Origin of the sequence: Desulfovibrio piger (genome assembly GCF_951793255.1) — a bacterium.
Classification (GTDB): Bacteria; Desulfobacterota; Desulfovibrionia; order Desulfovibrionales; family Desulfovibrionaceae; genus Desulfovibrio.
The window spans coordinates 2,040,001-2,096,589 of sequence record NZ_OX636706.1; the positions used below are offsets into that span (position 1 = coordinate 2,040,001).

General features: G+C 61.3%; 46 protein-coding genes, 5 tRNA genes, 2 rRNA genes and 3 pseudogenes (2 of these 56 cut by a window edge). 31 read left to right on the forward strand and 25 right to left on the reverse strand.

What is annotated here, in order from left to right:
- The 3 genes from Q4I12_RS09025 to tnpA (Q4I12_RS09035) all read left to right on the forward strand — a co-directional run.
- Window positions 1-1,124 (forward strand): 23S ribosomal RNA (locus Q4I12_RS09025); it begins 1,808 nt to the left of the window's first position.
- 44 nt (window positions 1,125-1,168) lie between these two features.
- Window positions 1,169-1,283, forward strand: a 5S ribosomal RNA gene (gene rrf / locus Q4I12_RS09030).
- 199 nt (window positions 1,284-1,482) lie between these two features.
- Window positions 1,483-1,938, forward strand: a complete 456-nt coding sequence (tnpA, locus tag Q4I12_RS09035) for an IS200/IS605 family transposase (RefSeq protein WP_072333439.1) — start codon at window positions 1,483-1,485, stop codon at window positions 1,936-1,938.
- 818 nt (window positions 1,939-2,756) lie between these two features.
- On the opposite strand, the gene Q4I12_RS09040 is transcribed toward tnpA (Q4I12_RS09035), so the two are convergent.
- From Q4I12_RS09040 to Q4I12_RS09060, 5 genes are all read right to left on the reverse strand, one after another.
- Window positions 2,757-4,361 carry an outer membrane homotrimeric porin gene (locus Q4I12_RS09040; protein WP_302261382.1) on the reverse strand — a complete coding sequence of 535 codons (1,605 nt, stop codon included), beginning with the start codon at window positions 4,359-4,361 and terminating at the stop codon, window positions 2,757-2,759.
- Between the two features lie 64 nt (window positions 4,362-4,425).
- Window positions 4,426-5,343: an NAD(P)/FAD-dependent oxidoreductase gene (locus Q4I12_RS09045; protein ID WP_302261383.1), complete on the reverse strand. Its 918-nt coding sequence runs from the start codon at window positions 5,341-5,343 to the stop codon at window positions 4,426-4,428.
- Between the two features lie 56 nt (window positions 5,344-5,399).
- Complete coding sequence (locus Q4I12_RS09050) at window positions 5,400-5,708, reverse strand: thioredoxin family protein (protein WP_302261384.1); 309 nt, start codon at window positions 5,706-5,708, stop codon at window positions 5,400-5,402.
- 24 nt (window positions 5,709-5,732) lie between these two features.
- Window positions 5,733-7,253 carry a sulfatase gene (locus Q4I12_RS09055; RefSeq protein WP_302261385.1) on the reverse strand — a complete coding sequence of 507 codons (1,521 nt, stop codon included), beginning with the start codon at window positions 7,251-7,253 and terminating at the stop codon, window positions 5,733-5,735.
- A gap of 25 nt (window positions 7,254-7,278) precedes the next feature.
- Window positions 7,279-8,682 (reverse strand): SLC13 family permease, encoded by a 1,404-nt coding sequence (locus Q4I12_RS09060; protein WP_302261386.1) that lies wholly within the window; start codon window positions 8,680-8,682, stop codon window positions 7,279-7,281.
- A 138-nt stretch (window positions 8,683-8,820) separates the two neighbouring features.
- Between Q4I12_RS09060 and Q4I12_RS09065 the strand changes: the two genes are divergently transcribed.
- The 8 genes from Q4I12_RS09065 to Q4I12_RS09100 all read left to right on the forward strand — a co-directional run bounded on the left by Q4I12_RS09065 (window position 8,821) and on the right by Q4I12_RS09100 (window position 20,539).
- Window positions 8,821-9,582, forward strand: a complete 762-nt coding sequence (locus tag Q4I12_RS09065; RefSeq protein ID WP_302261387.1) for a Crp/Fnr family transcriptional regulator — start codon at window positions 8,821-8,823, stop codon at window positions 9,580-9,582.
- A 332-nt stretch (window positions 9,583-9,914) separates the two neighbouring features.
- Window positions 9,915-11,048: a sulfite exporter TauE/SafE family protein gene (locus Q4I12_RS09070; protein WP_302261388.1), complete on the forward strand. Its 1,134-nt coding sequence runs from the start codon at window positions 9,915-9,917 to the stop codon at window positions 11,046-11,048.
- A gap of 55 nt (window positions 11,049-11,103) precedes the next feature.
- Window positions 11,104-11,619, forward strand: coding sequence for a hypothetical protein (locus Q4I12_RS09075; protein ID WP_302261389.1), 516 nt, complete (start codon window positions 11,104-11,106; stop codon window positions 11,617-11,619).
- A 32-nt stretch (window positions 11,620-11,651) separates the two neighbouring features.
- A complete protein-coding gene (locus Q4I12_RS09080; RefSeq protein WP_302261390.1) occupies window positions 11,652-13,751 on the forward strand; it encodes a molybdopterin-dependent oxidoreductase in 2,100 nt (699 codons plus the stop codon).
- A complete protein-coding gene (locus tag Q4I12_RS09085; protein ID WP_168936199.1) occupies window positions 13,751-14,263 on the forward strand; it encodes a 4Fe-4S dicluster domain-containing protein in 513 nt (170 codons plus the stop codon). The genes Q4I12_RS09080 and Q4I12_RS09085 overlap by 1 nt, the downstream gene beginning before the upstream one ends.
- A 201-nt stretch (window positions 14,264-14,464) precedes the next feature.
- Complete coding sequence (locus Q4I12_RS09090; RefSeq protein WP_204625221.1) at window positions 14,465-14,926, forward strand: MarR family winged helix-turn-helix transcriptional regulator; 462 nt, start codon at window positions 14,465-14,467, stop codon at window positions 14,924-14,926.
- Window positions 14,923-16,047 carry an efflux RND transporter periplasmic adaptor subunit gene (locus Q4I12_RS09095; protein WP_302261391.1) on the forward strand — a complete coding sequence of 375 codons (1,125 nt, stop codon included), beginning with the start codon at window positions 14,923-14,925 and terminating at the stop codon, window positions 16,045-16,047. Before Q4I12_RS09090 ends, Q4I12_RS09095 begins: the two co-directional genes overlap by 4 nt.
- A 1-nt stretch (window position 16,048) precedes the next feature.
- Complete coding sequence (locus tag Q4I12_RS09100) at window positions 16,049-20,539, forward strand: efflux RND transporter permease subunit (RefSeq protein WP_302261392.1); 4,491 nt, start codon at window positions 16,049-16,051, stop codon at window positions 20,537-20,539.
- A 60-nt stretch (window positions 20,540-20,599) separates the two neighbouring features.
- On the opposite strand, the gene Q4I12_RS09105 is transcribed toward Q4I12_RS09100, so the two are convergent.
- The 5 genes from Q4I12_RS09105 to Q4I12_RS09125 form a co-directional block, all read right to left on the reverse strand.
- Window positions 20,600-21,280, reverse strand: coding sequence for a hypothetical protein (locus Q4I12_RS09105; RefSeq protein WP_168936194.1), 681 nt, complete (start codon window positions 21,278-21,280; stop codon window positions 20,600-20,602).
- A 110-nt stretch (window positions 21,281-21,390) separates the two neighbouring features.
- A complete protein-coding gene (locus tag Q4I12_RS09110; RefSeq protein ID WP_168936193.1) occupies window positions 21,391-21,966 on the reverse strand; it encodes a hypothetical protein in 576 nt (191 codons plus the stop codon).
- A 139-nt stretch (window positions 21,967-22,105) separates the two neighbouring features.
- Complete coding sequence (locus tag Q4I12_RS09115; RefSeq protein WP_297137626.1) at window positions 22,106-22,864, reverse strand: phosphate ABC transporter ATP-binding protein; 759 nt, start codon at window positions 22,862-22,864, stop codon at window positions 22,106-22,108.
- The gene (locus tag Q4I12_RS09120) at window positions 22,861-24,645 is read right to left on the reverse strand and encodes a phosphate ABC transporter permease (protein ID WP_302261393.1); all 1,785 of its coding nucleotides are present in this window, start codon (window positions 24,643-24,645) and stop codon (window positions 22,861-22,863) included. The genes Q4I12_RS09115 and Q4I12_RS09120 overlap by 4 nt, the downstream gene beginning before the upstream one ends.
- A 52-nt stretch (window positions 24,646-24,697) precedes the next feature.
- Window positions 24,698-25,531, reverse strand: a complete 834-nt coding sequence (locus Q4I12_RS09125; protein ID WP_168936190.1) for a phosphate ABC transporter substrate-binding protein — start codon at window positions 25,529-25,531, stop codon at window positions 24,698-24,700.
- A gap of 549 nt (window positions 25,532-26,080) precedes the next feature.
- On the opposite strand from Q4I12_RS09125, the gene Q4I12_RS09130 reads away from it, so the two are divergent.
- The 9 genes and pseudogenes from Q4I12_RS09130 to tnpA (Q4I12_RS09170) form a co-directional block, all read left to right on the forward strand.
- The gene (locus tag Q4I12_RS09130) at window positions 26,081-26,347 is read left to right on the forward strand and encodes a DksA/TraR family C4-type zinc finger protein (protein ID WP_204625229.1); all 267 of its coding nucleotides are present in this window, start codon (window positions 26,081-26,083) and stop codon (window positions 26,345-26,347) included.
- A gap of 26 nt (window positions 26,348-26,373) precedes the next feature.
- Entirely contained in the window at window positions 26,374-27,282 is a 909-nt protein-coding gene (locus Q4I12_RS09135; protein ID WP_168936188.1) for a DMT family transporter, read from the forward strand.
- Between the two features lie 365 nt (window positions 27,283-27,647).
- The gene (locus Q4I12_RS09140; protein ID WP_302261394.1) at window positions 27,648-28,592 is read left to right on the forward strand and encodes a GGDEF domain-containing protein; all 945 of its coding nucleotides are present in this window, start codon (window positions 27,648-27,650) and stop codon (window positions 28,590-28,592) included.
- A 171-nt stretch (window positions 28,593-28,763) separates the two neighbouring features.
- Window positions 28,764-28,840 (forward strand) — tRNA-Arg (locus tag Q4I12_RS09145).
- A gap of 264 nt (window positions 28,841-29,104) precedes the next feature.
- A complete protein-coding gene (locus tag Q4I12_RS09150) occupies window positions 29,105-29,278 on the forward strand; it encodes an HTH domain-containing protein (protein WP_006004519.1) in 174 nt (57 codons plus the stop codon).
- Window positions 29,279-29,489: 211 nt separating this feature from the next.
- Window positions 29,490-29,576: pseudogene (locus Q4I12_RS09155) on the forward strand (IS200/IS605 family transposase); the annotation flags it as partial.
- 53 nt (window positions 29,577-29,629) lie between these two features.
- Window positions 29,630-30,441, forward strand: a protein-coding gene (locus Q4I12_RS09160) for an IS5 family transposase (RefSeq protein ID WP_437438856.1) whose coding sequence is annotated in 2 segments (ribosomal slippage) — window positions 29,630-29,972 and window positions 29,972-30,441 — 813 coding nt in all. Because the reading frame shifts where the segments join, the coding sequence is not laid out codon by codon here.
- 23 nt (window positions 30,442-30,464) lie between these two features.
- Entirely contained in the window at window positions 30,465-30,893 is a 429-nt protein-coding gene (gene tnpA, locus Q4I12_RS09165) for an IS200/IS605 family transposase (protein WP_302260190.1), read from the forward strand.
- Window positions 30,894-31,036: 143 nt separating this feature from the next.
- Window positions 31,037-31,405 (forward strand): annotated as a pseudogene (gene tnpA, locus Q4I12_RS09170) (IS200/IS605 family transposase); the annotation flags it as partial.
- 146 nt (window positions 31,406-31,551) lie between these two features.
- Here tnpA (Q4I12_RS09170) and Q4I12_RS09175 read toward each other — a convergent pair.
- Genes Q4I12_RS09175 through Q4I12_RS09190 form a run of 4 tightly spaced genes read right to left on the reverse strand, consistent with a single transcriptional unit; the run spans window position 31,552 to window position 36,061 of the window.
- Window positions 31,552-32,373 (reverse strand): lysophospholipid acyltransferase family protein, encoded by an 822-nt coding sequence (locus Q4I12_RS09175; RefSeq protein WP_297159857.1) that lies wholly within the window; start codon window positions 32,371-32,373, stop codon window positions 31,552-31,554.
- Window positions 32,373-33,599 (reverse strand): replication-associated recombination protein A, encoded by a 1,227-nt coding sequence (locus Q4I12_RS09180; protein WP_168936240.1) that lies wholly within the window; start codon window positions 33,597-33,599, stop codon window positions 32,373-32,375. Before Q4I12_RS09180 ends, Q4I12_RS09175 begins: the two co-directional genes overlap by 1 nt.
- A 9-nt stretch (window positions 33,600-33,608) precedes the next feature.
- Window positions 33,609-34,346 carry a 16S rRNA (uracil(1498)-N(3))-methyltransferase gene (locus Q4I12_RS09185; protein ID WP_204625233.1) on the reverse strand — a complete coding sequence of 246 codons (738 nt, stop codon included), beginning with the start codon at window positions 34,344-34,346 and terminating at the stop codon, window positions 33,609-33,611.
- Entirely contained in the window at window positions 34,343-36,061 is a 1,719-nt protein-coding gene (locus Q4I12_RS09190) for a hypothetical protein (RefSeq protein WP_168936238.1), read from the reverse strand. The genes Q4I12_RS09185 and Q4I12_RS09190 overlap by 4 nt, the downstream gene beginning before the upstream one ends.
- Before the next feature lie 198 nt (window positions 36,062-36,259).
- Between Q4I12_RS09190 and Q4I12_RS09195 the strand changes: the two genes are divergently transcribed.
- The 7 genes and pseudogenes from Q4I12_RS09195 (at window position 36,260) to Q4I12_RS09225 (ending at window position 42,088) form a co-directional block, all read left to right on the forward strand.
- Window positions 36,260-37,294 carry a GAF domain-containing protein gene (locus Q4I12_RS09195; RefSeq protein ID WP_006004530.1) on the forward strand — a complete coding sequence of 345 codons (1,035 nt, stop codon included), beginning with the start codon at window positions 36,260-36,262 and terminating at the stop codon, window positions 37,292-37,294.
- A gap of 3 nt (window positions 37,295-37,297) precedes the next feature.
- A complete protein-coding gene (locus Q4I12_RS09200) occupies window positions 37,298-38,323 on the forward strand; it encodes a rod shape-determining protein (protein WP_302261395.1) in 1,026 nt (341 codons plus the stop codon).
- A gap of 155 nt (window positions 38,324-38,478) precedes the next feature.
- Window positions 38,479-39,288, forward strand: coding sequence for an inositol monophosphatase family protein (locus tag Q4I12_RS09205; protein ID WP_302261396.1), 810 nt, complete (start codon window positions 38,479-38,481; stop codon window positions 39,286-39,288).
- The gene (gene rimI, locus Q4I12_RS09210) at window positions 39,285-39,752 is read left to right on the forward strand and encodes a ribosomal protein S18-alanine N-acetyltransferase (protein WP_168936235.1); all 468 of its coding nucleotides are present in this window, start codon (window positions 39,285-39,287) and stop codon (window positions 39,750-39,752) included. The genes Q4I12_RS09205 and rimI overlap by 4 nt, the downstream gene beginning before the upstream one ends.
- Window positions 39,753-39,768: 16 nt before the next feature.
- On the forward strand, window positions 39,769-40,515 hold the full coding sequence (tpiA, locus tag Q4I12_RS09215) for a triose-phosphate isomerase (protein WP_168936234.1): 747 nt from the start codon (window positions 39,769-39,771) through the stop codon (window positions 40,513-40,515).
- A 42-nt stretch (window positions 40,516-40,557) separates the two neighbouring features.
- Window positions 40,558-40,929, forward strand: a pseudogene (gene secG, locus Q4I12_RS09220) (preprotein translocase subunit SecG); the annotation flags it as partial.
- Between the two features lie 166 nt (window positions 40,930-41,095).
- Window positions 41,096-42,088, forward strand: coding sequence for a Smr/MutS family protein (locus Q4I12_RS09225; protein WP_297159862.1), 993 nt, complete (start codon window positions 41,096-41,098; stop codon window positions 42,086-42,088).
- Window positions 42,089-42,349: 261 nt separating this feature from the next.
- Here the strand turns inward: Q4I12_RS09225 and Q4I12_RS09230 are convergent, their stop codons facing one another.
- Window positions 42,350-43,294 (reverse strand): helix-turn-helix transcriptional regulator, encoded by a 945-nt coding sequence (locus tag Q4I12_RS09230; protein WP_204625240.1) that lies wholly within the window; start codon window positions 43,292-43,294, stop codon window positions 42,350-42,352.
- A 290-nt stretch (window positions 43,295-43,584) separates the two neighbouring features.
- Between Q4I12_RS09230 and Q4I12_RS09235 the strand changes: the two genes are divergently transcribed.
- Together Q4I12_RS09235 and glpK are read left to right on the forward strand one after the other, a co-directional pair.
- The gene (locus Q4I12_RS09235) at window positions 43,585-44,400 is read left to right on the forward strand and encodes an MIP/aquaporin family protein (protein ID WP_204625241.1); all 816 of its coding nucleotides are present in this window, start codon (window positions 43,585-43,587) and stop codon (window positions 44,398-44,400) included.
- Window positions 44,401-44,507: 107 nt separating this feature from the next.
- On the forward strand, window positions 44,508-46,016 hold the full coding sequence (gene glpK / locus Q4I12_RS09240; RefSeq protein ID WP_302261397.1) for a glycerol kinase GlpK: 1,509 nt from the start codon (window positions 44,508-44,510) through the stop codon (window positions 46,014-46,016).
- Between the two features lie 620 nt (window positions 46,017-46,636).
- Here the strand turns inward: glpK and Q4I12_RS09245 are convergent.
- The 4 genes from Q4I12_RS09245 to Q4I12_RS09260 all read right to left on the reverse strand — a co-directional run bounded on the left by Q4I12_RS09245 (window position 46,637) and on the right by Q4I12_RS09260 (window position 47,034).
- Window positions 46,637-46,712, reverse strand: a tRNA-Lys gene (locus tag Q4I12_RS09245).
- Between the two features lie 31 nt (window positions 46,713-46,743).
- Window positions 46,744-46,819 (reverse strand) — tRNA-Lys (locus Q4I12_RS09250).
- Between the two features lie 32 nt (window positions 46,820-46,851).
- A tRNA-Lys gene (locus Q4I12_RS09255) sits at window positions 46,852-46,927 on the reverse strand.
- A 31-nt stretch (window positions 46,928-46,958) separates the two neighbouring features.
- Window positions 46,959-47,034 (reverse strand) — tRNA-Lys (locus Q4I12_RS09260).
- 199 nt (window positions 47,035-47,233) lie between these two features.
- Between Q4I12_RS09260 and Q4I12_RS09265 the strand changes: the two genes are divergently transcribed.
- Window positions 47,234-49,045, forward strand: a complete 1,812-nt coding sequence (locus tag Q4I12_RS09265) for a protein-disulfide reductase DsbD family protein (protein WP_302261398.1) — start codon at window positions 47,234-47,236, stop codon at window positions 49,043-49,045.
- 416 nt (window positions 49,046-49,461) lie between these two features.
- On the opposite strand, the gene Q4I12_RS09270 is transcribed toward Q4I12_RS09265, so the two are convergent.
- The 4 genes from Q4I12_RS09270 to Q4I12_RS09285 form a co-directional block, all read right to left on the reverse strand.
- Entirely contained in the window at window positions 49,462-49,683 is a 222-nt protein-coding gene (locus Q4I12_RS09270) for a hypothetical protein (protein ID WP_040369113.1), read from the reverse strand.
- Between the two features lies 1 nt (window position 49,684).
- Window positions 49,685-50,311 carry a GDSL-type esterase/lipase family protein gene (locus tag Q4I12_RS09275; protein ID WP_300705934.1) on the reverse strand — a complete coding sequence of 209 codons (627 nt, stop codon included), beginning with the start codon at window positions 50,309-50,311 and terminating at the stop codon, window positions 49,685-49,687.
- 135 nt (window positions 50,312-50,446) lie between these two features.
- On the reverse strand, window positions 50,447-53,089 hold the full coding sequence (locus Q4I12_RS09280; RefSeq protein WP_302261399.1) for a TIGR03960 family B12-binding radical SAM protein: 2,643 nt from the start codon (window positions 53,087-53,089) through the stop codon (window positions 50,447-50,449).
- A gap of 69 nt (window positions 53,090-53,158) precedes the next feature.
- A complete protein-coding gene (locus tag Q4I12_RS09285) occupies window positions 53,159-53,494 on the reverse strand; it encodes a hypothetical protein (RefSeq protein ID WP_040369116.1) in 336 nt (111 codons plus the stop codon).
- A gap of 144 nt (window positions 53,495-53,638) precedes the next feature.
- Here Q4I12_RS09285 and rnc point away from each other — a divergent pair, with 144 nt between their 5' ends.
- Window positions 53,639-54,370 (forward strand): ribonuclease III, encoded by a 732-nt coding sequence (gene rnc / locus Q4I12_RS09290; RefSeq protein ID WP_302262101.1) that lies wholly within the window; start codon window positions 53,639-53,641, stop codon window positions 54,368-54,370.
- Between the two features lie 457 nt (window positions 54,371-54,827).
- Here rnc and dtd read toward each other — a convergent pair whose 3' ends face one another.
- Both dtd and Q4I12_RS09300 read right to left on the reverse strand, forming a co-directional pair.
- Window positions 54,828-55,319, reverse strand: coding sequence for a D-aminoacyl-tRNA deacylase (dtd, locus tag Q4I12_RS09295; RefSeq protein ID WP_168935764.1), 492 nt, complete (start codon window positions 55,317-55,319; stop codon window positions 54,828-54,830).
- Window positions 55,319-56,589 carry the 3' portion of a long-chain-fatty-acid--CoA ligase gene (locus Q4I12_RS09300; RefSeq protein WP_302261400.1) on the reverse strand. The gene runs 469 nt beyond the window's last position, so 1,271 of the gene's 1,740 nt are visible here — the last part of the coding sequence; the start codon falls outside the window, past its right edge; the stop codon is at window positions 55,319-55,321. The genes dtd and Q4I12_RS09300 overlap by 1 nt, the downstream gene beginning before the upstream one ends.

Here is a 56,589-nt window from a genome sequence, read left to right on the forward strand (position 1 = left end):
TTTACTAAAAACATAGGTCTGTGCCAAGTCGTATAGACGACGTATACGGACTGACGCCTGCCCGGTGCTGGAAGGTTAAAAGGAGGAGTCAGCGCAAGCGAAGCTCCGAATTGAAGCCCCAGTAAACGGCGGCCGTAACTATAACGGTCCTAAGGTAGCGAAATTCCTTGTCGGGTAAGTTCCGACCTGCACGAATGGCGTAACGATCTCCACACTGTCTCGGCCAGAGACTCGGTGAAATTGAAGTCGCGGTGAAAATGCCGTGTACCCGCAGAAAGACGGAAAGACCCTGTGCACCTTTACTATAGCTTGACATTGGGATTTGAGCCTGCATGTGTAGCATAGGTGGGAGGCTGTGAACTCTGTACGCCAGTATGGAGGGAGCCACCGTTGAAATACCACCCTTGTTTGTTCAGGTCCCTAACTCCTCGCCGTGATCCGGTAGGAGGACAGTGTCTGGTGGGTAGTTTGACTGGGGCGGTCGCCTCCCAAAATGTAACGGAGGCATGCAAAGGTTCCCTCAGGCTGATTGGAAACCAGCCGTCGAGTGCAAACGCAAAAGGGAGCTTGACTGCAAGAGAGACATCTCGAGCAGGTACGAAAGTAGGTGTTAGTGATCCGGTGATCCCGAATGGAAGGGTCATCGCTCATTGGATAAAAGGTACGCCGGGGATAACAGGCTGATCGCATCCAAGAGTTCACATCGACGATGCGGTTTGGCACCTCGATGTCGGCTCATCACATCCTGGGGCTGAAGCAGGTCCCAAGGGTACGGCTGTTCGCCGTTTAAAGTGGTACGCGAGCTGGGTTTAAAACGTCGTGAGACAGTTTGGTCCCTATCTTCTGTGGGCGTAGGAGAATTGAAAGGGCCTGTCCCTAGTACGAGAGGACCGGGATGGACACACCACTGGTGGACCTGTTGTCGTGCCAACGGCACAGCAGGGTAGCTATGTGTGGAAGGGATAACCGCTGAAAGCATCTAAGCGGGAAGCCTGCCTTAAGATAAGTTCTCCCTGACGCAAGTCCTGAAGGGCCGAGGTAGACGACCTCGTTGATAGGCTGGAGGTGGAAGCCCTGTGAGGGGTGGAGCTGACCAGTACTAATAGCCCGTGCGTCTTGTTTCTCGAAAAGATCTTCCATCCCTGTTTCAATAAATTTGCCAGATTTCTTTGGTAGCCATAGAGGAGAGGGTACACCCGACCCCATTCCGAACTCGGAAGTTAAGCTCTCCATCGCCGATGATACTGCATAACGTCATGTGGGAAAGTAGGCCGCTGCCAAAGATTGTTCGACCCCCTTGCAGCTCTCAGCGCGAGGGGGTCTTTTTTTATGGGCTTTAGCCTGTTGAGCGCCTGACAGGCGCGAAACAAAAAACCACCCGCTATGCGGGTGGAGACAATACGTTATACACACAAAAACACCTTTCCGCTACGATGAAGTTGTTCAAGCCCATCGCAACATTAACGGAAAGGTGTTTTTGTTATGGGAACCAAGGCTCATAGCCTAGCGCATACGAAATGGTTGTGCAAGTATCATATCGTCTTTACTCCAAAATATAGAAGAAAAATAATCTTCGCACAGCTCCGTGAAAGTATAAAAGAAATTCTGCAATGCCTCTGCAAATATAAAGGGGTTGAGATTCTGGAAGGGCATCTGATGCCGGATCATGTCCACATGCTGGTGTCCATTCCTCCTAAAATCAGTGTGGCAAATTTCATGGGCTACCTGAAAGGGAAAAGTTCGTTGATGATATTCGATAAGCACGCAAACCTTAAATATAAGTTTGGCAACAGAAAATTTTGGGCCGAAGGATATTATGTCAGTACGGTGGGGCTTAATGAGGCAACGATCAAAAAATATATCCAGGATCAGGAACGTCACGACATTATGAGAGACAAGCTGACATCACGCGAATATCAAGACCCCTTTAAGGGGTAGCCAAGGCGGCAAGGGCACTGGGCTTGAACAGCGTGAAAGCCAGCGTCTTTAGGCGCAGCCGGTAACAGGCCCTTACAGGGCCAGAGCAAACCACCCGCTTTGCGGGTGGTTCTGATTTGTCCCCGCTCCGCCGGGGATTTTTTGGTTGGGGAAGGATGGGATCGTTGAACTGTCACCAGCGCTTGTCTGGCTCCTGATGCCTGCCGCTCCCCTGCAGGAGGACACTGCCTGGTGGCAGGCTGACTGGCGCTCGTCGCCCAGTCGTCCCCCAAAGGGAAGGTGATGCAGCAAGGACGGCAGCGGACGCCGGAAGATCTGAAGAAAGGGAAAAGTCTTGAGGAAACGCTTGCGGGGAGGGAAACCTTTTTGGAAAAAGGTTCTCCCTCCCCGCGCCCCTCCCTTCCCAAAACTTTTATCAGGAGCCGTTGCATGCCTAGAGAGCATAAGGGCCATTGCGCGACAGTGCGCAAAAGAAAAAGGCAAACATATGGCAAGGAAAAATGTGACAGGCAGTATACGTTTTTTCCCTCGCTGCGGCAGAACTTTCCGGCCATCCTACGTGCTGTTGTCGGTAAGGAAGATGTCCGGGCAGGATGGGCTTGCGCGGCTTCTGTGCTCCGGGATGTACCAGAAACATCTCTTGCCGTCAGGGGGAATACTTGCTGGCAAAGATCTTTTCTCCATACTAAGAGCGGGCATCCCCGTACAGGGATACCCGCTTTGGAAGATGTCAGCGCCTTTGCCACAGGACCGGAGAGATCGGGGAGTTAGTTCCCGATCTCTCCCATAAACTTTTCGGTAATGATGCAGTGCTGTCTCTAGAAGGAGTATTGGAAGCCCAGGCTGGCTTTCCAAGCATCCTGATAGTTGAGATTGTTATGCGGGGAGCCGCCGCTACGGCCCCAGACAGACTTGCTTTCATCCAGCCAGAGATGGATATAGCCCAGTTCCAGCAGTACAGTCAGATTGTCGTAGACCTTGTACTGGCTATTCAGGTTGACTTCGATACCGGTATCGGCTTCGGTCAGGTATACCCCGTAATTGGAGTTGAAATCGGTCCAGCGGCGATAGACCTGACGGCCGGAGCTGTCGGTATTGTGGCGCCCAAGGATGTAGGAGGCCATCTTGGTATCATTGGTACCACCAAAGAAGTTGACCAGCAGCGTGGACTTGAGATTATCCATGAAGCTGATGTCTTTGAGGCGCGCCCCTACGCCCCACAGACCTACGGCGTTACCGCCGAGGATGCCTTCATTATTGACCCAGGGAGAGGATCGGAAACCAAAGTTGGACAAGGAGTCCCCTCCGATGTTCACCTGGGAGATGAAGGGCATACGCTCGGAACCGTTGTGCGGATTACTGTCATCGCCGGTGGAATACCAGCCATAGATGCCAGGTGTGGCCCAGTCCATCTTGTATTCCAACAGGGCGTTGACCATCCAGCCCGAACGGTTGAGGTAGCCCTTGTCACCGGTGACGGAACCGTAATTCACGTCCCAGGCAAAGCGCCAGGGATCCAGCATCGTCAATTCGCCAGTTAGACCGGCCCAGACGCCTGTGGAGTAGCTGTCGTTACGCAAGCGCTGATCGTTGGTACTGATGGCCGCAGGCAACATGCCGGAAGTGAGCTGTCCCCAGGTCTGTCCGGCCTGCGAGTTGATGACGGCAGGATTGGTACCCAGGCGCGGTACGCCGGTAAGCGGATCATTGGCACTGGTTAGCGCCATGACATTGGGACCGATACCGGCCATCATGGCCCACGGCGTGATTCGGATACCGTCAAAGCGCATGGGAAGGCTCAGGGCAAAAAGATCCATGTTGTCCAGATAGTTATTGGACTCGTTATGGTTTAGGGCAGCATTCTGCGTATAATTGTCGTTATAGGGACGCATCCACATGCCGGTAAGGCTGATATTTTCATTGCAGGCATAGCTGGCAGTGATGCCGGCTACGTCGTCGATAAAAACGTTGTTTTCAAAGGTGAAACTGGGCAGGGCCACAAGCTGCAGACCCATGCGCAACTTAAGGTCGGTATTGGGTACTGTCCAGTCGATATAAGCGTTCTTGACTTCTACGACGGTGCCATCGGCGCCCAGGGCACCACCGGTCGCCTCTTGCCCCCAGAACTGGTCACCGATTTCAAACATCACCGTGCCGCTGAGGTTCTCATTGACCACGGCATCCAGTTTGAACATGAGACGATTCCAGGCCTCGAAGTCATCCATGGGGATATGCGGGCCCTGATGGCGGGAACCGGTCTTGTTGGCTCCTGCACGGGTCTTGCCCATAAAATCACCCCCGTGAGCATAATCAAAGGCCATCCACCACCAGCCCTTGACTTTGAAGTCAATAGCGGATGCCGAACCGGATGCTCCCAGGAGCATCCCCGCCGCCAAAAGTAGAACTGCCAATTTTTTCTTCATAGTTCCCTCCTCGCTGTTCACAGAGACACATGTATGCTGTACACGGTCTCGCCATATCCGTTTGTCAGGACTGCGTACGAACGTATTTTTCCGCAGACAGAGCTGCAATGGTTCCATCTGCCATGGCTGTCGTTATTTGCCGGAACGGCTTGTGGTTGATATCGCCTGCGCTGAACACACCGGGCAGGCTGGTGGACATATCGATGCCGGCATCGATATAGCCGTCCTCCGTCAGGTCCACCTGGCCGGCAAAGAGGGCATTGTTGGGGCGTTGCCCGAGAAAAACAAAAATGCCTTCCACATCCACAGTGAGCTGTTCGCCCTTGTGATCCAGCAGCGCTCCCGTCAGATGTCCGTCGCGGACGATAAGGTCATCCACGCGTGCCTCTGTAAGCGCTGTCACTTTGCCGCTGCCCAGCAGGGCTTCCTGAGTGGCTTGAGCGGCATAGAAGCGATCCGTGCATTCCACGAGGGTGATGTGCTTCACACCAAGGCCCAGGAGGTACAGGCCCTCATCAAAGGCGCTGTTGCCCCCGCCCACAACGAGGACGTGTTTGCCTGCATAGGGCGCGCCGTCACAGATCGCACAAAAATGTACATCACCGGCCTCTGTAGGTGTTTCCAGGGCGATGGGATGACGCCCCGTGGCCAGGATGACAGCCTTTGCCGTGTACACGGCATCCGCTGTTTCCGCACGTTTTTCCATCCCGTCCAGTACCAGATGCTCTATTTCGCAGACTTCTTCGACAGGTATATTCAGGCTGTCCACATGGGCGCGCATGGTCTCCATCAGTTCCATGCCGTGGATGCCGGGGCGCCCGGGAAAATTCTCTACCGTATATGTGGAGTTGACCAGGCCACCTGTAATGTTGCTTTCCAGCAGTATGGTCTTGAGATTGGCTCGTGCGGCATAAATGGCGGCTGTCATGCCTGCCGGACCACCGCCGATGATCAGCAGATCGAAAGAAAGTTTTTTTTTCACGATGGCTCTCCGTGTCATGTGCGGGACAGGAGGGGATGCCCTGTCCCGCGTACCCGTCAGTTAGCCTTATAGAAGGCGAGCATTTCCTTGGGATTCATGAGTCCGGCTTTTTTCCCGCTCACCTTGCCGTTTTTGATTACCAAGATGGTAGGGGCCCGCTGTGCATCAAAGACCTGCGCAGCGGCGGGGTTTTCCTCGATATCCATGCTGAAAAGGCTGACACCCGCTGCCAGGGACGCAAACTTTTCCAGCACCTTTTCCATGTTTTTGCAGTGGGGACAGAGCTTTTTATAAAAGAGTGCCACACCAGCCTCGCACCCCTGCAGGGTCGCTTCGTAGTTTGCGTCGTCAATGGGAGTAAACATGGGATACCTCCTGATCCATACTGCCTACATGGTCTTGAGTTCGCCGATATGCAGTTTGAGCATACGCAGCAGCTCAGTAGCCTTTTCGGGCTGTTCATTGATGATGTTGTTCAGCTGGAAGCGGTCGGTACGGCGATCGTAGAGTTCGTCACTGTCGGGCACTTCCTGTTTGGCGCCGGCCGTGCAAGACCACATGGCTTCGTTCTCCATGGTCTCCTTGCCGGGATTTTCCGTACTGGTGTAATCCAGATGGCTGGCATCCTTGAGGATCCAGTGGATATAACTGTAATCTTCCGTGATGATAGACCAAGACATGCCGTAGTATCCGGCAATGACAAAATCGCGGATTTTGTCCACTTCACCGCGAATGAGGGGCAGCAGGCTCTGGCCCTGCATGTCTTCGGTGCCGAAGACCGGAAAGCCGTAACCGCTGTCCATGCCTTCACCGAACAGGTCCAGGGCATCCAGCATGGTGGGAGCAAGGTCCACGTTCTGCACAAAGCTCTTGATGCGCTTGCCGCCTTCCATACCGGGGATGTGCATGAGCAGGGGGACATGCACCAGTTCTTCGTAGGGCCAGGGACGGCATTTGCGCATGATGCCGTGGCCATGTTCGCCCTTGCCCATGGGCTGACCATGGTCCGAAGTGATGATGATCATGGTCTCATCCCACAACCCCTGATCGCGGATGGAGTCCAGCAGCATACCGATGCGGCGGTCTACAAGTTCGATATTTTCAGCATACAGGGCGCGTACATGCTCGCATTCTTCATCAGTGATGCGCCCTTCTACTGGAGTCCAGGGCGCCAGCAGGATGGGGTTGCCCTTCCATTCGGGGTTGTAGGGGCAAGGTTTTTTTTCCCAGACTGACGGAGGATCCCAGGGTTCATGCGGATCGAAGGAGTCGACCCAGAGCAGGAAGGGGCGCGTCTTGATGCGGATATCCCGCAGCCAGCGATCAGCTTCGCGGGCCACCACACTCACGTAGTTGTCGTCCTCGGAGCGCCAGGACTGCCGGAAGCGCAGGAAACAGTCGATTTCATCGAGGAGGGCCGAACTGGCATCGTCGATGAGCTCACCTTTTTCATTGTACACCATGCTGTGCGAGGTGTAGTCGATGGGGCGCATACCAGGATCGGGGGGCACATCCTTATAGACGGTATGATCAAGCTCATGGCCGGGGCAGAACTTCACATAGTCGAAGCCGCGCGAGTAGCCGTACTTGGGCAGACGCATGGGCGGAGTATCATAGACCAGGGCTGTCTGGACATTGCGTCCCCACAGGATGTCACTGATGGTGGTATCGTCCGGGGACAGGGGCTGCCAGCCGCCGAAAGGCAAGGTGTAGCGCCCGGTCATGATGGCCCGGCGCACAGGCACTGTGGGCAGACCTTCGCTGTAGGCATTCTCAAAAAGGATGCCGTTGCGGGCAAAGCGGTCGAGATTAGGAGTCTTGACCTTGGTATTGCCGTAGCACCCCAGATAGTTGTGCTGCAGTGTGTCCAGCATGATAAAGATGATATTCTTCACTTGTTTTTTGCTCATGGGAATTCCTCCGGTGTTGATCTGCTTACATCAGGCCGATCAGTTTCCAGTAAGGGACTTGCAGCAGCATGAGGATGACGGCCACAAAGAGTATACGCAGTCCAAGTCCCTTGAACATATGCTTAGGTGTAATATAGCCAGTACTGAAGATATACATGTACAGGGCGTATTCGTAGGGGAAGATGTATTGATCCAGTCCATAGAGGAAGGAGTAGAGCATGGGCAGGGGATTCATGTTCACATGCTGCGCTATCTCGGCCCAGGGCAGGGACAGGGCAGAGACGGCGGCCAGCGGGGTCAGCATGAAATTGACTGCCACAGCAGAGAGATAGGAGCTGAGTACCAGCCAGATCGGGGACAGGCCGTCGATGAGCGGTACCACCAGTGAGGCGAACCACTTGGCCGCGCCGAGATGGACAGCAACGGATCCCATGCCCAGGCAGGCCACGATGAAGACCAGGAAGCCCACATTTAGCTTTCGTACGTTTTCAAAGCTGGCAAGGCCGATCCAGGGCAGGTAGCAGCAGATGGCGATGAGCGCATAGAGGAAATAGCCGTTCAGACCATGCCATTTGCTGGTCAGCAGGCCGGTGATGGCGCAGATCATGAGGATCAGGAGCTTCCACTCCTGTGTCGTCATGGGGCCCATGTCCCGAAGACGTTCGGCAACCACTTCCTTGAGATGATCTTCATGGGGGATGTGTTCCTTGCCGGGAATAATTTTGACGCACATGAAGATGGAGAAACAACAGTACAGAATGATGAAGGGCAGGTTGGCCAGGGCGTATTCGCCCCAGGTCGGGATAGAGATGATGCTTTTGATCTGATCCATGGCGATGAGCGACATTTCCGTACCGGTGAGGAAACCATAGCCCGGTGAGGTGGCTGAACAGAATCCTGCCATAATAATGGCTGAAGATATGCGCGACTTGGGGTCAAGCTCCAGGGCCATGACCAGACCATGGGCGATGGCTACAAAAATGATCACACGGCACATGATGTCCGGCAGCAGGAAGGCCATGAACATGCCTACCGTCATGAGAGAGACCACGATGCGGGTAAACGTAGCGCCTACAAGATGCATGAGCTGCAATGCCAGGCGGCGTGTCAGGCCGGTTTGCTCCAGAGCCTCGCTAAGGATCAGCGCACCAAAGCAGATCCAGGGCAAAAATGCTCCCCATGCGCCAAAAATCACCGGCGCCGGTGCCACGTTGCACAGCAGATATAAAAAGGTCATGGCAGCTGCAGATGGCACGGCCGGCAGGATATCCGTAGCCCACACCGTGATGGCCCAGAGCGTGATGGCAAAAAACATGGGCAGATGCGGATTGAGCGAGGGGTCTGCCTGCACGGCAGTCTGCACGGCAAAATATGCGCCTGCAGGAATGAGCAGACTGAGCAACCACTTGAGATGCGTGATTCGAAGCATGGTCTCCTCCTTCTATCGGTGAGTGGGAAAAAGGCGTTGCCGGCGTTCTCTCCCCGGGAGGTATTTGCCATAGTAAGGAGATTGAGAAATTTTTCTTTAGCATCTGCTATAAATTGGAAATAAGTTGGAGCAACAGGCTTGAGCTATCCCTTTCCACATGGTATTCTGAAACAAATACTGTGTGTTATTCAAAAAAATATAAGGATTGGCTATGTCGAAGGGGACCGAATCGCATACTTCCAGAAGTACGGAGATCTGCCTGGAAGGCATCATGCGCCTTGGGGAGAGGTGCTGCATCTGGCTGTACGCAGCAGCTATCCCAAAGGACACAAGACCCTCGGCAGTTGTTTGCAGGGCTTCTACTACATCGCTTCCGGGCGCGTACGCCTGAGCTATCTCAATGAAGACGGGGAGGAATACGGCAAGCTTATCCTGGGGGAGGGCTGCCTGTTCAACGAGACTCCGGCATTAGCCGGAACCTCTTGGTATACAGTCTTTTTTTGCTGCCTCGATGCTGCGGAGATCTGGCGTTTCGACGCCTCATTACTGGAAGATGAGGCATTCCTTGCCAGCCATCCGCATCTGGCCATCAACCTCATGCGCTCCATCGCCAGAAAGGCCAGCATCTTCTTTTTTCATCTGGCGCGCACACACAGCACCACATCCATGTGCCGCCTTTGTGATCTGCTCCTGCAACTGAGCAATCCGCATCAGCCTGATTTGTGCATGAGCCAGAGCGATGTGGCTGCCATGATGGGCCTGCATCAGACCACAGTGGCCCGGTTGATCCGCCGTTTGCGAGAAGAAGGGATCATCGGCAGATTCACTAAGCGGGAACTACAGGTGCTGGACAGGGAGCGCTTGCGCAGACTAGCCCAGCACGGAGACCTCAAAGCATAGCACACGTTCCCGGCACGTCCGGGCCCGGCTTTGCACAGTCTTGCGGGCAATGGTCCCCCAGCGTTTGCCTGCCTAGGACCCTGTGTCTTCCGCAATCGCCTCTCTTTTTTCTGCTGATTGTCCGGCAGCCCCCAGGAGCAGAGACATTCTTTCTCTGTCACCATGGCCGGAGCATGTCGCTTTTCCGGTCAGTGCCTTTCTCCTTTCACATCGCCCCATTCAGGTCCGGCATTCCCGAAAAAAGAGGATGCATTTTGTTCAGAAGATGCTTGCCTAAAAATGCACTTGATGTTATCGGTAATGCCAATCATTATATTTGATATGGAGGCTCCATGAAAAAAAGTGCAATGGGAATCGTTCTGAGCGTCCTGTGTATCGCTCTCTATGCCGGTATTGCCGCAGCGGCAGAAACGAGCCCGCTTGCCAATGCCATCGCCAAACAACTTGAAACGGCGCCGCAGTCCATCGACATGCAGGCGGCCCCCGGCTATCTGGGGATTCCCGGCGGGCCGCAGACCAACATGCTGCTGGCCTTCGGCTGGGCCCTGTGGGTGGGCTGGATCTTCTCCACGGTAGGAGCTTTTGGCGGCGTCATGGCCGGTGTGGGCCACATGAGTGTGCATGGCCTGGGCGCCTATGCCAAATCCTTTGGGCAGACGCCCCTCAACAAATCCATCACCGACTCTGTGCGGGCGTCCAACCAGATGCTGGCCGGGCTTTCCGCGGCCCTGAGCACCTTCAGCTACTATCGTCTGAAGCGTATCGTGCTGCCGCTGGGGATCGCTCTGGGTCTGGGGTCCATCGTGGGCGCTTTCATGGCAGTCAAGCTGACGGCCGGTAAACTGAATTTTTCCTCGTATCAGGGCTATTTTGGTCTCTTTGTCCTGCTGCTGGGCTGCTATCTGATGTGGGAGACCTCTCCCGCCGGGCAGCGTTCCAAGGCCAAGGCCAAAGAAGCTGCCAAAGCTTTCGAAGCGTCGGTGAAAAACAAGAATCCCGGTGAGGTCGTGGAGACCGGTGTCCGTCTGCGCAGCTTCAGTCTGGGACGCTGCGTCTTCACCTTCTGCGGCGTGGAGTTCTCCTTCAATCCTGTGCTGCCGTTCGTGGGCGGTATCGTCATCTCTTCCATTGCCGCCTTCCTGGGTGTGGGTGGCGGTTTCCTGCTGGTACCTTTCCTGACCAGCATCACCCAGCTGCCCATGTATCTGGCCGCAGGAACGTCCGCTCTGGCCGTGCTGGTGAGCATGATCACCGGTATCACGACCCTGCTGCTGCATGGCGTGACTGTGGACTGGTCCCTGGTGGGGCTGGAACTGGTGGGCATCGCCGTGGGCTCGCTTATCGGGCCTTACACGTCCCGCTTTTTCTCGGACATCTGGCTGAAGCGCCTTTTCATCGTCCTTGCCCTGTATGTGGGTACGGATTACGTCTTGCGCGGCTTCTTCAATTACCGTATTTTCGGGTAACTACCGGAGGGCAGGGGCTTTCCCTGCCCTGTTTTTGCGCGGCATGAAAAGTTTTTTGTTGTGGATAGATCCCTGGTGCATCGCTCCGTACCGCTGGTTCCCGGAGCTGCCGGAATGGGGCTATATAGTGGGGACATGCGTACTGGCAGCCCAGGCCGTGGTGCTGGGCCTGCTGACCTTGCGGCTCGGGCAGCGCATGCATGCGGCCCGTCTCAAGGAACTGCGCACCGAGATGCGGCATTACCACAAGCTGAGTGAGCGAGCGTTGCGCGAGAGCGGCAAGGATGCTTACAAGGCAGTCAATCGCCAGGGGCATGAGGCCTTTGGCTATTATTTTTCCCTCAACGGAGCCCTGTGGGTAGCGTCGTTATGGCCTGTCCCTCTGGCTCTGGCCTGGATGCAGGCCCGTTTCGGTACGGTCAGCCCCTCCCTTCCATTTTCTTTGCCCCTGCTGGGGCCTGAGCCGGGCTTCGTCTTCTGGTTCGTGCTGGCCTACATCCCCTTGCGCCTGCTGCTGGGACGTCTGGTATGTCCCGTCGGGCAGGACGGACAAGGGGCGATCATCGACTAATACGCGCCCGCCATGCGGGCAGGAGTCCATATATGGCGTCATCCATCGTCTACTCCTTGTGCGGCATGTGCAATACACGCTGCCCTGTGGAGATCCATTGTGAGAACGGCGTGCCGCGCTGGATATGCGGCAACAGCCACAGTGCTTCCGGGGCGGCCCTGTGCCCCCGGGGCGCCGCGTCCCTGGCTCTGTATGCTGATGATGAACGTCCGCAGGGGCCGTTGATCCGTGCCGGAGAGCGCGGCGCAGGACTGTGGCGTTCCGTGAGTTGGGACGAGGCCCTGGATTATGTGGCGGAACGATTGAAAACGATCATGGCCACTTACGGGCCGCGCAGTGTGCTCTGGTCCGAGCGGCCCGGGCCATTCTCCGACATGAGCAAGGCCCTGATGCGCGGTCTGGGCTCGCCCAATTACTGCACTCATGATGACGCCTGTGCCCATAACGTCAACCAGGCCTCCTACTCCCTGACCGGTCACGGGCGCGGCAAATGGATCTATGATTTCAAGAACTGCCGCCATATCGTCGTGCAGGGCCGGAATTTTCTGGAATCTCTCAAGGTCGGGGAGCTCAATCAGGTGCTGGACGCGCTGGACAAGGGCTGTCGCCTGACCTGTGTGGACGTTCGTCCCACGGTGACGGGGCTCAAGGCACAGCAGAACCTCTGCATCCGTCCCGGCACGGATCTGGCTCTCAACCTGGCAGTGCTGCATGTCCTGATCGAAGAAAAACTCTACGATGCCGCGTATGTGGAGCGTTATGTCCAGGATTTCGAAGCGCTGGCGGACTTTGTGCGCCCCTATTCGCCGCAATGGGCCGAAAGCCGGTGCGACATCCCGGCAGATGTCATCGCAGAGCTGGCGCGTTCCCTGGCCGCTGCGGCGCCGCAGGTCATCTGGCATGGCGGCTGGATGAGCACACGCTATCCCCAGTCGTTCATGGTCTGCCGTACGGCCTACCTCATCGACGCGTTGCTGGGCGCTTTCGGCAGTAAGGGCGGCCTGCTGCTGGCGGCGGGTCCCAAGGATGCCGGCCGCAAGGGCCTGCGCTCCTTCACCTCGCTGTATGCCGCCCCCGGGGAAAAGCGGGCGGACGGCGTCGGCTGGGCCGAACCGGCCTTTGCTCCCGGCACCAGCCTGCTGCACAAGGCCTTCCGGGCCGTGGAAAGCGGGGATCCGTATCCCGTCAAGGCCTACTTCACCCTCAAGCACGACCCTCTGTCCGCCATGCCGGATCCTGAACGGCAGAAGGCCCAGCTGGCTGGTCTGGAGCTGATGGTCTCGCTGACCTTTTCCTGGTCGGATACGGCCTGGTTCAGCGATGTGGTGCTGCCCATGCCGTCCTTTGTGGAGCGGGGATCCCTGCTCCAGGTCAAGAGCGGCAGCAAGCCTGCCTTCATCATGCGCAGCCCGGCTGCGGATGTCCGTTTCGATACCCGGCCGGACTGGTGGATCCTGGGACAGCTGGCCCGCCGTCTGGGGCTGGAGGACCTGGCCTGCGAGACGCTGGAAGATGTCTGGCGCTTCCAGCTGGAAGGGACTGGTGTCTCCGTGGAGGATTTCCGGCACGGTTCCGTCTCTCTCGCAGATGCCCCCATCGATCTGGGCCCCCGTTTCGCGACGCCTTCCGGCAAGATAGAAGTCCTTTTCGGTCCCTGGCGGGAAGCCGGTCTGCCTTCGCTCATGCCCTGGCAGGATGTGCCCCGGCCGGGAAAGGGGCAGTTCCGCCTGATCGTGGGACGCAATGCACGCCACACCCATTCGCACACCCAGAACAATCCCTTGCTGTACGACAGCCTGCCGGAAAACCGTGCCTGGATCGCCCCTGAACGGGCCCGCGAGCTGGGCGTGGAGGATGGAGATGCTGTCCGTATGGAAAGAGCTGACGGCAAGGGTGGCGAGATCCGGGTGCGTGTCATCCCCGGCATGCATCCCGATGCCGTGTTCATGCTGCATGGTTTCGGGCATCGCCTGCCGGTGGAGAGCAGGGCCCGCGGCAAGGGACTGGCAGACCAGGAGTTCATGCATGGCGGACTGGACAAGGAAGATGCCATGGTCCACGGCCTTGCCCTGCAGGAGCACTTTGTGACCCTGCGCCCCGTCCGCAATGATCATGCCCGGGAGGAAAATTGATGAGCAGTTCCACCTGCATCGTTTTTGACGAAAAACGCTGTGTCAATTGCAAGGCCTGCGAGATCCACTGCCGTCAGTGGCACGGGATCTCCCTGCCCCTGTGCCGGCAGCTGGGCGGCACGCCCGCTCTGAAAGAGGGCAAGGTCAGCCTGCCCATGGGCTTCGTGACCTGTGTGCACTGTGCGCGGCCCGCCTGTCTTCGAGCCTGTACGCATGATGCCATGTGGCTGGATGAGGAAAACATCGTCCATATCGATGCCGACCGTTGTACGGGCTGCGGTGCCTGCGTGACGGCCTGTCCCTACCATGTGCCCCATCTGGATGCCGTTACCGGCAAGGCCTGCAAGTGTGATCTGTGCCATGACCGGCGCAAGGCCGGGCTGGAGCCCGTCTGTGTGGCCGGTTGCCTGGCCCGGGCCCTGCATGTGAGCAATGATGAGGACATGCATCGAAAGATGAGCCGTCAGACCATCCGCTGGATCAAGGATCTGGCAGAAAGCCTGCCGGAATAGACCATACGGTCGTCCAGACCGGTCCGCAGGGGACCAAGACAGCAGGGAGGCTTTGCCGTACGGGCAGGCCTCCCTGCTGGCGTTTCGGGCCCTTCCGGGAGGGGCTTTGCGTGCGGAGCGGTTGACAAGGAGAGGAGGGCGACATAAAGAAATAGTTTAGTAACTAAACTATTTTTTAAATAAATAATTAAGAGGGCTCACATGGAATGGACGCAGATACCGGATCTTTCGGAGATCCTGCTCTCTTTGGGAAAACATCCCACCCAGGGGCCGGATATGCCGGAAGGCACACTGCCCACGGCACCGGGGCGGATCATCGAGGCCCTGGTGGCCTGTGCCCCCAGAGGGCTCATGGTCAAGGAGCTGGCCCAGTTGCTCTACCTTTCGCCGGGCTGCATCTCGCAGACGGTGCAGGGGCTGGTCCTGGAGGGGCTGGTGGTGCGGGAACCATCGGAAAAGGACCGGCGGGCGGTCTCCATCCGTATGACGGACAAAGGCATGGAGCGCTACCAGTATCATCACGACAAGATCAACGGCATCCTGGACCATCTGCTGCGTGATGTGTCGGCGGAAGACAGGGCGACCTTCGAGCGTGTCCTTGCCATCGCCCTGGAGGAAGGCAAAAAACTGCGGGCAGCGCAGGCGCAGGGAGCGGGCAAATGAGAAGATCCCTCCTGTTGTCCCTGCTGCTGTTCCTGTGTGCCGTCCCGTTTGTCCGGGCGGCCATGCCGGGGCCGGGCATGCCGGTACCGGCGCCTGTGGTGGAAGTGGGGGAAGTCCTTGCCGTACAGGACACCCAGAGCCGCCGCTATACCGGTCGGGTGGTCTCGCCTGCCACGGTATCGCTGGTGCCGCGAGTGGCGGGCGAGATCCTGGAAGTGGGTTTTCGCGATGGCGATACGGTCCAGGCCGGCCAGATGCTCTACCGCATCGATCCGGTGCGCTACGAGGCCGCGGTGAAGAATGCCCGGGGCAAGGTCGTGCAGTACAAGGCGGAGCACGCCTATGCCCGGGCCGACCTGGCCCGCAATCGCAGCCTGTTCAAAAAGCAGGCCGTCAGCCGTGATGTGCTGGAAAGCGCCGAACGGACGGAGCAGGTGGCCTATGGTGAACTGCTGGCGGCGGAGGCCGACCTTGTGACGGCCCAGGATGACCTGTGCAACACCCGGATAGTGGCGCCCATGGCCGGGCGTATCGGGGTCACGGCCTTCACGGCCGGGAATTATGTGACCACCTCGTCCGGCACGCTGGTGACGCTGGTCAGGACGGATCCTGTGCGTGTGCGCTTTGGCCTGAGCGTACGCGACATGCAGGCTGTCTTCGGTTCCGAAGAGGAACTGCGCTCGCTGGGGCGTGTGCGGGTCCGGCTTGCCGACGGTACGGACTACGGGACCGACGGCCGGGTGACCATCGTGGACAACACGGCGGAGGGCAGGACGGACACGATCCAGGTCTACGCCGAGCTGGCCAATCCCCAGAGCCGTCTCGTGCCTGAGAGCACGGTGGTGGTGACCCTGTACCGGCAGACGGACAGCCTTGTGCCTGCCGTGCCCCCGTCGGCCGTGCAGCATGACGCGCAGGGAGCGTTCGTCTATGTGGTGCAGGAGGACGACCGGGTGAGCCTGCGCCGCGTGACGCTGGGGAATCTGGTGGGTGAATCCCAGACGGTCCGCTCGGGGCTGACCGCCCATGAGCGGGTCGTCACGGACGGCACGCACAAGGTGGCTGACGGGATGAAGGTGGACTATGCCCGCAAGGGCGCGGATGCCGGAGTGCGGGACTAGCATGTTTTCGCGCATCTTCATCGAACGTCCCCGCCTTGCCGCTGTGGTGAGCCTGATCCTGCTGCTGGCCGGCGGCATCTCCCTGGCCAACCTGCCGGTGGCGGAATATCCCGAGATCGCGCCCCCCACGCTCTTCGTTTCGGCGACCTATTCCGGGGCCAGTGCCGACGTGGTGGCCCAGACCGTGGCCATGCCTTTGGAGAACGAGATCAACGGCGTGGAGGACCTGCTGTACTTTTCTTCCACCAGCAGCAATTCCGGCTCCTATTCCTGCTCCGTGACCTTCCGCTCCGGCACGGATTCCGACATCGCCCTCGTCAACCTGCAAAATGCCGTCAAACGCGCGGAGGCCCAGCTGCCCAGCGAGGTGACCAAGGTCGGCATCACGGTGGAGAAGCGCGGCAACGATATCCTGGCCATGCTGGCCTTCCAGACCGACGGCACCTCCCTGAGCCTGAACGAGCTGGTCAACTATGTGAACAACAACGTCAAGGATGCCCTGGCCCGTCTGGAGGGGGTCTCCTCGTCGGACATGATGTCGCAGCAGGAATACGCCATGCGCATCTGGATGGACCCCTTGCGCATGTCCGGGCTCGGCATCTCGTCCAGCGAGATCAGGAGCGCCGTGGAGGCGCAGAACGTGCAGGCGGCCGCGGGCACGCTGGGGGCCGAAGGCAGCAACCGTTACGTTTCCTACAAGCTCAATGCGCAGGGGCGCCTCAAGACGGCGGAAGAATTCGGCGAGATCGTGGTCCGCTCCGATGCCGACAGCGGCCGGATAGTACGCCTGCGGGACGTGGCCACCGTGGAGCTGGGCTCCAGCAGCTATTCAGGACGTTCCACCTTCAACGGCAAGGAAAGCGTGGGCCTGTCCCTGTACCGGAGCCCTGATGCCAATGCGCTGGCGACCATGAACCGCATCAAGGCCGAGCTGGCCACCTGGGAGCAGCGCTTTCCGCCCGGTGTGAGCTATTCCATCGCCTATGACCCGACCAAGTTCATCGTCGCCTCCATGCGGGAGATGGTCTCCACCCTGGTGGTGGCCCTGATCCTGGTCGTTCTGGTGACGTGGCTGTTCATCCAGGACTGGCGGGCCACGCTCATCCCGGCGGTGGCCATCCCCGTGTCGCTGGTGGGGACCTTCAGCGTCATGTACGCCCTGGGATACAGCATCAACACCCTGACCATGTTCGGCCTGATCCTCGTCATCGGTTCCCTGGTGGACGATGCCATCGTGGTGGTGGAGAACACGCAGGGCATCATGGAACGCGAAGGCCTGCCCGCCCGTGAGGCAGCCATAAAAAGCATGCGGCAGATCACCGGGGCCGTCATCGCCACGACCCTGGTCACGGTGGCCTGCTATGCGCCTCTGGCCTTTTACGGCGGCATGGTGGGGGCCATCTACCGCCAGTTCGCGGTGAGCATGTGCGTGGCCCTTTGCCTTTCCACCGTGGTGGCGCTGACGCTCAGCCCGGCTCTGTGCGCCCTGGTCCTGCGCAGGTCGGGCGGGCAGTGTGCCCCCATCTTCCTGCCCGTCAACAGGTTCCTGGACGCCCTGCGCGGCCGCTACCTGGGCCTGACGGGGCGTCTTGTGCGGCGCGGCGGGCTGACGCTGGGCATACTGGGCGGGACCTTCCTCGGCGTATGGCTTCTGTACGGGCATATCTCGCCGTCGTTCCTGCCCATGGAAGACAAGGGCGTCATCTTCTGCAATGTGGAATTGCCCGGCGATGCTGTCCAGGAACGTACCGATGCGGTGCTGGCCACGGTGCGCGAGCGTCTGGCGGCCATCCCCGGCATCCGTTCCGTCATGCAGGTCTCGGGCATGAGCATGCTCAGCGGCAGCGGGGAGAACGCGGCCATGTGCATCGTGGAGCTGGATCCCTGGGAGGAGCGCAGCGCGCCGCAGACCCGCCTTTCGGCCATCATGGGACAGATCCAGGCACGGACGCATGACATCGCCGCCGCCAGCATCGTGGCCTTCACGCCGCCGGCCATCATGGGCCTGGGAGCCACGGGCGGTGCCTCGTTCGACATCTGCGGCATCGGGGACATCGATGCTTCCGCACTGGCCACCGTCACGGACGCCTTTGTCCGTGATCTGTCGGCACGCCCCGAGACCATGTTCGCCATGACTGCCTATGATGCGGCCACGCCGCAGCTCCGCCTGCGCCTGGACCGCGAAAAGGCCGAACTGTTGGGCGTACAGGCCGGGACCGTGTTTTCCACGCTCCAGGATGTGCTGGCGTCCTACTATATCAACGACTTCACCCTGAGCGGCAACAATTTCGAGGTCAAGCTCCAGGCCGGGGCCGACTCCCGCTCGTCGCTGCATCATGTGGAAGAATTGCTCATCCCCAACAGCAACGGCGACATGGTGCCCCTGAGCGCTCTGGGCACGCTCCAGTATGAAGTGGGGCCGCGCCAGATCACGCGCTTCAACAAGATGGTCGCGGCGGAGATCAACGCCCAGAGCGCCCCCGGTGTCAGCTCCGGCGACCTGTATGCGGCCATCGAGGGCATCAAGCTGCCCGCGGGCTACCATATCGAATGGACGGGCCTCAGCTATCAGGAAAAGCAGAACACCGGGCAGATCGTGTTCCTCATGGGGCTGGCCCTGCTGTTCGCCTATCTTTTCCTGGTGGCGCAGTACGAGAGCTGGACGATCCCCGTGCCGGTGATGCTGACCGTCAGCTTCGCCGTGTTGGGGGCCCTGCTGGGGCTGATCGTCTGCGGGGAATCCATGAGCATCTATGCCCAGCTGGGCCTGGTCATGCTCATCGGCCTTGCGGCCAAGAACGCCATCCTGATGGTGGAATTCTCCAAGCAGGAACGCGAGGGCGGCAAAGGCATCGAGGAGGCGGCCCTTTCGGGGGCTAACCTGCGTTTCCGCGCCGTGATGATGACGGCCTGGAGCTTCCTCTTCGGCGTTCTGCCCCTGGTGTTCGCGGACGGTGCGGGTGCCGCCAGCCGTCAGGCCATCGGCATCACGACCTTTGCCGGCATGCTGGCGGCCACATGTGTGGGCATCGTGTTCACACCGGCCCTGTATGCCGTTTTCCAGCGCCTGCGCGAAAAGGCTTCGAGAAAGTTCCGCGGCGGTCGCGCGGCCCTGTGCCTGCTGCTGGCCGTGGGCCTGTCCGGTCTGGGCGGCTGCACCCTGGGGCCTGACTTCAAGCGGGCGGACGCGGACGTACCGGAAAACTTCCTGCCCGGCACGCTTGCCGGTACGGGTGCTCCCCTGCGCCCGTCCTGGTGGGAGGATTTTCATGATCCGCTGCTGACGGCCCTGGTGCTCGAAGCCCAGGAGGGGAGCCTTTCCGTCCGGCAGGCCGTGCAGCGGGTGGCCCAGTCGCGGGCGGCACGCATGGAGGCCCGTGCGGAATTCCTGCCGGATGCCACCGGGACGGGCGAGCTTGCCCGCTCCCGGAACTATGCGCCCGACGGGACAGCCACCAAACTGGACGCCTCCGTGCAGCTGGCCTTGGCCGTGGACGTGTTCGGCGGGCTGCGGCGCAGCCTGGAAGCTGCCGGGGCCGATCTGGAGGCCGCGGGCATAAGCCTTGCCGACGCACGCGCCTCCCTGGCGGTGGAAGTGGCCAATGGCTATGTGGATCTGCGGCTGGCACAGGAAAAACTCCGCATCGCGCTGGAGAACGTGGCCGTGCAGCGGGATACGGTACGCGTCATCCAGGCCCGTGCCGATGCCGGTACCGTGGCCATGCTCGACCTGCATGCCGCCCGGGCCCAGATGGAGACCACGCAGGCGTCCGTGCCGTCGGCGGAAGCGGAGGTCGTGGCGGCCATCCGCGGTCTGGAGGCCCTTGCCGGCCGCAATCCCGGCATGTTCGATGCCCGGCTGTCCCCCGCCGGGCCCATACCGGAATTGCGCAGTCTGCCTTCGGCCGTGCCTTCCGATCTGCTGCGCCGCAGGCCGGACGTCCGCAAGGCCGAAGCCGAGCACCATGCGGCCACGGCACGCATCGGGGTGGCCCAGGCCGCGCTCTTTCCCAGCTTTTCCCTTGTGGGCAGCGGGGCCGTCACTTCCTCGGACTTCGTCTCCTGGAGCGACGCCATGAAGAGCCTGGGCGTGGGGCCCATGGCAAGCTGGAACATCTTCTCGTTCGGCCGGAACAAGGCCATGGTGGATCAAGCCCGGGCAGCCGCGGCAGAGGCCGCTCTTGTGTACCGGGAAACGGTCCTGGAGGCCCTGCATGACGTGGAGACGTCCTGGTCGGCCTATGAAAAGGAATCACGCCGGGAAGACGGCCTGCGTGCGGCCCGGGACCATCAGAGACAGGCCCTGCGGCTTTCCCGCGATCTGTACGCGGGGGGCAAGGGCGACTATCTGGATGTCCTGACGGCCCAGGCATCCAGCCTGAGCGCCGAGACGGAATACGCCTCGCATCGGGCGGCCATGGCCAAGGATGCTGTTTCTCTCGTCAGGGCCCTTGGCGGCGGCTGGACAGGAGAAAACATGACGCAGCCTTGATGAAAAAGAGCCCTGCCGGATACCGGCAGGGCTCTTTCATATCGGTAGACCGGCCGCATCTCAGTTGGCCGTGACTTCCTTTTCTTCCACCACAGGCGCTTCATCCTCATCCAGCGTCACGACGAAATAGCGTCGCCCGCCGGTATCCTTGCCCAGGTGCTGCTGCAAAACGGGCAGCATGGCCTGCAGCAGGGTGCGGAAGTCATCATCCCGTCCCGTACAGCGGATTTCTGTCCGCCAGAGGTTCTTGCCGCGGCCGCCGTCCGGTGCCCGGGTGCAGCCTTCCAGCAGCAGCCCGGCATGGAAAAAGACCTTGGTCCGCGTCTCTTCCTCGCGCACCCAGCGGGTATGGCGAAAATGCCCCCGGCCCCAGGTGTAGGGCACATAGCTGACCGTGGTGTAGATGCGCACGTCGGGCTCGCTGATGCCGAAGCTGATGAAGACCAGGTTGTCGCTTTTGTCCTGCGGCTGTCCGTCCAGTTTCAGGGTGTAGCCCCGGGCCGTGAAGCAGGGCTCCAGCTGTGCGGCCACATCCCGGAACAGCAGGTCGTCCTCGGCCATGCCTTCCACGCCGGGGCGGGGCACATAGACGGTGCCGGCGCTGTCGGCCTGGGGGCCGCGCAGGGAATCCACGCTCACGCCGTACTGGGGGGCGCAGGCGCCCAGCCAGGGCAGGAGCAGCAAACAGAGCAGAATCAGGCAGCAAGGCCTGCCGGTATGACGGAAGCGGGGACGGATCATGCGACACCCCCCTTGGTGGTATGCCGAGGCTCAGGAACTGTCCGCCTGTGCCACGGGGCACCGGCAGGCAGGGCACTTTTTGCACCCGGATGTTTTTTGACGGGGCCTGTTTACAGGGTCGCGCCGAGGGCGGCGAGGCACGAGACCCCGGCCAGCAGGACGGCCAGCAGCAGGGTCAGCAGCTTGCCGCCGGTGGAGATACGGCGCGGGGCCACCTGCATCTTCAGGGCCACCATGCCCTGGAGGATGCGCTGCAGGGGCCAGAGCACGCTCAGCAGGAGACCGCCGGCACAAATCAGGATCATGCCTTTGACGCCCTGGACTTCCAGCAGCTGGACGAAGGCGTCCTTCCAGGGCATCTGCTGCCGGCTCATGGCGGTGCTGATCTCGTTGATGCGCTGCTGGGACTCCGCTCCGATCAGGGTCGAGCTGGCGGTGGCCATGCCGCCGATGAGCAGGAAGACCAGCAGGAGGAAGAGCCCGGCCGAGCCCATGATCCAGGAGGCGTGCTGGGCATCGTCCTCCAAGCCTTCCTTGCGGGCGCTGTTGCGGATCGTCAGGGCCAGCAGGGGGGCGATGATCCAGAGCAGGAAACTCAGGTTGGACAGGGGCGTGGCGAACATGGCCACAAGCAGCAGGAAGTACAATCCCCACAGCGGCAGGGGATTGCGGATGGCAGCAGACATGACGGATCCTTGCAAGGGGTTAGACGATCTGCCCGTCACGGACAGGGGTTCCTTCTTTCTGGATAGCATGATGCCTGCCGCCCTGCCAGCGGAAAAACACCGGCCCGCCGGACGTGGTGTTGACTGCGAGCCCCTCGTCTCAGGCCTGTCCCGCCGCATCCTCATGGGGGAAGATGCGGGCCAGCTCTTCCGGCGGGAAGGGGCCGCGGGCATGGCCGTCCTCAAAAAGCAGGAGTCGGGTCGCCAGACGGCGTGCCTGGGCGATCCCGTGCGAGACGAGGATGATGGCGTAACGTTCCGAAAGCTGCAGGAGCAGATCCTCGATGCGGCGGGTACTGGCCGGGTCGAGGGAGGCCGTGGGCTCGTCCAGCAGGAGGATCTGCGGCTCCAGGGCCAGCGTGCGGGCCAGACAGAGGCGTTGCTGCTGGCCGCCGGAAAGGGAGCCGGCAGGGTCGCCCAGCCTGTCATGGACTTCCGGCCACAGGCCCACGTCTTCCAGACTGCGCCGGGCCCGTGAGCGGGCCTCGTCCATATCCAGCCCGGCAGCCAGTTGCAGGGGCAGCAGCAGGTTTTGTCCGATACTGGCCGGCAGCACGTTGGGAGTCTGGAAGACCATGCCCACCTGACGGCGCAGACGGGAGAGGGCCTCCTCGCCCCGCAGGCGGCTGATGTCCCGCATCTCCCCGTCCAGTAAAAGTTCCACCTGCCCCTGCATGCGGCTGTCCTTGGTGCAGTCGTGCAGGCGGTTCAGGCAGCGCAGGAAACTGGTCTTTCCGGAACCGGAACGCCCCAGCAGGACGCTGATGCCGTGGCGCGGCAGTTCAAGATCCACATGGTGCAGGATGGCGCGGCCGTTGAGGTGCAGGCACAGATCATGGATGCGGACAAAAGGGGTCATTGCGGTCCTCCCGAAAACGTCAGGGGCGTCATGCCCGGCTGCCGTTCCCGGCGGAAACGTTCATGCAGCCACCAGGCCAGCAGGAGCAGGCCGCCGGAAAGGGCCAGCAGGGTCAGGGCGGCGCCGAAGCCCCGCTGCAGCTCTTCCGGTGTCTGGTATTGGGCAGCCGTGTAATAGATGAAAAAGGGCAGGGCTTCGAAACGCAGGCCCAGACCGGCGGGGAGCCCCGCGTTGGCCACTACGCCGGTAAGCAGGATGACGGCCGTATCTTCGGCGGAGCGGCCCAGGGCCAGCATGACGCCGCTCAGGATGCCGCGGCTGGCCTGCGGCAGCAACAGGTGCCGCACGACCTGGCCGTGGCGCAGGCCCAGGGCGGCCCCGCTCAGGCGCAGGGAGGCGGGCAGGCTCTCCAAGGCGGTGCGCGTGGTCACCACCAGCGCGGGCAGGACCAGCAGGGCCAGGCAGCCTCCGGCCAGCAACAGGCCGGAGCTGGCCCCGGCAAAGCCCAGACGATGCAGGAACAGGATGAGGGTGAAGCCGAAGATGCCCATGACGATGGACGGGACGCCGGACAGGATGTCCATCAGGCTGTTGAGCAGGCGCTGCATACGGGGCGGGGCGTATTCCGCCAGGTAGATGCCGCAGCCGATGCCGGGCACGAGGACCAGGACCATGGTGATGCCCAGCAGGCAGAGGGTCCCCAGACAGGCGGGCCAGATGCCGTCCCAGATGGGAAAGCGTCCCAGCAGGGCGGGCCAGAACGGCGCGTCACCCACCAGAAGCGCGGCATCAAGCACCGGCAGCCCCCGCCAGAGCAAAAAGCCCAGCAGCGCGAGGACACAGGCGCTGCACAAAAGACCGGCACCGCGCGCCAGCAGGTGCAGGCCCGCGGGAGCATGGCGGCGCCAGAGGGCGGGGACGGGCGGCAGGAGCACGTCCTGCTTTTTTTCCAGACGCCGCAACACCAGGCTGACGCCGGTACTGATGCAGAGCAGAAGCCCCCCGGCCACGAACAGGGAATTGTAGGCCGGGCCGCCCACGTCCGTGGCCGTGACCAGCCCCATGTGGGCGGTCAGGGTCCGCAGCCCGGCGAACAGGTTTTGCGGGACGTTGGGCGCATTGCCGCTGAGCATGAGCGGGATGAGGGTGTCCCCGATGGCCCGGCCGAAGCCCAGCAGGCCGGCGGTCAGCAGCCAGCGGCGGACGGCGGGCAGGGCAAGGCAGGCAAGGACGGTATCCCTGCTCATGCCCAGGGAAAGAGCGGGCAGGAGCAGGCGGCGCATCTGTTCGCGCAGGGCCACGTCCATGACCAGCACCATGGTGGGGCTGATGAGCAGGGCCAGGACACAGGCGGCGGAGAGCCAGCACAGGCCGGACCCCTGTCCGGCGGCTTCCCTGACCAGAGGCGTGAGCAGGAATACGGCGGCAAAGCCGTAGACCACCGTGGGGATGGCGGTCATGAAGCGGATGAGGCCCGTGAGCCATTTTTGCCAGAACGCCGGGCGGGGATCCTGTAGGGCGCAGGCCAGCCCCAGGGATAGGGGCCAGGCCAGCAGCAGGGCGGAAAAGGACAGGATGAGGGAGCCCGCCAGCATGGGCAGGATGCCGAAGTCCGCGGGGGGACGCCACGCCCAGGAGAAGATCAGGCTGCCCTGGGCGCTCCAGAGCACCGGCAGGGCAAAGCAGCCTACCAGGGCGAACAGGGCGCCCGTGGCAAGGATGACGAGCAGGCCGCACAGGCGGGGCAGGGTCCCGCTATGCCGCAGAAAAGGAAATGCCATGTTCAGTATCCCGGCGGGGCGGCATGGCCGCCCCGCATAGTACGATGACGGATTACTTGCGGCCGGTGGGGATGTAGCCGCTCTTTTCGATGATGGCGCTGCCTTCAGGCGAGTAGATATAGTCGATGAAGGCCTTGGTCAGGCCGGAGGGCGCACCCTTGGTGTTCATGTACAGCAGGCGGGTCAGGGTGTAGGCGCCGGAGGCGGCGTTTTCCTGCGAGGGGACCATCTTGTCGAAGGTCAGGGCAGCCACGCTCTTGTCCACATGGCCGATGCCCACATAACCGATGCCCAGCTTGTCCTGGCCGATGGCCGTCTTCATGGCGCCGTTGGAGTTCACCACATTGGCGGAAGCCACGATGGGGCCTTTTTTCAGGGCCTTTTCCACAAAGACTTCACGGGTGCCGCTGCCGTCTTCGCGGGTGTAGACCGTGATGGGGGCGTCAGCGCCGCCCAGGGCCTTCCAGTTGGTGATCTTGCCGGCAAAGATGTCCTGGGCCTGCTGGGCCGTGATGGCCCGCACCTTGTTGGCGGGGTTGACCACCAGGGCCACACCGTCGATGGCAAAGGGGAAGCTCTGCAGACCGTACTTGGCGATCTCCTTTTCCTTGAGGGCGCGGCCGGTATTGCCGATCTGCACCAGGCCTTCGCCCACCTGCTGCACCCCCACGCCGGAGCCGCCGCCGGCCACGGTGATGCGGATGTCGGGATTGGCGGTCATGATGTTTTTGGCGGCGCCTTTCATGACCGGGATGTGGGCCGTGCCGCCGGCGATATCAAGCGTGCCGGAAAGGCCCTTGAAGCTGTCCAGCGGAGCGGCGTGGGACGTCATGGCAAAGATCAGGCCCGCCATCAGGGCGGGCAGCAGGAAACGGCAGGTTTTCATGATGACCTCTCGTACGGAAAATGTGGGCTGTTGCGGGAACAGCGGGAAACGCGCCGGGCGCGTCGCCTCGAACCGGGAACACCGGCAGAGGACGGGCGCGTGCGTGCGGTCCGGGACCGCGACAGCACACCCCGAAAGCATATCGGGACACATTATCCAGGAAAGGTGCAGGAAAGCGGCGGGCGGGCGATGCTGGGCAGCATCCTACCTCGGAGGCATCGCCCGGAAAGGTCTTGCGCTGTCTGGGAGCCGCCAGGACCATCCGTTTCCGGCACACATGCCTGAACGCACAGATCTCCCCACGGGAGTCCGGCGCATGCGTCAACAGAAACGGATATGCATGGTGACCTCCAGCCATTGCCGCCCAAAGGCGGCGTGTTCACAATAATGTCCCAGTGTAAGAAGAAAGGAAGGCGGGGTCAATACGATGCCCCTGCATACGATAATGCCTTCTTGCCTTGGAGCGGGGAGCATGACTATAGTCTGTCCCCGTTGCCGCAAGACGGTAGCGCGGCAGGATCACTGCGGAACATATCGGGGAGGTACACCATGGCGGTAGGCTGGGCGGGCGACAATGCCGTGCAGGATCAGATCCAGGATTCCATTGCTGACGAGGTGCGGCGGGCCAGAGCCTGTCTGCCCCGGGGCGAGAGCCGTGCTTTTTGTGAGGAATGCGGCGAACCCATCCCCGAAGCCCGGCGGCGGGCCCTGCCCGGTGTGCGGCTGTGCCTGGAATGCCAGCAGGAAGCCGACAAAGAGCAGCACGCCGTGCATCTGTACAACCGCAAAGGCAGCAAGGACAGCCAGCTGCGCTGATCCTGAGCAAGGACAAGGAAGATCGTATGTCGGGCTTGTTGGCGCGTCTGCGGGCGCGCATCCCCCTGGAGGAAGGTTCCCTGGTCCTGATCACCATGATCTGGGGCGCCACCTTCATCATCATCCGCAGTGCCCTGGAAGCCACGGGGCCCTTCTTTTTCGTGGGCGTGCGTTTCGCTTTTGCCGCCCTGGCCCTGATCCTGTTCTCCCTGCCGCTGCTCAAGGACTTCACCTGGCGGGAAGTCTGGGCTGGCATGAGCATAGGCCTGTGCATCTTTGGCGGTTATGCCCTGCAGACCTGTGGCCTTCAGACCATCACGGCCAGCAAGTCGGCCTTCATCACGGCCTTCTATGTGCCGCTGGTGCCCCTGCTGCAATGGCTGGTCATGAAGCGCCCGCCGCATTTGATGGCCTGGGTGGGCATCGCGCTGGCCTTTCCCGGCGTCCTGCTGCTGTCCGGGCCCGATGACAGCAGCGCGGGCTTTGGCTGGGGCGAGATGCTGACGGCCATCAGCGCGCTGGCCATCGCCATGGAGATCATACTCATCGGTCTGGTGGCCCGCAGCGTCAATGCCCGGCGCGTCACCATCGTGCAGGTGCTCATGGCCTCTTTGCTCAGTTTTGCCACCATGCCCCTGGTGGGCGAAAGCGTGCCGCCGCCTTCCTGGCTGGTGCTGGGCAGCGCCTTTGCCCTGGGCGTTTCCACGGCGGGCATCCAGTACGCCATCAACTGGGCGCAGAAAAAGGTCTCGCCCACCCGTGCCACGCTCATCTATTCCTGTGAACCGGTCTGGGCGGGCATCTTCGGCCGCATGGCCGGGGAACGCCTGCCGGGGCTGGCGCTGCTGGGCGGGGCCATGATCCTGGCAGGGGTGCTGGTCAGCGAGCTGAAGCCGGGCGGCCGGAAAAAGGGGAAGGACGCGGCCCGGTCCTAGCCGGATACCTGTTTTTTAGCGGGGATGCCGCTCCTGAAGGCCCGAAGGAGGCAGCAGGCTATAGCCATGCGGGACAAAAGGGGATACCATCCAGAAAGCTCGAAGTATCATACCTTCAGCCATGATGTGTTTGGACGTCCGGACCGGTCTGCTTCGCGCGCATGGGAGCAGCTGCGTGTGGTGCGGCTGCCGTACCGGTCATCGCCTTTCGGAAAGAAGACCCGGCATGGCGGGACCGGAGCCTGAGGCCCGCGCGCATGGGGGATCGCTACCGGCAATGAAGACAAGGGGGTGCACGGATGCCGCATGCCTCTTTGACAGACGATGCGAAGCAACGGAAGATCGCGGAACTGACGCGGCTTTTTTTGCATAAGCACTACTGCGAGAACGATACGGAGCTCCTGCTCTCCCATCTTGACGATGCCTTCAGCTGGTTCGGTGCCGGGGAGCATGAGTACGCCGTCGATCCGGCGACCGTCATCAGGACGTTCCGGGCCTTCGCAGGCAGGGTGCCCCGCTGCGAGATAGGCGAAGAGCACTATGACGTCATCCGGCCCATGCCGGACCTGTTCATCTGTACGGGCATGCTCTGGGTCGCCACTGTTCTGGATTCCGGCATCTGCCTGCGCGTTCACCAGCGCATCACCACGGTTTTCCGCTGGACGGCGCAGGGGCCCCGCTGCTGTCATCTCCACCTTTCCAACCCTTACAGCGAGATGGACGCGAGCGACAGCGGATTTCCTGAAAAAATGGCTGAGGAGTCCCGCCGCTATCTCCGGGAGCAGATCGAGCTCCAGAAAAGGCAGATCGCCGAGCAGCACGACGTCATCGCCCAGATGTATGTGGAGGATCTTTCCACCGGGCTGTACAACAGAAACAGATACAACCAGGTCTGTGACTCCCTGTCCGGAAAGGATTGCGGCAGCTTGGGCATCGCCTATTTCGACCTGAACGGCCTGAAGAAGATCAATGACCTCCAGGGACATCAGGCCGGTGATGCCCTCATCCGTCGCACCGCGGAGTGCCTCCTCCAGGCCTTTGGCAAAAAGGCCTACCGCATAGGTGGCGACGAGTTCATCGTCATCGACCGCGAATCCGGCCGCGAAGCCTTCCATGCTTGTGTCGAGAATGCGCTCCGGGCCATGGAGGAAAGTCATATCTCCATCTCCTGCGGTATTTCCTGGCGTGCCGAGCGGGGCAATATCGACGAGCAGATCAACGAAGCGGACAAAAAGATGTACCTTGCCAAGCGGGATTTTTACGCCTGCAAGGAGCATGACCGCAGGCACTATTGGCCGGAACAGGAATGACCGGCGCTCCCTGTGTTTTGCCCGTAGGGCAGGGCCGGCGGGGGAGGAGGACTGCTCGCCTTTTCCAGGGCGGTGAAAGCATCTTTTCCGGCATCCTTTCACTTTTTTGAAAAATTCTTTTGCTAAACGCTTGACTCCGTGAGCTGTTTTCTATACATAGCTTCTCACGACGCGCTCGTAGCTCAGCTGGATAGAGCAACAGGCTACGAACCTGTAGGCCAGGAGTTCGAATCTCTTCGGGCGCACCATGCAAATTCAGGCGATCAGTTTTACTGGTCGCCTTTTTTGCTATGTACAGTGGCATTTCGAAAGGCCTGCATCAGTGTATCTGTCCTCCCTCTTGCGGCGTACTGCAAAGCAGCGCCGGGATCTCCTGCCGGGTCTCTTTTCAGGCCGCAGGCTCTATGCTACAAGGCGGACATCGGCCCGGGCCTGCGTTCCCAGACAGGTCCGGCCGTTCGGCCCAGCCCCCCGTAACGTGCATACGCACATCCCAAGGAGGAAAACAGCCCATGGAAAACAAAGTTCTGGAAGTCCTGGTCAATGCCGGAAAGCCCCTGCGTCCTGGCGACATCGCCAAGGAACTGGGAGTGGATTCCAAGGAAGTCAGCAAGGCCATTGCCGAACTGAAGAAGGAAGGCAAGGTCATGTCGCCCAAGCGTTGTTATTACGCTCCGGCGGAATAATCCTCGCAGCAACGAGTATGGAAAAGGGCGGGCCCGCAAGGGTCCGCCCTTCGTTATTATGGGCTTTAGCCTGTTGAGCGCCTGACAGGCGCGAAACAAAAAACCACCCGCTATGCGGGTGGAGACAATACGTTATACACACAAAAACACCTTTCCGCTACGATGAAGTTGTTCAAGCCCATCGCAACATTAACGGAAAGGTGTTTTTGTTATGGGAACCAAGGCTCATAGCCTAGCGCATACGAAATGGTTGTGCAAGTATCATATCGTCTTTACTCCAAAATATAGAAGAAAAATAGAAGTCATTTCATAATTCTGGAGAAAATTTAAGGTTTCGGTTAGTCTCAAAAAATGAGCAAAGCCGAAATGCTAACTGATGATCAATGGTCTGTCCTGGAACCTCTTTTTCAGAAAGAGCGCACAGGCGCAGGACGTCCACAAATTCATTCTGACAGAGAAGTTTTAAATGGCGTCCTCTGGGTCTTGCGTACAGGCGCGGCATGGGCGGACTTACCGGACAGGTTTCCATCTTCCGCAACTTGCTATCGGAGATTCAGCAAATGGGTAAAAGATGGAAGGCTTCGAAAAATTCTGGAGTCTCTGGCCCGGCATCTTGAAGATAATGGCCTGATAAATCTGGAAGAATGCTTCATTGACGGCACATTCGTTGTCGCAAAAAAAGGGGCCCAAAAGTGGGAAAGACCAAGCGGGGCAAAGGTACGAAGCTCATGGTTATTGCTGACGCTTCTGGTTTACCTATCGCCGTGTACACGGATTCTGCTAACCCTCATGAAGTCAGACTTGTCCAGGCTACAATCAATGAAATTGTCACGTTGGGACGACCCCGAAGAATTATTGGGGATCGTGCCTATGACAGCGATCCGCTTGATGAAGCCCTTGCTTCTCAGGGAATTGAACTCATCGCGCCGCACCGCAAGAATCGTAAAAAGCCGGCGACGCAAGACGGACGGCTCTTGCGCCGTTACAAAAGAAGATGGAAAATTGAACGCCTTTTTGCGTGGCTTAACAAATTTAAAAAGGCAATAACTCGTTGGGAAAGGTGCGTTGAACGTTTTACGGCTCTTGTCCACCTTGCTTTTTCTATGATTTTATTGTCCCACTCAGGGAGGGGTAAAACCCCCACCTTTAGGTGGCGGCTTTAGCGTTTCTTTTGTAGTCTGTGGGCATGAGCAATTATCGTAAAGGCTCCCACAGTGTTTTTTCAATTCACCTGCACCTGGTCTGGATAACCAAGTACAGGAAAAAGATTTTGTCAGGCGACATCGCCCAGAGAGCCAGGTCGCTGATACGCGGCATCTGTGAAAAGCATCAGGTGGAAATTCTCAAAGGACATATAGCACCCGACCATATCCATCTTTTCGTTTCGATTTCACCAAGCCTTGCTGTGAGCAAGTTGATGCAACAACTGAAAGGCCGAACCGCGCATGCCATGATAAATGAATTTCCATTGTTGCGCCGCCAGTACTGGGGACGTCATATGTGGGCGCGTGGCTATTTCTGTTGCAGCAGTGGCAATGTGACCGATGAGGTCATTAAGCAATACATCACGCAACAGGAAGATGCAGATGAAACCTTCCGAATTGAGGGGGAATGACTTCAGCCTGCTTCAGCAGGGGCCATACCGGCTTTAGCCGGAACGCGACTTTAGTCGCCACGGTGAATCCACCGGCTTTAGCCGGTGGAGTGTTCAATGAGAAGAGTTATAAAAATTGCCCATTAATTATGAAATGAGTTCTAATCTTCGCACAGCTCCGTGAAAGTATAAAAGAAATTCTGCAATGCCTCTGCAAATATAAAGGGGTTGAGATTCTGGAAGGGCATCTGATGCCGGATCATGTCCACATGCTGGTGTCCATTCCTCCTAAAATCAGTGTGGCAAATTTCATGGGCTACCTGAAAGGGAAAAGTTCGTTGATGATATTCGATAAGCACGCAAACCTTAAATATAAGTTTGGCAACAGAAAATTTTGGGCCGAAGGATATTATGTCAGTACGGTGGGGCTTAATGAGGCAACGATCAAAAAATATATCCAGGATCAGGAACGTCACGACATTATGAGAGACAAGCTGACATCACGCGAATATCAAGACCCCTTTAAGGGGTAGCCAAGGCGGCAAGGGCACTGGGCTTGAACAGCGTGAAAGCCAGCGTCTTTAGGCGCAGCCGGTAACAGGCCCTTACAGGGCCAGAGCAAACCACCCGCTTTGCGGGTGGTTCTGATTCACTTCCCCGGCCGCAAGGGGCTGCAAGACTAGGCGTTGATGCCGTCCTCCTTGCGCCAGCTGGCCAGCTGGGAGCCGATGAAATCGCAGATGAAGGCCTGCTCCTCGCGGCCGTTGCCGTGGATATCCATGGGCGCGGCGAACTTGTAGCGCACCGGCAGGCCGCTTTTGATGGGGCCCAGCTCCTTGAGCTTTTTCCCCGTGCCCCAGGCATCGGTCTTGAGAGCCAGCGGCACCACGGGCACACCGGCCTTGCGGGCCAGCTTGACCCCGATGGTGTTGAAGTGCTGGGGATCGAAATCCGGGGTGCGGGTGCTCTGGGGAAAGACGATGATGGAGATGCCTTTCTTCAGGCGTTCCACCCCGCCTTCCAGGACGGCCGTCAGGTCTTCGCGGGGATTGGTGCGGCCCACAACGATGGGATCGCGGGAGCGCATGACGGCCCCGAAGAAGGGCAGGGTGACCAGGCTTTTTTTCATCACGAACGTCACGGCACGGTGGGGCCGGATGATGCCGGGCAGCATGAAGGTCTCCAGCGTGCTCATGTGGTTGGCCACGAAGACGCAGGGGCCGCGCGTGGCCGAGATGTTCTCCATGCCTTCGATGCTCACCGGGCAGCCCACGCGCTCGATGAGTTCCGTCACACGCAGGCTGGCGTGGACCCAGGCGCTGTCGTCACACAGGCCTTTGGCGGCCCTGCGGCACAGCCAGAACACGGGGCCCGCCAGCAGGCTGCTGTAGAATCTCAGGGCCGGGAAACGGGCAGGGGCGCCCAGCTGCGGGGCCGTGCTGACATAGGTGGAAAGATCGCCGAACGGGGCCTCGACGACCCCTTCTTGATACTGTTGCATCAGGATTCTTCCGTTTTTCTGATTTTATGGATCTTGCGCCACCACTGGCTCAGGCGGGCTTCGTCGCCCATGTCGCGGGGCTGGTAAAAGCGGCGTCCCACGAGCTCGGCGGGCAGGTAATCCTGTTCCACCCAGCCGTCAGGGTAGTTGTGGGGATATTTGTATTCCTTGCCGTAGCCCCATTCCTTTTGCAACTGCGTACTGGCGTTGCGCAGATGCAGGGGCACGGGCCGCGCTCCGTTGTATTTGACTTCGCGGGCGGCGGTCAGGTAGGCGGCGTAGCTGCTGTTGCTCTTGCGGGCCAGGGCCAGGTAGACCACCGTCTCGGCCAGCGGGATGAAGCCTTCGGGCATGCCCACGAATTCCACGGCCTGCTGGCAGGAGACGGCCAGGGGCAGGGCATTGGGATCGGCCAGGCCCACATCCTCCGAAGCGGAAAGGATGAGGCGGCGGCAGATGAAGCGCGGGTCCTCGCCGCCTTCCAGCAGGCAGGCCAGATAGTAGAGGGCCGCGTCGGGATCGCTGCCGCGGATGGATTTGATGAGGGCCGAGGCCAGCTCGTAATGGCTGTCACCGTCCTTGTCATGGCGCATCATGACTTCGGGCAGGGCGGACTTGAGCTGCTCGGGCTCGCGCATCTCCTCGGGCAGGGAAGCGGCGTACTCCACCAGATTGAGCAGGGTACGGGCATCCCCGTGGGCCGCGGCGGTGATGATGTCCAGCACCTCGTCGCTAAGCGTCACGCCCGTCTGTTCGGCGCCGCGCCGGGCCAGCTCCATCAGTTCCGAGCGCCCCAGGGGGCGCAGGCGCAGCACGTGCAGGCGCGAGAGCAGCTGCCGGGTGACGCTGAACGACGGGTTCTCCGTCGTGGTGGCCAGCAGGGTCAGCTCGCCCGATTCCACCAACGGCAGGAAAAAGTCCTGCTGCGCCTTGGAAAAGCGGTGCAGCTCGTCGAGTACCAGGATCTCGATGCCGTTGAGGGAGCGGCGCAGGTGCTGCAAGCCTGCCTCCGGCGCGCTGAGACGCAGATAGGGACGCTTGCGGGAACGCGCCAGCAGCAGGGCCAGCGTGGACTTGCCGCAGCCCGGCGGGCCGAAAAACAGCAGGCTGGGCAGGCGCTCCGCCGCCATGAGCGACTTGAGGCGGCTTGCCAGATGGCTCTGCCCGAGAAAAAGATCGGGATCGTCGGGGCGCATGCGCTCCGGCAGGGGCTTTTGTGCGGTCATGGCTGTCCTTTATTCCGCCGGATCCGCCAGATGGGAGGCCCACCAGTGCAGGCCCAGGCACAGGGTCGCGGCGGTCTCGCAGCGCAGCACACGGGCCCCCAGGCTGACGAAGGTGAACTGCGCCGCCCGCAGGCTGTCCAGCTCCCGCTGGGAAAAGCCGCCCTCGGGGCCGATGACGTACACGGTGGTGCCGGGACGTCCGGCCAGCTGGGGCGTGAGCATGCTCACGGTGTCCTGCATCTCCCAGGGCAGGATGCGGCGGTCGGCCGTGGCGGCGCGGCGGACCAGCTCGTCCACACCGCCGGTCAGGGCCTCCACCTGCGGCAACCAGGGATTGCCGCACTGCTTGGCTCCGGCGATGAGCTGTCCGCGGCAAGCCTCGGCGGCATCGGCAGGCAGTTTGCCCTGGCTGTGGTCACCCTGCCAGAGCCAGACGGCATGGGCACCCAGCTCCACGGCCTTTTCCATAAAGAAACCGCGGCGCACGGCCTTGCTGAAGGCCAGCGCCATGACGGCGCGGGATTCCGGCGCGGGCGCCATCTGTTCTTCCTGCAGGACAAGGCGGGCCTTCTTTTTGGCTGTTTCGGCGATGGCGAAACGGCCGCTGCGGCCCTGGCCGTCGAGCAGCAGGACCTCCTCGCCCGGGGCCAGGCGCAGCACCTGGACCAGATGCTTGGCTTCCTGGCCTTCCAGCCAGAGATCGTGGGCCCATTGTTCGGGAGGAAGATAAAAGCGGTGCAGACTCATGATGCGTTGGATCCTTTTGCCGTCCGCGCGCGGCGCACGGCCTTGAAGCCGTCCTGCAGCGAGACGAGACGGCCGTAATTCTTGCGTATCTCCAGACCGGCTTTGGTCAGCCGGGATTCGGGAGGTTCCATGTAGGTGCGGCGCAGGTAGGCATCGGAAAGGATGCGTTCCACGCTGTCCACGATGCCGTCCACCAGTGCCGGGAAAAAGTTGACGATCTCGAATTTCAGGTCCGTCAGCAGGTCGAGGGCCTCGCGCATCATCTGGCGGTAGCCCATGCGGCCCACCTTGGCCTTGCGCTGGGCCAGGTCCTCGAGGATGCGGACGCGCCGAGCCTGCTGGATGTAGCTGAAGCGGGTACAGACCTCGCGGTGCAGCTCGCGCATGTTGCTGAAGGCATCGTCATTGTCCGGCGAGTAGAGATAGCCGTTGAGTACGCGGCTGACCTTGGCAAAAAAGTCGTCGCTGTAGCCTATCATGCGCCGCTGGTGCTTGGTGAGCCAGGCATAGAGGAATTTGAGGCGCTTCTCGTCGGTATCGGTGTTCTCCACGATCTCCGTGCGCTTGAAGACGATGCGGCCGGTGTATTCACCGCGCACGATGTCGTTGAGGCGCAGGAACATGTTGGAGGTGTCCTTGATGATGTTCAGCCCGGCCAGGGGCGCGCCCGTGAGCGGATGCAGGATCTCCTGCCAAGCCACGGAAAGGGCGCGGTCCTGCTGCACGTTGCTGGCATCGAAGCGGTGCTGCCGGTAGGTGACGCGGATGATGACGACCCGGCGGTCACGGTCCAGGAAGTAGCCGCCTTTTTCCAGCGTCTCGAGGGCTTCCTCCTGATCCTCGTCCACGGAGATGAGGGCGATCTTTTCCAGCAGGGGGTAGCGGGTGCTCTGGCCCATGGACGTATAGGTGGTGATGGTACGGTCCGTCTGGCCCAGGACGCGCAGCATGAAGTGCTCGCCCAGCTTGTGCAGCTTGCGGGCAAAGAGCGCGCTGGAGGTGCGGCGTTCCGAGACGATGGGGAAGCCGTAGAGCTCCATCAGGTACTGGTAGACGAACATGCGGTTGCGTTCGTAGATCTCGCTGTCGCCATAGACGAATTTGCCGATGCGCATGCCGAAGCGTTTGAGCTCGCTGTCGATGTCCGAAGGGAAGGAGGCGAAGACCCCCGCCAGGTGGAACTGCCGGTCCGCATCGAGGGCGAGCACCTGGGCCCTGTCCATGGCCAGCAGATAGGGCATGAGCGAGGGATAATTGTCCAGGATCACGGTATCGGCATTGGCGAACTGCTGGCGGAAGATGTCCTGGTGCATGCGCGGCAGGCGGGAGGCCAGGGTCTGCACGTTGCGGGCAAGGACCTGGTTCTCCAGCGGGCAGCAGGCGCCGTCGGCTTCCATGACGATGGGGTGCAGTTTGTCGAACTGGAAGGTCTCGGAAAAATAGTCCAGCTGACGGGCAAAAGCCACCATGGAGAAGCCCGGCAGGTCCTTGTATTCGAACATGTCGTTGTCGAACGAGGGCAAAAGTTCGCGGCCTTCCACCAGCGGGTAGTTCTTGTGCTCCTGATAGGGCTTGACCAGACAGAAGCGGATATGCACGGCATCGAGAAAGCGCTTGAGCTCGTCAAGACGCGCGATGACGACCGGCTCGGATGTCGTATAGGCATCCTGCCAGTGAAAGCCGTCCTTGCTGAAGATCTCTTGCCACTTGATCATGTGCAACCTTACCCGATTCTCTGTAAAGAGTAACTGCTTTTGGGGGGAATTTCCAGAGGCGCTCCCGGGATTTGTCGTTTTTGCCCGCCGGGCCGCCGGTGCGGGCGAAAAGCTGTTGCGGGCGCTATGCTGCTTTGGTACACTTTCGTGCGTCAGTCCCGGGCTTGTGCCCGGGCCCACCATCAAACGCGTACCGACATGACTGCCAATACTCTTGAACAACACATCCTCAGCATCGTTTGCAGTGTTTTCGATGCCTACTCCGCCGTCCTTTTCCTGCCCTCCGAAAATGGTGAGGAGCATTATCTCGCGGCCTCCTTCAGCCTTGGCGAAGGGGTGGAGCAGGGGGCCATGCTTTCGTCGGGGAGCCTGGTAGACTGGATCATCCGCAACCGCCAGCAGATGCTGGTCCCCAATTTCGACCAGCACAAGCACAAGCTCGGCTATTACCGGGAAGGCGAGGAAGCCGGCATCAAGGCATTCATGGGGTGTCCCGTGCCCACGGGCGGTGCCCTGTGCGTGGACAGCAAGCGGCAGTATTCCTTCACTGACAGGGACTACAAGCTGCTGCAGCTTTTTGCCGAGCTGGTCTCCCGCCAGCAGGCCAGCAAGGGCCGTCAGGAAATGGCCGGGGACATCCCCCGCTATTTCGCCGAGCTGGCCGTGATCCAGGAGCTGCGCTTCCGTTACCGCCGCTGGTCGCAGTTCATCCAGAATTATGTGCGTACCATGGTCGATGCCACGGGCTTCGACTACTGCGCATTCGCTTCGGTGGATGTTCCCGGTGAGAGCTACTGTGTGGAATGCGAGTCCGCCCGCCTGGTGCTGGAAAACGGCGAGCCCATGGTCCTGCCCGTAGGCAGCGGCATTGCCGGCTGGGTCTTCAGCAACGACCAGCCCGTCATCAACGAAGGGCTGGAAGGCGCTCCCTCCACCATGCTGTTCGGCAAGCTGCCGGGCATGCCCGATTTCCAGGCCATCATCTGCCTGCCGGTACAGATCAACAAGAGCACGCGCGGTGTGCTCTGTCTGGCGCATACGTCCACGCGCAGCATCGACGAGTCCCTGCGCTCCTTCGTGCGTCAGGCCGTGGACCATCTGGCCCTGTTCCTCGAAAATCTGTACCTGCGGGTACGTCTGCGCTCCCTGCTGCCGCAGGGCACGGTCCACAGCCAGGGCCCCCGCCGCTACGATCCCGATACCGCTCCGGTGCCGCCCGTCAAGAATCCTTAAGCCATGCTGTCCCGATTTTTCAGCAGGTTCCTGACCCAGGACATTGCCATGGATCTTGGTACGGCCAACACGCTGCTGTACACCAGGAAGCATGGCATTTTCATCAATGAGCCCTCGGTGGTGGCTGTGGACGCGGTCAGCCGCAAGGTGCTGGCCGTGGGCGCTGCCGCCAAGGAATATCTGGGCCGCACGCCCCAGAACATCTGCGCCATTCGGCCCATGAAGGACGGCGTCATCGCCGACTTCGACATCACCCGCGAGATGATCGCCCATTTCGTGGGCAAGTGCATCTCCGGTCTGCGTCTGGTCAAGCCGTCCATGGTGATCTGTATCCCCACGGGCATCACCCAGGTGGAGAAAAAAGCCGTCATCGACGCGGCCCTGCTGTCGGGCGCACGTTCGGTCTCCCTGGTGGAAGAACCCATGGCCGCGGCCATCGGGGCGGGCATGCCCGTGCAGGAGCCCCTGGGCAACCTGGTGCTGGACATCGGCGGCGGCACCAGCGAAGTGGCGCTCATCAGCATGGCAGGCATAGCGGTCTCGCAGTCGGTGCGCGTGGCCGGTGATGCCATGAACCTGGCCGTGCAGCATTACCTGCGTGAGGCCTTTCGCCTCGAAGTGGGCGAGAATACGGCGGAAAACGTCAAAAAAATCCTTGGTGCGGCCCTGCCCCAGAACAACAGCCTGCGGCTGGAAGTGTCCGGCAAGGATCTTGTCTATGGCGGCCCCCGGGTGGTGACCGTGACCGAGGGCGACATCTGCGAGGCCCTGCACGATCCTGTCCAGGCCGTGGTGGAGACCGTGCTGCGCGCGCTGGAGCAGGCGCCGCCGGCACTGGCCGCCGACGTGTACGACAACGGGCTGCTCATGGCCGGAGGCGGGGCCCTGCTGCGCGGTCTGGACCAGTGCATCGCCCGGGCGACGCACCTGAAGGTCGCGGTGGACAAGGATCCCCTGACCACGGTGTTGCGCGGGACGGCGCAGGCCATGCTGTACCGCGAGGATTACGAAGGGATTTTCATTAATTAGGACAGACGGGCGCTTCTCCTGCCTCTTTTGGACATGGCGTCCGCCATGCCGGAAGGGCGGGCAGGTTTTCGGCCGGGATGGCCGCCGTGCGTCCTGTCCTTGCAACTGCCGCGCGCCCCTGCCGGGCAGGGGGGCCGGCCTTGGGACATCGTTTCATGCTGACAGCCCGATTTTTGCAGGATGTGGTGGACGTCGTGCGCGAGAGCGGCGACATCATCCGCCGCCAGTGGGAAAAAACGCATGCCGTCAGGCACAAGGGCGGTATCGACCTGGTGACGGAAACGGACGTGGCCGTGGAGGCCTTCCTCAAGGAACGTCTGGGAGAACTGCTGCCGCAGGCCGAATTCCTGGCCGAGGAAAGCTGCGTGGCCGGTCAGGAGCCGTCGCCCCTGTGCTGGATCATCGATCCCGTGGACGGCACCACCAATTTCGTGCACCGAATCCCCCAGGTGGGGACGTCCGTGGCCCTGTGGGCGGACGGCCATGTGGTGCTGGGCGTGGTGAACGTGCCCATGATGGATGAATGTTTCTGGGCCGGTCTGGGCATGGGGGCCTTCCGCAACGGCGAGCCCATCCATGTGAGCTCGGCCGAGGTCCTGTCCGATGCCGTGGTGGCTACGGGGTTCCCCTACGCGATCGCCGAACGCCTGGACGATGTGCTGGCCCGTCTGGCCCTGGTGCTGCCCAAGGCCCAGGGCGTGCGCCGTATCGGGGCCGCCTCGGTGGATCTGGCCTATGTGGCCGCCGGGCGGCAGGACGCCTTCTACGAGATGCTGCTCAAGCCCTGGGACGTGGCTGCCGGCTGGCTGCTGGTGGAAGAAGCCGGCGGGCGGGTCACGACGCTGGATGGACGTCCGTATACCTTCGGGGACGAGATCATGGCCAGCAACGGCCTGGTGCACAAGGAACTGCGGCATCTGCTGGCGGCCGTGACGCCCGTGCGGGCGGAAAGGCGCCCCGCATGAGCCTGCCTGCCGGGGATACGGCCCCCCGCCGCCTGACGGCCGGGGACGCTGCCGCCATGCAGGCACTGGAGGCCGCCTGTTTTTCCCTGCCGTGGAGCGAGGAGCAGTGCCGGGCCGCCTTCAGCCAGCAGGCTTTCGTGGCTTACGGGCTGGAAGAAGCGGGCGTGTTGCAGGGCTATATCTCGCTCTATCAGGCAGCGGACGAGCTGGAAGTGCTCAACCTGGCCGTCCTGCCCGTTGCACGGCGGCAGGGACTGGGCGAACGGCTTTTGCGCACAGCCTTGCAAGAAGCTGAAAAAACAGGTATCAACAGGGCTTTGCTTGAAGTCCGTACCGGGAATGCCCCGGCCATCGCCTTATACGAGAAATGCGGCTTCGTCCGGGTGGGCAAACGGCCCCGCTATTATGCGGACACCGGCGAAGATGCCCTGATCTATCAGTGTGATCTGGCACCGCAGGACTGACAGAGAGGATATTTCCATGCAGAAGATCATCGCTGCCAACTGGAAAATGTACAAGACCCGGCAGGAAGCCCGCGAAACGGCCGCTGCCGTGGCTGCTGCCCTGAACGAACAGCCGACCCCGCACGAAGTGGTGGTGTTCGCGCCCTTCACGGCCATCGCCGAGGTGGCGGACGCTTTTGCCGCTTCGCAGGCGCAGGCCGGTGCGCAGGATGTGTGGCCTGCCGTGGAAGGGGCGTTCACCGGCGAGATCTCGCCGCGCATGCTGCAGGACGCCGGTGCGGTCTGGGTGCTGACCGGACATTCCGAGCGCCGTCACGTGCTGGGCGAATCCGATGAGCTGGTGGGCCGCAAGACGGCCTTTGCCCTGGAGCAGGGCCTCAAGGTCATGCTCTGCATCGGGGAAAAGCTGGAAGAGCGCGAATCCGGCCAGCTGGAAGACGTGCTGCGCCGTCAGCTGGACAGCGGCCTGCCCGCCGGAGGGGACGCGCTGGAAGGCCGCTTTGCTGTGGCCTATGAGCCCGTGTGGGCCATCGGTACCGGCAAGGTCGCCGGTCCCGACGAAGTGCTGGCCACCCACGCCGTGGTGCGTCGCCTGCTGTGCGAGCGCCTGGGCGAGACCGGCAACAGGATCCCGATCCTGTATGGTGGGAGCGTCAAACCGGCCAATGCCGGTAACCTTATCGGACTTGACAATGTGGATGGTCTTCTGATAGGTGGCGCTTCTTTGGACGCGCAAAGTTTTGTGCAGATTATCCGGGCCTAGGCCTGAAGTTCTTCATTTACGTCGTGCCCCTGGGAGGCTCTTGTGCAGACCCTTATTCTGACGCTTCATATCATTGTTTGTGTGGTGCTCGTCATTCTCATTCTCTTGCAGGCCGGCAAGGAAGGTATGGGCGTCATTTTCGGTGGCGGCAATACCTCTGTGTTCGGCAGCAGCGGTGCCGGCGGCATGCTGGCCAAGATGACCGCCTTCATGGCCGTGGTCTTCGTGGTGACCTCGCTGAGCTACACCTATGTGACCAGCTCGCGTCCCAGCGATGAATCCGCCGTGCTCAAGGTCGAACCCCTGACCATCGAAGACGTGCCTGCCAAGCCCGCTGCCGCGCCTGAAGCTGCTGCTCCGGCCCAGCCTGCCGCGACCAGCGAAGCTCCCGCGGCTGCTCCGGCTGCTGCCGCCCCTGCCGATGCTCCTGAGGCCCCTGCGGCTTCCGAAGCTCCCGCCGCTGAGGCTCCTGCTGCGGACGCTCCCGCAGCCCAGCCTGCCCAGCAGTAGACGTTTTTTTGATCCAATGGAAAAAGCCGCGGTCCTGCCGCGGCTTTTTTTTCAGCAACAGGGGGCTCCCATGACAGACGACAACAGCTTCAAGAACAATCCCTTCAAGGCTCTGGAAAAAGGACGGTTCCCGCAGCAGAAAAAGACGGGTGCCCCTGCGGCGCCGGAAAAACGCGGCAAGCGCATCGCGCGCCAGGCTGCCGTGCCTGCGGATGACGCGGACGCCTCCCTGTTCCTGTCCGCCATGAGCAATGTGGAGCGCCAGTCGGCTCACGGCGGTGCGGCCCGCGGTCAGGGAGCGGGGCAGGGCGGCTTTGCCATGGAAGAGCAGTGCGCCATGCCGCAGGTGAAGAAGCTCAAGGAAAAGAAGAAAAAGGGCAGCGCCCCCCACAAGGAGAGCGGAGCCGCGGTCCCCGCAGCTGCCGGAGCTGTTGCCGCACCTACCGGTAAGGCGGATGCGGCCGCCGGGCTGGAAGCTGTGGTGGCGGCCAGTGAGGAAGATGACTTTTTGCTGGCCATGAAGCAGGTGACGCCTCTGCAGGGCAAGGGGCGGGACGTGCCGCCCGCAGTGGCCCAGAGCACGCCGCCGCCGTCCGCGGATACCAGCCTGCAGGATTTCCTGGACGGCAAGCTGGAATTTGCCCTGTCCATGACCGATGAATACATGGAAGGCCATGTGGTGGGGCTGGACCAGATGATCATGAACAAGCTGCGCGCCGGAGGCCTGAGCCCCGAGGCGCACCTCGACCTGCACGGCCTCAATGCCCAGCAGGCTTTCGAGACCCTGCGCGGTTTCATGCGCGGCAGCTGGTACAAGGGCCTGCGGACCATTTTGGTGGTGCCCGGCCGCGGCAAGAACTCCCCGGACGGCGTGGGCGTGCTGCGCGGCAAATTGCAGTCCTGGCTCACCCAGGACCCCTTCAAGCGCGTTGTCCTGGCCTTCTGCACGGCCCAGCCGCATGACGGCGGTCCCGGCAGCGTCTATGTGCTGTTGCGCAAATACAAGAAAAAGGGCCGTGTCTACTGGGAGCGGATGCCCGCTGACGCGGATCTTTACGAATAGACAGCGCTGTACGAACTGCGCTGCCCTTGATGACAGGCATAAAAAAAGGACGTCTTCGGACGTCCTTTTTTTATGCCTGTTTTTTGTTCCCTCAAACGCAGGTATGCAGGCTGCAAAGATACTGGCTTGTCCGGCAAGGCGGAAAGCATATGCCTGTCGGCACAGTTGCAGGAGAGGGGGAGCCCCTTGTCCCTTTGTATCCTGGAGGTGGGCACAGGGGCGCCTGCCGTTTCCGCAAGAGACAGGCAGAGGGGCTGCGCTTTAGTCCTGCTCCCGGGGCGTGTCGTCCTCCAGCAGGACAGCCGCATCTCCGAAACTGCGGACCCAGGCGCGCAATTCCGGTTCGCTGCGGGTGGTCAGGGTCAGGATGAGGCCACCATCTTCGCAGTCCTCGATCTGCTGGTTGGTGGCCCAGATGCGCTCCCGTACATAGTCGGCGGCATTGGGGGATACGCGGATATGGAAAGTTCGCGGTTCGTGCCAGGGCAGGCCAAAGCCGCCATGCTCGTCATCGTCGCGGCTGTAACGGACATGGTCCCCGGTCAGCTCCACGTTCTGGATACGATGGACGGCCAGGGTACAGGGATGTTCGACTTCGAGCCCCTCCTCACCCAGCTGGCCGCCCAGCACATACAGGGCATTGTTCATGGCGGCCATGCGTACGGGGATGAAGCGGTGGATTCGCGGCTCCGCCTTGCCCACGGCTTTGTAGCGGATCCGGCAGACGGTCTGGCAGCGGGCGGCCTGGACGAGGCGCTCGATGGTGTCCGCAAAGGGTGTGTAATTGATGCGCCCCTTGATGTAGAAGGCAAAATCGTCCTGATCCTGGAAGTGCGGATCCGCCATGTGCATGGCCAGGCGCTGGATGGTCCTGTCCACACGCTGCAGGGTCTGTTCCGGCAGGATGCCTCCCGCCATGCGGCGGCACAGGGTCAGAAAGCGCAGCTCCTCGAAATCGAGGCCCAGATGCCCCTTTTCTCCGGGATTCAGGCGATACCAGCGGCGGCGCTGTTCCGTGCCCATTTCCAGGGCGATGCCTACGGCGCTTTCGATCTGTTCCATCAGACGGATGACCGTCTGGGGCGAGCAGTTGAGTTCGCGCGCCAGGTCCTGCTGGAAATGGCGCCTGTTATCGAAGAGCAGCTTGCGGAAAAGACGCAGCAGCTTGTCACCGGTACGGGCATCGGGATCCAGTTTACTGGGCATGACGAACCTCCTGTCCGGCTTATGCTAGATGCTGACATGCCGTGAAGCAAGGCCAATATTGCACAGGCAGGTGTTTTTTTGTAGGTTCTGGCTGTTTTTTGTGACCTGTGCACGGATGCAGGATGATGTGACAAATAAAAGACAATCATTCCTCTTTGTTACAGAATTGTCACAATAGCGTGGTAGGTGTGCTGCCACAGAGCAATTGGTGATCCTGGAAGAGCCGTAAGAGCCTTATGGAGAAAGCTTTCGCCCTCTTGCAGGAATTGGGAAACAATGGTGGAGAGTTTATGAAAAAAACAGGTAATACGCACATTTATCTTTCAGAATTTCTGGGCACCTTCATTTTCCTGCTGTGCGGCATCGGCTGCGTGGGGGCGCTCAAGCTGGCGGGGGCCAGCTTTGGCCAGTGGGAGATCAGCATCGTCTGGGGTCTTGCCGTGGCCATGGGCGTCTATGTTTGCGGCGGTGTGTGCGGCGCGCACCTCAATCCGTCCGTGACCATCGCCCTGGCGTTGTTCGGGGATTTCGATAAGCGCAAGGTCGTGCCCTACATCCTGGTGCAGATGGTGGCCGGTTTCTGTGCTGCGGCGCTGGCCTATGCCATGTATTACAATCTGTTTGCCGATGCCGTGGCCGCCACGGCGGGCGATCCCGCCAAGATGACGGCGCTGGCCGGGATCTTCTGTACCTTCCCCCATCCCAAGATCACCTTTTTCCAGGCCTTTTTCGTGGAGCTGGTCATCACGGCCGTGCTCATGTGCCTGATCTATGCTCTGGTGGATGGCCGCAATACGGCTCCCAAGGGCAATCTGGGCGGCCTGCTCATCGGTCTGCTGGTGGCGCTCATCGGCGCCAGCTTCGGCCCGCTGACCGGCTTTGCCATGAATGCCGCGCGTGACTTCGGCCCGCGTCTGTTCGCCGCTCTGGCGGGCTGGGGCACGGATGTGATGACCGGCTATCCGCTCAACGACAACCTGAGCCTGCCGTACTTCCTGGTGCCGCTCATTGCGCCCATCATCGGGGCCTGTATCGGCGGCTGGATCTACAAGCGCATCATCGTGGTGGCCCTGGATCGCAACGCGGCCGCCGAGGACAAGGCCTAAAGGCCCTGAACGGAGGGGCCGATGGACAGGTGACACGTTCTGCGGTTATCCTGTCACGCAGGCCGGTGCCTGCCGGTCCCCTTTGAACATCACTGGAGAAAAAAGCTATGCAAGGCAAATATATCGTTGCCCTGGACCAGGGTACCACCAGTTCCCGCACCGTCGTGCTGGATCAGGACGTCAACATCGTGGCTGTGGTGCAGCGCGAGTTCCCCCAGATCTACCCCCGTCCGGGCTGGGTGGAGCATGATCCCCGCCAGATCTGGGCCACCCAGAGCTCCACGCTGACCGAAGCCCTGGCCAGCGTGGGCATCTCTTCGGACGAAGTGGCGGCCATCGGCATCACCAACCAGCGCGAGACCACGGTGGTCTGGGAAAAGGATACGGGCAAGCCCGTGTACAATGCCATCGTCTGGCAGTGCCGCCGTACCGCGCAGATCTGCGACGAGCTGCGCAAGAACGAAGGCTTTGAGGAATACGTGCGGGAAAATACCGGCCTGCTGCTGGACCCCTATTTCTCCGGCACCAAGATCAAGTGGATCCTGGACAATGTGCCCGGCGCCCGTGAAAAGGCGGAGAAGGGGCAGCTGCTGTTCGGCACCATCGACACCTGGCTGATCTGGAACATGACCCAGGGCCGCGTGCACGTGACCGACTATACCAATGCCTCGCGCACCATGCTGTTCAATATCCACAAGCTGGAGTGGGACGAGCACATCCTCTCCATGCTGGGCATCCCGCGCTCCATGCTACCCGAAGTCAAGCCTTCGTCCACGGTCTACGGCCAGACCAACATCGGCGGCAAGGGCGGTACGCGCATCCCCATCGCGGGCATCGCCGGTGACCAGCAGGCGGCCCTGTTCGGGCATCTGTGCGTGGAAAACGGCATGGCCAAGAATACCTACGGCACCGGCTGCTTCATGCTCATGAACACCGGCAAGACCGCTGTCAGCTCCAAGAACGGCCTCATCACCACTCTTGCCTGCGGTCCCCGTGGCGAAGCCTGCTACGCCCTGGAAGGTTCCATCTTCGTGGGCGGTTCCGCCATCCAGTGGCTGCGGGACGAGCTGAAGATCGTCAACGATGCCCGTGATACGGAATACTTCGCCAACAAGGCGGAGACCTCCAACGATGTCTATGTGATCCCGGCCTTCACCGGTCTGGGCGCTCCCTACTGGGATCCCTATGCCCGCGGCGCCATCGTGGGCCTGACCCGCGGCACCAACGCCAGCCACATCATCCGCGCCACGCTGGAATCCATCGCCTACCAGAGCAAGGACGTCATCGAAGCCATGCAGGCGGATTCCGGCATCCCGCTGCAGGCCCTGCGTGTGGACGGCGGTGCCAGCGCCAACAACTTCCTGATGCAGTTCCAGTCCGACATCCTGGGCGTCAATGTGGAACGTCCCGCCACGCTGGAAGTGACGGCCCTGGGTGCTGCTTTCCTGGCCGGTCTGGCCGTGGGGTACTGGAACGGCCTGGACGACGTGCGCAACCGCCTGCACATCGAACGTGTTTTTGAGCCTTCCGCGGACAAGGAAAAGCAGGTGCAGCGTTACAAGGGCTGGAAAAAGGCCGTGTCCCGCGCCCTGCAGTGGATCGACGTGGAAGACTAGGTACAGCCTAGGACAAGATTTGTGATGCGCGGTGACCGCCGCGTTGACAGGAGGAAGGGAAGCCCCGGCTTTCCTTCCTCTTCGTTTTATGGGGGGCAGCCTGTCGGGGCTCGACGCGAAGTGGCAGGGCACAGCTATGTGCGTGTGTTCGACCGGCAGTGGCAGGTCAGGTAAACAGGGCAGAGGAGGAGGGCCACTTCCGGTTGGCATATGATGCCCCAGGGCAACCTGATGTCCGTTTGTCGCGCCGGATCGCCACAGGGGGGTGCAGGGTATGGTAGAGGAGTCCCGTGGCGGGAAAGCGGATCGAAGCGGGACAGGGGTACAGAAGGCTCACAGCGGGGAAAAAGAACGATGGCCGTCCGCATCGGGAGGACTGGAGAGGCGAAAGGAAAGACCGTGCGGCCGGTCCAGATGCATGCAAGATGACGCAGGCAGGCTGCAAAGGCTGACCGGGGATAACGTCAGGCCTCTGATGCGGCCCGCCCAAAGGAGGGAGGAAGCGCAGGGTGGCAGTACGCAAAGAGGAGCATGAAAGCGCATCCGGCAGGGGCGTCCGCAGTCAGGCAGAAGCTATGCGCATAAAAAAAGCCCTTGCAGTTTCCTGCAAGGGCGAAATATGGTGGGCCATCAGGGACTCGAACCCCGAACCAACTGATTAAGAGTCAGCTGCTCTACCAATTGAGCTAATGACCCATGATGTCCGCAAAAGGCGGTTGATATCTTGTGGTGGGCCATCAGGGACTCGAACCCCGAACCAACTGATTAAGAGTCAGCTGCTCTACCAATTGAGCTAATGACCCACGATATCCGCAAAAAGCGGTTGGTATCATGGTGGTGGGCCATCAGGGACTCGAACCCCGAACCAACTGATTAAGAGTCAGCTGCTCTACCAATTGAGCTAATGACCCACAAGCGTGGAAACATATGCGATTGTTAGGATGGTGGGCCATCAGGGACTCGAACCCCGAACCAACTGATTAAGAGTCAGCTGCTCTACCAATTGAGCTAATGACCCATCCGCGAAAAAGAGACCTACTCTTTTGCGGCCTCTCTGTCAACACTTTTAAAAGAAAAAAAAAGATTTTATAGTGCCTTCCCAGAGGTATTTGATGAAAAAAACACGGAACTTTGCTGCCCTGATTGGGGTGCTTGTTTTATTTTTGTTTATATTCCAAATAGATACGAGAGAGTCCGCTGCGGCGGACATCGTATCCGTGCAGCCGCATTTTGCTGAAGGCCCTGACGGCATCGTTATGGCTGTGGAGATGGCATTCCCGCAAGGTTACCATGCCTATGCCCATGAATCCGGAGATGCCGGACGCCCGACCACGCTTTCCATCCGTCTGGATGACGGCAGCGGTCTGCCCGTCTGGTATCCGCAGGGCTTCATGCAGCGGGATCTGTTCGATCCTGATGCGACCGTCTACGTTTACGAAAGCCCCACGACCCTGTTCGTCCTTTTGCCGCACGAGGCCCGGCATCGCGGCTTTGAGGCTGTCCTGAGCATGCTGCTCTGTTCCTCGCGCAATTGTCTTCCGGTCTCGCAGACCATCAGCGGCCAGGTACCGGATACCTTGCCCGGATTGGAAGAGGCCCCCTGGAAGGCCCGCTGGGAAGAATTGCGGCGTTTGCCGCCCGTGCTCTCCAAAGGCAGCGCCCCTGTTTCCGGTCTGCCTTTTGCCATGGACGAGGGCGGAGCGGGCGGCCTGAGTGCCGTTACGGATCCGGCGCAGGACCCGCTGGCCGCCCTGCAGGAGGAAGACGGCGAAAAGCCCCTGCCGCCCCCGGACGGTTTTGCCCTGGAGCTGACGCCGCAGTATGCTGACGGCTCTGTGGAGATATCGGGATTCGGCATGGCGCTTGCCGTGGGCATTCTGGCGGGCCTGCTGCTCAATGCCATGCCCTGCGTCCTGCCGGTGCTGACCTTCAAGATCAGCGGTCTGCTGCTCATGGGCGGCAGGGGAGACAAGGAGAGCCTGCGGCGTTTCCGCGAGCACAACCTCTTTTTCTCCGCAGGCATCATGACCCTGTTCACCCTGCTGGCTCTGGTGCTGGGCGCCGCCGACATGATCTGGGGGCAGCTCTATCAGCAGCAGAGCCTGCTGCTGGGCCTGGTGATGCTGGTCTTCCTCATGGGCCTTTCCATGCTGGGGGTCTTCACCCTGCCGGTCATCGACCTCAAGGCCGGTGCCAACAGCAAGAATCCCCGTCTGCAACCCTACCTGACCGGTCTGGTCTCCACCTTCCTGGCCACGCCGTGCAGCGGTCCGCTGCTGGGCGGTGTGCTGGGCTGGGCCTTCACCCAGCCGCTGCTGGTCCTGATGGTGGTCTTTTGGGCCGTGGGCCTGGGCATGGCCCTGCCGTACATCCTGTTCAGCATCTGGCCCCAGCTGGCCCGCATCCTGCCGCGTCCGGGCAACTGGATGAAAGTCTTTGAACGCGTCCTGGGCTTCTGCCTGCTGGGCACGGCCCTGTATCTGCTCTCCATCCTGCCGGTGGAAAAGCATATGCAGGTCCTGTGCGTGCTGCTGGTGCTTTCGCTGGTGGCCTGGCTCTGGGGCCAGTTCTGCGGCCCCGCCTCTCCCCGCCTGCGTTGCCGCATCATCGGGGCCCTGACGGTCCTGATACTGGTGGGCTCCTTCATCTGGGTCCTGCGACCTGCCGCACCGCTGGTGCAGTGGCGGGAATTCAGCCCCGAACAGTTCCAGGCCGATCTGGGCCAGAAAGCCATGCTGCTGGAATTCACGGCGGATTCCTGCCCCAACTGCAAGGTGCTGGAAGCTACGGTGCTGACCGATGAGCGGATGCGCAAGCTGCGTGCGCGCTACGGTATGGAACTGATCCGCGTGGATCTGACGGGCGTCAATGCGTACGGCATCCGCCTGCTGGAGGCCCTGGGCAGCAAGAGCATACCGCTGACGGCCCTGTTCCCGGCAGGCGAGCAGGCTTCGTCCCCGCTGGTGCTGCGTGACGTCTATACGGCCGGGACGCTGGAAGATGCCCTGGAAAAAGCGTTCGGGCAATAGCCTGAGCCGTATGACCTGAAAATGATGAAAGGCCTGTGGTGACGCCACAGGCCTTTTTTTATGGGCTTTCTTTGCAGGTATCCCTGTCTGGCATGGGGGACTTGAGGCCTGGCGAATGATGGATCGCCCCGGAAAGGAAGAGGGCGTTTGCGGCTGCGGCCATTCCTGGGTCGCGAAAGCTGGGGCTTTCCTATGCTCGTGGCGCCAAAAAGGAAGGTTCCGGGCCGCATGATGCGAAAAAACTGGGAAAAATGAAGGCCGGCCCCGCGAGGGGACCGGCCTGAGGAAACGTGTTTGAGGAAGGGCAGGGAGGGGAATGGCTTCCCTCTGTGCGCCGGACGGCGCGCTGGCGGTCACAGATTGTGTCTGTGAGCAAGAAAAGCCCACGGGACCGCCCGCCCAACGATCCGGCAACACTAGCGGACGTGCAGCAAAGCCCTGTTGCTGCGCAGCTGCAGCTCACTGACGATGAGGCGCTCGTATTCGGGGGCCATGGCAAGGTCGGTCTGCATCTGGGTGCGCAGCAGATCTTCCAGCTGCTGGGTCTCTTCCCAGATCTCCAGCAATTCATTGTCGGCAAGCGTCTTCACGCGCTTGTCAAAGGGTTCGTCATCGACGAAAGGCTGGCAGGAGCCCATATCAATCTTCCTGTTTGGCGGTCAGAAAAAAGCGGCGTACGGCCGGGTCTTCGGCCAGCAGACGGGCCATCAGGGCAGCGCCCTGCGGGCCGGGATGCAGGCCATCCTCAAGATCATCCATGTACTCGGGCGAGGCCGCCAGAGCGGCGTGCACATCGGCACAGGGATGTCCCTTGCGGGCACATGCCGTCACATAGACCTCGCAGAGCGAGGCGATGCGCTGGCTCATGGCGGGCTCTTTAACAGGAGGCGGGCAGATAAGCAAGACCGGACCCAGGGCCGAGGCCTGATCCAGCATCTGCATGACCGTGGCGCAGACCTCGTCCACCGGCCGCATCTGGGCAGGAGACATGTCCACCACGCCCGGGCAGAAGGCCAGATGGTTGATGGTGCCGGGGATCTGGCGGGACGCCACTTCGGCCTGCCAGCGGGCGGCGATGTCCGTGGAGGTATGGCGGCGCACGCCCAGATTGTAGAAGGTGGCGGGCGGCATATCGTACCAGCCGGCCTGGGAACCCAGCAGCACAAGGCGGCTGACCCAGCCGCCGGGCATGGCATTGTCATTGACGCCCAGGGTCAGGGAATCACCGAAAAAGAAGAACGTTTCCGTGGTGGAACGGGGAGCCATGATGCCTCCTGATATGAGCAGAACATATTGGGCGGGATGCTTTCCGGCACGATGGCGCGGCCGGAGCAGAGCCGCAAAAAGGGCCTTCCGCAACCGGATGGAGCATCCATCCACGGAAGGCCCTGAAAAGATTCTTTACGGGCAGACCTGGCCGTCCGCGAAATGCTGGGCCGTCTTGCTCAGGCGCAGCAGCGCCCGCAGGCGGGACTCGTCACCCAGTGTGGCGCAGATGCTGGTGCAGAGCAGCAGGGGCGAAAGGTAGCCGTCGCTCCAGTCCAGGCTGAATTCCAGGCTGCCGTCCTCCAGTTCCTTCCAGCGCAGCAGGTGGCGGCGGATGTCGCTGGTACGCGGGCCCTTCTTGGTCTCGCGGGTCAGCATGACGCTTTCCTGGGCGGCGAAGGCCGCAAAGCAGTCGCGTACGGCCGCCAGCGAAAGGCCTTCACCGTCGATGCTGCCGGTGCGCAGGCGGAAGGTCTCGGCCACGGACTGTTCCGTGCGGCGGCTCTTGTCCATCTTTTCCACGCGGATGACGGCCATGCCCGTGGGCAGGGCCGCGGCCAGGCGGGTATGCACTTCGGCAGCGGACATGGGGGTGCGCAGGGTGATGGCGAACCATTCGGCCCGGCTTTCCATGCCCACCGGCAGGGCCCGGCCAAAGGACATCAGCGGCATGGGATGGAAGCCCTGCGAGAAGGCCATGGGCAGGTCGGCACGGCGCAGCGCGCGGTCGAGGATGGCCTGGAGCTCCAGCTGGCTGAGGTAGGAGCTGCCGCCGGTCTTGGTATGCCAGATGCGGTACTGGACGGCCTTGACGGCCAGCTCCGGCGCGATCTGCGGCGGTTTGTTCTCGTGGGTGCGGCAGATGATGCGTCCTTCCTCGTCACGGGCGGGCTGGTGGGCCTGCTGGTCACGCTGGGGGAAGACCAGACGGTTGTGGTGCTCCAGCGGCTGGCCGTCCTCGCCCAGGCTGGCATGGGGCATGCGCGAAGGCCCGGCCTTGGTGTCGCAGGCGCCGCACTGGCGGCAGGCATGGTAGCGGCAGTCTTCCGTGACCTTGCCCGCCAGCGCACGCTCGTATTCGCGGCGCAGGAATTCGGGCGAGATGCCGGCCTCCAGATGTTCCCAGGGCAGGTATTCGTCCATGCTGCGGGCCCGGGTGAATTCGTCGGCGGTCAGGCCGCATTCTTCCAGGGCTTCCAGCCAGGGGGCCAGATCGAAACCTTCGATCCAGCTGGTGAAGATGCCGCCCTTGCGGTAGACCTTTTCCACCACATCGGCCAGACGGCGGTCAGCGCGGGAAAGGATGCCTTCCAGATGGCTCATGGCCGGTTCGTGCCAGCGCAGCTTGAGGAACTTCTGGCCCTTGAATTCGTTGCGCACCACCTGCACACGGCGCTGGATCTCTTCCTGGCTGATCTGTTCCACCCACTGGAAGGGCGTGAAGGGCTTGGGCACGAAGGGCGAGAGCGCCGCCGTGACCTGCAGGCGCGGATTGCCCTTGCCCGCGGCGTCGCGCACCTTGCGGCAAAGGTCGGCGATGGCCTTGAGGTCCTCGTCGGTCTCGGTGGGCAGGCCGATCATGAAATAGAGTTTGACCTGACGCCAGCCGTATTCCAGCAGCTTCTGCACATGCAGCAGCACCTGTTCCTCGGTGACGCCCTTGTTGATGACGTCACGCAGGCGCTGGCTGCCCGCTTCGGGGGCCAGGGTACAGCCCGTGCGGCGCAGGTCGGACATGCGCTGCATGATCTCGTCGTCGATGGAGCCCACGCGCAACGACGGCAGCGAAAGGCTGATCTGTTCCTGGGCGCAGCGGCCCAGCACGCCGTGGCTCAGGGTCTTGAGCGCGGAGAAGTCGCCCGTGCTCAGCGAAAGGAAGGAGATCTCGTCAAAGCCCGTCTTTTTCAGGCAGTCGTCCAGCAGGCCGGTGATGGTGTCCAGCGACCGTTCGCGCACGGGGCGGTAGACCATGCCCGCGTGGCAGAAACGGCAGCCGCGCGTACAGCCGCGGGCGATCTCCAGCGACAGGCGGTTGTGCACCGCGCCGATGGGCACCACCTGGCTGGTGGGGTAGGCCACCTTGTCGAAGTCGGCCACGATGCGGCGCGAGGGCCGGGCGTGGTCGGCAAAACGGGGCTGCAAACGGCCTTCCGCATCCGGCGTGAAGAAAGAGGGGATGTAGACGCCGTGGATGTGGCGGGCCTCTTCCAGACAGCGGTCACGCGTCCAGCCTTCGTCCAGGGCCTGTTCCAGCAGGCGCAGCACGTCGGGTAGGGATTCTTCGCCGTCGCCCAGCACCATCAGGTCGATGAAGGGGGCCAGCGGCTCGGCGCTCAGCAGGGCGCCGCCACCGGCGATGACCAGCGGGCACTGGCGCAGATCCTGCGGCCTGTCGGCCGTGCGCAGGGGGATGTTGCCCAGCTCCAGCATGTAGAGCACGTTGGTGTAGCACAGCTCATGGGTGATGGAGAAGGAAAGGCAGTGCAGGTCACGCAGCGGCGTGCCGGATTCCAGCGTGCCCAGCGGGCAGCCGTGTTGCCGCAGGATGTCGCCTGCTTCGCGTTCCGGGGCCATGACCCGTTCGGCCCACCAGTGTTCGTGGCTGTTGACGATACCGTAAAGGATCTTCTGCCCCAGATAGGACATGCCGACTTCATAGGTATCGGGAAAGGCCAGGCCCACACGCAGGCGAACCTGGGCAGGGTCTTTGTGGCAGGCGCCCTCTTCGATACCGGCGTAGCGGCTGGGGCGGGGCAGAATGGGGAGCAGTGCGCGCATAAACATCCCTGTTGTCTGGATACAAAAAAGGGCGGCAGATGCCGCCCCGGAAACCTGATGGAAAACGGGCTACTTGATGAGGCCGCTGCCGGTCTGCACGGAGGGACCGAAGCTCAGCTTGCCCAGGCCGCCGGCCACGGTGAGGTTGGTGCAGGCTTCGATGTACTTGTCCTGCAGTTCCTTGGGGGTGTCGGCGTAGCGGTACAGGAAGTGACGGCCTTCCAGGGTGCCGGTGAAGTTGGGCTCGAAAGGATAGCCGTAAGGCAGGAGCATCATCTGCATGCCCTGCTGGGTGGGGATGCTCTGCAGGCTGGCCACTTCGTTGAGGCAGTCTTTTTCGGCGTCGTACTTGCCGATGACCATTTCGCCGGTCACCAGCTTCATGAGGCGGATATCGTAAGCCATAATGTCTCCTCGCCAGCATGGGGCCGTATGACGGCCGGACATGCGGAAGTCTCTGAATTTTGCTCCAAATAGGTAGGCGCTGAAAGGCCGGGTGTCAAGAAAATTTCTGTTGCCTTGCGTCCTGAAGTGACTAGACTGCTGCGCATGGAACACAGCAAAAAACTCGACCTCAGCATCTCGGCGGCGGACCTGGAACGCATCGAACAGATCCTGGACTATCATTTTTCACGCCCGGAACGGGTGGCCCTGGCTTTGACCCACAGCTCGTGGGCCAATGAGCACGGGCTGGGGCAGGCGCACAACGAGCGCCTGGAGTTCCTGGGCGATGCCGTCCTTGAACTGTGCATCTCGTGGGAGCTGTTCACGCGCTTCCCGCAGGCCCGCGAAGGCGACATGACCCGTGTGCGCTCCCAGCTGGTGGGCACCACCAGTCTGGCCCAGCGGGCCCGGGAAACGGGTATCGACCAGCTGCTGCGCCTGGGGCGCGGCGAGGAGCGGCAGGGCGGTCGCAGCCGTGACGCCGTGCTCAGCGACGTGTTCGAAGCCGTGCTGGCCTCCGTGTACGAAGACGGCGGCTATGCCGCGGCCCAAAAGGTCGTGGCCCGCATCTTCGGCACGCTTCTGGACGAGGTCTGTGTGGGCAAACCCAAGACCAAGGATTTCAAGACCAGTTTGCAGGAACGCTCGGTGGCCCTTTTCCACGATCGCCCCGTCTATACGACCCTGGCCTGTGAAGGCCCGGAACATGCCCGGCACTTCACCGTGCAGGTCTCCCTGCCCTCGGGGCAGCAGTTCACGGCCACCGGCACCAGCTGCAAAAAGGCCGAGCAGGAGGCCGCCCGCCTGGCATTGTGCGCGCTGGAGGCACGGGGATAGGCTGCAGCGCGGATGTTTTTTGAGGGGGGAAGGGAACCTTTTGGCTGGCGCACAAAAGGTTCCCTTCCCCCCTCAAGCTCCCCCCATCCCTCCCAAACGCGCTTTACTATGGAGGATGATGGGTAACTGCCTGTGGCAAGGTTGCCGCTACTGATGGTCCCCCGAAAAAATGCTGAGCCTGGCCTGTGCTGGTCAGGCTTTTCGTTTTTTCTCTCTCTTTTTTCTTCTTCTTCTTCTTCTTTCTCTTTTGCTGGCAGTATCCGGTGGACGGGAGGCCATAAAAAAGGACAGCCGTACGGCTGTCCTTTTTTATGGCCTTGGGGAAAGCATATTGGAAAGAGGAGCGACCGGATGCCGGTCGGCCTGTACCCGTTCATCGTGGACGTTACAGCCTGCAAGAACGGTATTAGCCCTGGGAGAGGCCTTTCACGCGAGGAAGAGGGATCCCCTTGCCGCCTTAAAGGTACAGATGCGGCAGCACCTCGCGGGAATCCAGCCATATGGTCACGGGGCCCCAGTTGATGAGGTGGACGCGCATGTCCGCGCCGAACACGCCCGTAGGCACGGGGCGGCCGCTTTCTTCACTGACTTTTCGGGTGAAGCGGTCGAACATCTCGCGGGACCAGGCAGGATCGCCGGCATGGGAGAAGGAGGGGCGGCGGCCCTTGCGGCAGTCGGCATACAGCGTGAACTGCGGCACCAGCAGGACATCGGCCCCGCAATCCCGGGCGGAGCGGTCGAACTTGTCGCAGCGGTCTCCTTCGCCGGGGAAGATGCGCAGATCCAGCAGCTTGCGCGCCATGCCTTCAAAAACAGGGCTGTGGTGGAAGTCCGGGCCGTCTTCGTCACCAAAGCCGGTCATGACCAGCAGGCCCTTGCCGATGGCGCCGGTGGTCTGGCCGTCCACAGTGACGGCCGCTTCGAGGACACGTTGAACCAGGAGTCGCATCAGTCCTCCTTGGCGGTCGCGGCACCGTCCTGCCGGGCGGCGTGACGGGCAGCTTTCTTGGCCTGTTTGGCCATCTCTTCTTCACGCAGGGCGCGGCGCAGGACCTTGCCCACGATGGTCTTGGGCAGTTCCTCGCGGAATTCCACCAGGCGGGGCACCTTGTAGGAGGCCAGGCGCTGGCGACACCAGCCCACGATATCGGCCTTGGTCAGTTCCACGCCGGGACGGGGCACGATATAGGCCTTGAGGGCCTCGCCGCGCACGCCGTCGGGGATGCCGACGCTCACGCCTTCCAGCACGTCGGGGTGTTCCAGCAGGACTTCGTCCACTTCACGCGGATAGACGTTGTAGCCGCCCACGATGACCATGTCCTTCTTGCGGTCCATGATGAAGAAATAGCCTTCCTCGTCCATGACGGCCAGGTCGCCGGTATAGAGCCAGCCGTTGCGCAGGGCGCTGGCGGTCTCGTCGGGCAGGTGCCAGTAGCCCTGCATGACCTGCGGGCCACGGATGACCAGTTCCCCCAGCTTGCCCACAGGCAGGGGGGCGGTGCCGCTTTCGCTGTCCACGATGCGGGCATCGGTGCCGGGCAGGGGCATGCCGATGGAGCCTTCTTTCTGCTTGCTGTCTTCGCGGGGATTGATATGGGTGATGGGCGAGGCTTCCGTCAGACCGTAGCCTTCGAGGATGATGGCGCCGGTCAGCTCCTGGAAGCGGCGGAAGGTATCGCGGGGCAGGGGAGCGGAGCCCGAGATGCAGAGCTTGATACAGGTCAGGTCGTACTGGCCCAGGGTCTTTTGCTGCAGCAGCGAGCTGTAGACCGCGGGCGCACCGGGGAAGACCGTGGGGCGGTGCTTGCCGATGAGGTGCAGCACGTCCTGGGGCACATAGCGGGGCAGGGGCAGCACCGTGGCGGCCAGGGCGGCCGGGATGGTCAGGCCCGTGGTCAGACCGTAGACATGGAAAAAGGGCAGCAGGCCCACGAAGCGGTGTTCCGTCTCGGCGGTCTCCTGGATGATGCTCAGGATTTGGCGGCAGTTGGTGCCCAGATTGCTGTGGGTCAGGGCCACGCCCTTGGGGATGCCGGTGGTGCCGCCGGTATATTGCAGCAGCGCGGGCGTGTTCTGCGGGTCGGCGATGGGTTCGCTCAGGGGCTGGGCGCCCCTGCTGAAGTCCTTCCAGGCGATGACCTTGTCATCATAGGGGATGGGGACGGCCTTCTGGCGGCCCTTGGTGAAACGGTAGATGAGGTTCAGCGGGAAGGAAAGGG

Bases quoted from the DNA above. Each gene is read 5' to 3' on its own strand.
- Q4I12_RS09285 (WP_040369116.1), bottom strand. From the start codon at position 53,494: ATGGCTTACGATATCCGCCTCATGAAGCTGGTGACCGGCGAAATGGTC.
- tpiA (WP_168936234.1), top strand. From the start codon at position 39,769: ATGCAGAAGATCATCGCTGCCAACTGGAAAATGTACAAGACCCGGCAG.
- Q4I12_RS09225 (WP_297159862.1), top strand. From the start codon at position 41,096: ATGACAGACGACAACAGCTTCAAGAACAATCCCTTCAAGGCTCTGGAA.
- Q4I12_RS09055 (WP_302261385.1), bottom strand. From the start codon at position 7,253: ATGAGCAAAAAACAAGTGAAGAATATCATCTTTATCATGCTGGACACA.
- dtd (WP_168935764.1), bottom strand. From the start codon at position 55,319: ATGCGACTCCTGGTTCAACGTGTCCTCGAAGCGGCCGTCACTGTGGAC.
- Q4I12_RS09195 (WP_006004530.1), top strand. From the start codon at position 36,260: ATGACTGCCAATACTCTTGAACAACACATCCTCAGCATCGTTTGCAGT.
- Q4I12_RS09095 (WP_302261391.1), top strand. From the start codon at position 14,923: ATGAGAAGATCCCTCCTGTTGTCCCTGCTGCTGTTCCTGTGTGCCGTC.
- Q4I12_RS09270 (WP_040369113.1), bottom strand. From the start codon at position 49,683: ATGGGCTCCTGCCAGCCTTTCGTCGATGACGAACCCTTTGACAAGCGC.
- tnpA (WP_302260190.1), top strand. From the start codon at position 30,465: ATGAGCAATTATCGTAAAGGCTCCCACAGTGTTTTTTCAATTCACCTG.
- Q4I12_RS09060 (WP_302261386.1), bottom strand. From the start codon at position 8,682: ATGCTTCGAATCACGCATCTCAAGTGGTTGCTCAGTCTGCTCATTCCT.
- Q4I12_RS09125 (WP_168936190.1), bottom strand. From the start codon at position 25,531: ATGAAAACCTGCCGTTTCCTGCTGCCCGCCCTGATGGCGGGCCTGATC.
- Q4I12_RS09190 (WP_168936238.1), bottom strand. From the start codon at position 36,061: ATGATCAAGTGGCAAGAGATCTTCAGCAAGGACGGCTTTCACTGGCAG.
- Q4I12_RS09115 (WP_297137626.1), bottom strand. From the start codon at position 22,864: ATGACCCCTTTTGTCCGCATCCATGATCTGTGCCTGCACCTCAACGGC.
- Q4I12_RS09110 (WP_168936193.1), bottom strand. From the start codon at position 21,966: ATGTCTGCTGCCATCCGCAATCCCCTGCCGCTGTGGGGATTGTACTTC.
- Q4I12_RS09185 (WP_204625233.1), bottom strand. From the start codon at position 34,346: ATGAGTCTGCACCGCTTTTATCTTCCTCCCGAACAATGGGCCCACGAT.
- Q4I12_RS09205 (WP_302261396.1), top strand. From the start codon at position 38,479: ATGCTGACAGCCCGATTTTTGCAGGATGTGGTGGACGTCGTGCGCGAG.
- Q4I12_RS09280 (WP_302261399.1), bottom strand. From the start codon at position 53,089: ATGCGCGCACTGCTCCCCATTCTGCCCCGCCCCAGCCGCTACGCCGGT.
- Q4I12_RS09105 (WP_168936194.1), bottom strand. From the start codon at position 21,280: ATGATCCGTCCCCGCTTCCGTCATACCGGCAGGCCTTGCTGCCTGATT.
- Q4I12_RS09180 (WP_168936240.1), bottom strand. From the start codon at position 33,599: ATGACCGCACAAAAGCCCCTGCCGGAGCGCATGCGCCCCGACGATCCC.
- Q4I12_RS09100 (WP_302261392.1), top strand. From the start codon at position 16,049: ATGTTTTCGCGCATCTTCATCGAACGTCCCCGCCTTGCCGCTGTGGTG.
- Q4I12_RS09050 (WP_302261384.1), bottom strand. From the start codon at position 5,708: ATGTTTACTCCCATTGACGACGCAAACTACGAAGCGACCCTGCAGGGG.
- Q4I12_RS09150 (WP_006004519.1), top strand. From the start codon at position 29,105: ATGGAAAACAAAGTTCTGGAAGTCCTGGTCAATGCCGGAAAGCCCCTG.
- Q4I12_RS09230 (WP_204625240.1), bottom strand. From the start codon at position 43,294: ATGCCCAGTAAACTGGATCCCGATGCCCGTACCGGTGACAAGCTGCTG.
- Q4I12_RS09070 (WP_302261388.1), top strand. From the start codon at position 9,915: ATGAAAAAAAGTGCAATGGGAATCGTTCTGAGCGTCCTGTGTATCGCT.
- Q4I12_RS09085 (WP_168936199.1), top strand. From the start codon at position 13,751: ATGAGCAGTTCCACCTGCATCGTTTTTGACGAAAAACGCTGTGTCAAT.
- Q4I12_RS09175 (WP_297159857.1), bottom strand. From the start codon at position 32,373: ATGCAACAGTATCAAGAAGGGGTCGTCGAGGCCCCGTTCGGCGATCTT.
- Q4I12_RS09080 (WP_302261390.1), top strand. From the start codon at position 11,652: ATGGCGTCATCCATCGTCTACTCCTTGTGCGGCATGTGCAATACACGC.
- Q4I12_RS09200 (WP_302261395.1), top strand. From the start codon at position 37,298: ATGCTGTCCCGATTTTTCAGCAGGTTCCTGACCCAGGACATTGCCATG.
- glpK (WP_302261397.1), top strand. From the start codon at position 44,508: ATGCAAGGCAAATATATCGTTGCCCTGGACCAGGGTACCACCAGTTCC.
- Q4I12_RS09120 (WP_302261393.1), bottom strand. From the start codon at position 24,645: ATGGCATTTCCTTTTCTGCGGCATAGCGGGACCCTGCCCCGCCTGTGC.
- rnc (WP_302262101.1), top strand. From the start codon at position 53,639: ATGGAACACAGCAAAAAACTCGACCTCAGCATCTCGGCGGCGGACCTG.
- Q4I12_RS09135 (WP_168936188.1), top strand. From the start codon at position 26,374: ATGTCGGGCTTGTTGGCGCGTCTGCGGGCGCGCATCCCCCTGGAGGAA.
- tnpA (WP_072333439.1), top strand. From the start codon at position 1,483: ATGGGAACCAAGGCTCATAGCCTAGCGCATACGAAATGGTTGTGCAAG.
- Q4I12_RS09040 (WP_302261382.1), bottom strand. From the start codon at position 4,361: ATGAAGAAAAAATTGGCAGTTCTACTTTTGGCGGCGGGGATGCTCCTG.
- Q4I12_RS09090 (WP_204625221.1), top strand. From the start codon at position 14,465: ATGGAATGGACGCAGATACCGGATCTTTCGGAGATCCTGCTCTCTTTG.
- Q4I12_RS09235 (WP_204625241.1), top strand. From the start codon at position 43,585: ATGAAAAAAACAGGTAATACGCACATTTATCTTTCAGAATTTCTGGGC.
- Q4I12_RS09130 (WP_204625229.1), top strand. From the start codon at position 26,081: ATGGCGGTAGGCTGGGCGGGCGACAATGCCGTGCAGGATCAGATCCAG.
- rimI (WP_168936235.1), top strand. From the start codon at position 39,285: ATGAGCCTGCCTGCCGGGGATACGGCCCCCCGCCGCCTGACGGCCGGG.
- Q4I12_RS09275 (WP_300705934.1), bottom strand. From the start codon at position 50,311: ATGGCTCCCCGTTCCACCACGGAAACGTTCTTCTTTTTCGGTGATTCC.